The following is a 57,671-nucleotide window of genomic DNA, read 5'->3' as shown; positions in this document are numbered from 1 at the left end:
TCGCAGTGCACAAGCGCGTCCACGCACTGATCGAGCCGGGCATCCGCGCCTCCGAGGTCGTGCGCTTCATCGACGAGACCCACCGCGCGCTGTGCGGTTCCGGCAGCACCTTTGCGATCTGCTCCTTCGGCGCGGCAACCGCGCTGCCGCACGGCGTCGATGAAGACCAGACCTATGCCGAGGGCGATATCATCCTGGTCGACACCGGCACCATTGTCGGCGGCTACCAGTCGGACATGACGCGCACCTATGTGAAGGCCGAGCCGTCGGCTGAGTTCGCCCGGATATGGGGCATCGAACGCGAGGCGCAGCAGGCCGTTTTCGATGCCGCGAGGCCGGGCGTCCCGGCGGAAGTTCTCGACGAGGCGGCGCGGCGCGTGATTGTCGCCCATGGTCTCGGCCCCGATTATCGCCTGCCCGGCCTGCCGCACCGGGCAGGGCACGGGCTCGGCATGGATATCCACGAAGCGCCGTTCATCGTGCGCGGCAACGCCGCGCCGCTTGAACCGGGTATGTGTTTTTCCAACGAACCGATGATCGTCGTGCCGAAGGCTTTCGGCGTGCGGCTTGAGGACATTATCCACATGGGCGAGAGCGGCCCGGTCTGGTTCACGAAGCCAGGCAAAAGCCCGACAGAGCCCTTTGCCTGAAGCCTGTGCGCATTCCCGCATGCGCGCAGACGCGCGTTAACAACAAAAGGCAAACCATTTTGAGGACGCACCAATGAAGATCACCGGCGAATTGCTGATCGGCAACCAAACCCGCATGGGCGAAAACGGCACGCTGACGGCCGTGGAAGCGGCCACCGGCAAGGCGCTTTCCGGCGCGTTCGGCGGCGCGAGCGCGGCCGATCTCGACGAGGCGGTTCGGCTCGCCTGGCGCGCTTTCTTCGCCTATCGCGAGACGGCGCTGGAAGACCGCGCCGCATTTCTGGAAAAGGCGGCCGAGAACATCCTGGAGATCGGCGATATTCTGATCGAGCGCGCCATGGCCGAAAGCGGCCTGCCGCGTGGCCGTCTCGAAGGCGAACGCATGCGTACCGTCAACCAGTTGCGTCTGTTTGCCGGCGTCGTGCGCAAAGGCGCATTTCAGGATCTGCGTTTCGATCCCGCCGATGCGGCGCGCACGCCGCCCAAGCCTGATCTCAGGCTGCGCAAGGTCGGCCTTGGCCCGGTCGCCGTCTTCGGGGCGTCGAACTTCCCGCTGGCGTTCTCGGTCGCAGGCGGCGACACCGCCTCGGCGCTCGCCGGCGGCTGCCCGGTCGTGGTCAAGGCGCATCCGGCCCATCCCGGCACCTCGGAACTGGTCGCGCGCGCCTTGCAGCGGGCGGTGATCGATTGCGGCATGCCGGAAGGCACGGTCTCGATGCTGCACGATAGCGGCTATGAAATCGGCGGTGCCCTGGTGGCCCATCCGCTGATCCGCGCCGTCGGCTTCACCGGCTCGCGCCGGGGCGGACTGGCGCTGGTGGATATCGCCGCAAAACGCGCCATGCCGATCCCGGTCTATGCCGAGATGAGCGCAATCAACCCGGTCCTGCTGTTTCCTGAAGCCCTGAAGGCGCGCGGCGACAAGATCGGCGCGGCGTTTGCCGCATCGCTGACGCTCGGCGCCGGCCAGTTCTGCACCAATCCCGGCCTGATCCTCGCCGTCGAAGGCGAGGGATTTGAGGCCTTCAAGGCAAGCGCCGTCGAGGCTCTGAAGGCCGTGCCGGCGCAGACGATGCTGACCTCCGGCATCTGCAAGGCCTACCGCGAAGGCGTTGCAAGACTGATCGGCCATGGCGACGTGATGCAGTTGGCTGAAGGGCAGGAAGGCGACGAGTTTCACGGCCAGGCAGCCCTTTTTGAAACGACGGCCGCGTCCTTCCTTGCCGACAAGAGCCTGCATGACGAAGTCTTTGGTAGCGCCGGGCTGATTGTCAGATGCCGCGATCTGGCGGAACTCGAAACCGTGGTCGACGGCATTGAAGGCCAGTTGACGGTGGCGCTGCACATCGCCGAAGCCGACTATCCGGCGGCGAAGAAGCTGATGCCGAAGCTGGAAATGCTGGCCGGCCGCCTGCTCGTCAACGGGTTTGGCACCGGCGTCGAGGTGTCGCCTGCCATGGTCCATGGCGGGCCGTACCCGGCGACGTCGGACGTGCGCTCGACCTCGGTCGGCACGATGGCCATCGAACGCTTCCTGCGCCCGGTCTCCTATCAGGATATGCCGACAGACCTGCTTCCGGCAGCCCTGCGCGATCAGGACTGATCGGGAAAACCAGGCCATGCTTCCGCGCGTCGAAGGGCCAAGGTTGGTCTTTTCATAGCAAAACGGCTCGTCCAGAATATGGACGAGCCGTTTCGGTAGCGGGTAGGGCGCGCGAACCGGTTTGGTCAGGCCTCGTAGCCGTAGATTTCCCTGGCGCGTTCGGGCGTGAGGTATTCGTTCTTCAGGTCGCGCTCGATATCGGCGCGGCTGCGCTCACGCGGATCGCCGTAACCGCCGCCATTGCCTGTGACGACGCGGATGATGTCGCCTTCGTTGACCGTGAGGTTGGTGGTGAAGGCGTGGCGGTCGCGGGAGCCATCGCGGCGCAGCACCTCGACATAATTGACCGAACCGTCCAGCCCGCCGGAAGCGCCCCAGGGCGGCATGCGCGAGCGGGTGTAGCCGACCGAGAGGAAGTTGTTGTCGGCGCGCACGCGGTAATGCACCTCGATGCCCTTGCCGCCGCGCCACTGGCCTTCGCCGCCGGGTTCGGCGTTCAGCGCAACCTGCTCGATCCCCAGCCCGTAGCGGGCCTCGGCAACCTCGGCGGGGCAGTTGAAGGTCTCGCCGTGGAAGCCGGAGAACTGGCCGGACACGCCGTCGGAGCCTTCCCATGCGCCCCAGCCGCCGACCTGCGGTTCGACGATGGTGTAGTGGCGCCCGGTATCGGGATGCGGGCCGCCGATATTGGTGCCGCAGATCGAGGCGAAATTGCCGGCCGGAACCGAGCCGGGGAAGTGTTCCGCCATCGCGCGCAACAGCATGTCGAACAGCCGGATCTCGACCTCGGCATAATAGCCGAGCGCGCCGGGGGCCTCGACATGATAGATCGTGCCGGGTTTGGTCACCACGCGTAGCGGCCGGAAGAAGCCGCCATTGCCGGGCGCATCGGCGTCGGTGAAATCCTTGAAGGCGAGCTGCACGGCAATCTCGGTGCCCTCGCGCGAGCAGTTGAGCGAGCCGGACTGGGCCGGGTTGTCGGTGAGGTCGACGATGAATTCGTCGGCGGTGACCGTCAGCGTGACCCTATGGACCACGCCGCTATCCTGTTCCTCGGCGAAGCTGTAACTGCCCTGCGAAATGTTCGCCAGCGCCGCCCGGGCGCGGCGTTCGCCAAGATCCATATAGTCGGTGATTGCGGCCGCAAACGTGCCCGCGCCGTATTTCGCGACCAGTTCCAGCACCCGGCGCTCGCCGATGCGAAGACCCGCGATCGCGGCCCACAGATCGCCATTCAGGTAGTCCGGCAGGCGGGAATTGATCTTCATGATATCGAAAACCGCATGGTTCTCGACGCCCGCGGTGAACAGTTTCACCGCCGGAATGCGGATGCCTTCCTGGAAGATTTCCGTGGCCTCGGCCGACATCGAACCGGGCACATTGCCGCCGACATCGTTCCAATGGGCGATATTGGCGACCCAGGCGACCATGACGCCGTCATGGAACACCGGCGCTGCCAGCACCATGTCGTTGAGATGGGTGACGCCGCCGAAATAGGGATCGTTGGAGGCGAACACATCGCCTTCGCGTATGTCTTCCAGCGGGAACTTGGCGAGAATCCCCGCAATCGCCTTGTCCAGTACACCGATGAAGGCCGGGATGCCCGCGCCGGACGCGGCGATCTGGCCTTCAGGGTTGAGGATCGAGGTGGAAAGGTCGAGCACCTCGTAGATGATCGCGCTCATCGAGGTCTTCACCTGGGCGTAGAACATCTCGTCGGCGATCGCTTCCAGGGCGTTCTGGATAATGTCGAAGGTGACGGGATCAAAGGTCTTGTCGGTCATGGCTCAGCCCCTCGTCTCGATATGCGTGTTGCCGAAATCGTCGATGAAGACGCGGTTGCCGGGGTGGACGACGATGGTCGTGCCCGGGTCCTCGATCACCGCCGGTCCGGTAAAGCGCATGCCCGGCTCGAATTTCGTGCTGTCATAGATGGTGGCCTCGTGACGGCCTTCGGTGGCGTAGTCGACCATGCGCCTGCCCTTCACCGCATCCTCCAGCTTCGCGCCGGTTTTCGGCAGCGCCACCAGTTCGAGCTTGCCGACCTCGGCGGCGGCGACCAGATGCAGGCCGATGATCTCGACGCCGGCCGCAAGGCGATAGGTATATTCGCGCTCGTAGATCTCGTGGAATTCCGAGACCATCTTCGTCAGGGTTTCATCGGTCACGGGGGCAGCGGGCACCGGCACCTCGACGGCAAACTCCTGGTTCTGGTAGCGGCAGCGCACCATCGGCTTGAGCGAAACCTTGTCCACGCCGAAGCCCTCGCGGGCATATTCGGCGCGGGCGCGCTCCATGGTGTGGGAGAGCAGCGCATCGAGACCTTCTCGGTCGGCGCTGTCCATCAGCCGGGTGACGAAATAGTCGCGGCGCAGGTCCGACATCATCATGCCCCAGGCCGAGAACACCGGCGCGCCGCGCGGCACGACAACCTTCTTGACGCCCAGTTCCTGGCCAAGCGCCACGCCATGCATCGGGCCGCCGCCGCCGAACACCACCAGCGTGAAGTCGCGCGGGTCATAGCCGCGATTGACGGAGACCAGTTTCAGCGCGTTGACCATGTTGGAATTGGCGATGCGGATGATGCCGCGCGCGACGTCTTCCGGCTTATTGCCCATGCGTTCGGCCAGCTTTCCGAGCGCGTTTTCCAGTGCCGGGATATCCGCCTCCACCGAGCCGCCGCAGAAATAGTCCCTGTTGATCCGGCCAAGCGCCAGATTGGCGTCCGTCGTCGTCGCGTCCTCGCCGCCGCGTCCATAGGCGGCGGGGCCGGGCGTGGAGCCGGCCGAATGCGGGCCGACATGCAGCTTGCCGAAATCGTCGACCCAGGCGATCGACCCGCCGCCATTGCCGATTTCGACGAGATCGACCACCGGCACCATGATCGGGTAACCGGCGGATTTGCCGTCTCGCTCGATCCAGTAATCGGTCTTGATGGTGACCTGATTGTTTTCGATCAGCGAACATTTGGCGGTGGTGCCGCCGATATCGAGCGCCAGAATGTTCGGCTCGCCGATGATCCGGCCAAGCTCGGCAGCCCCCCAGAAGCCGGAGGCCGGGCCGCTTTCGACCATGGTGATCGGCACGGCCTTGATCGCGTCGAGCGAATCGACGCCGCAATTCGACTGCATGATGAAGAGCTGCCCGGCATAACCCTTGCCGGTGAGCCCCGACTCCAGCTTCTCCAGATAACGCTGCGCCTTCGGCTGGACATAGGCCGAGAGGATCGCGGTGTTGGTGCGCTCATATTCGCGCCACTCGCGGGTGATCTGGTGCGATGCGACCACCGTCACATCGGGCCAGCGCGCCTCCACCTCGGCCTTCAGGCGGATTTCGTGTTCGGGGTTGGCATACGCGTGCAGCAGGCTGATGGCGATGGCTTCAATGCCCTCGGCGCGGAACAGGGCGAGCGTCTCGTCGAGCGAGGCGAGATCCAGCGGCGTGACCTCGTTGCCGTGATAGTCCATGCGCTCCACGATCTCGCGGCGCAGGTAACGCTCCACGAACGGGGCCGGCTTCTTGTATCTGAGATTGAAGAAGTCCGGCCGGTTGCCGCGGCCGATCTCGATGGAGTCGCGAAATCCCTTGGTGGTGATCAGGCCGACCTTGGCGCCCTTGCGTTCCGTCAGCGCGTTGATGACGACGGTGGTGCCGTGGGCGAAGAAATCGACCGAGCCGACATCGACCTTCGCCTTTTCCAGAACGTTGAGAACGCCCTTTTCGAAATCCGGCGGCGTGGTGTCGGATTTTTCCGTGCGCACGGTCTGGACGCCGGTTTCAAGGTCGGTCTCGAAATAGACGAGATCGGTGAAGGTGCCGCCGACATCGGTCGAGACGCGCGTGATTTTCTCAGTCATGGGAAGTCTCTGTTCAATGCGTGAAGGATGTCAGCGGCTGCGCCGGCCCGATGCGGCGAGCGCGACCGCGACGACGATGATCACGCCGGTGGTGAGGTCCTTGAAGAAGGGGTTCACGTTGAGAATGTTGAAGCCGTTGCCGATCAGCGCCATCAACAGCACGCCCGCGACCGAGCGCCAGATCGCGCCCGAACCGCCCATGATCGAGGTTCCGCCGAGGATCACCGCCGCGATCGCCTCGAATTCCATGCCTATGCCGGCTTGGGGGGAGGCCATGGAAATGCGCGACACGGCGATCACGCCGGCGAGACCTGCGGCCATGCCCGAGAGCGAGAAGGTGACGATCTTGATCAGATTGGTGCGGATGCCCGACAGGATCGCGGCCTCTTCATTGCCGCCGACGGCGAAGACGCGACGGCCGAAGGTGGTGCGGTTCAGCAGCACCATGAAGATCACCATGAAGATGATCAGCACGATCACGGCGATGTTCACCATGCCGATGCGACCGCGACCGATCCAGGAGAACTCGGCGATCCGGACCGGGATCAGCGCGCCGCCGGTGATCAGGATTGCGATGCCGCGATAGACGAGGCTGGTGGCGAGCGTCACCAGGAAGGAGTGCACGCCGAAACCGGTGATGATCGCGCCGTTCAGCGTGCCGAGCGCAAGCCCGATCAGCGGCCCGGCGATAATGGCCGTATAAGGGTCGACATGAACGGCAATCCAGCCGGCCGCGACCGAGGCCACGCCGAAGATCGCGCCGGTCGACAGGTCGAACCCGCCGCCGATGATCACCAGGGTGAGCGCGCAGGCGATGATGGCGAGCGGCGCCGACTGGTTGAGAATGTTGAGCAGGTTCCGTGCCGTCAGGAAACTATCGGAAATCAGGCTGAGGCCGATCATCAGAATGACGATGATGGTGAGAACGCCGTATTCGCGGGCGAAGTCCCCGGGCGTGATGGAAAATCGCCGGGCAGGTGTCTGAACGTCGCTCATGATTAGGTGACCTCCTTGCCGCGGGAGACGGCGCCTTGTTCTTCAAAGATGCGGTGCAATGCCTCGTCGACCGTGGTGTCCCGGCAGTCGGTCTCCGCGAAGATGCGGCCGTCGCTCATCAGATAGCCGCGATGGGAGAGATTGATGACCTCCTCGAGTTCGGAGGAGATCAGAAGCACGGCCACGCCGTTTTTGGCCATTTCGATGATGAATTCGTGGATGCTCTGCCGAGCGCCGATGTCAACGCCGCGGCTCGGTTCATCGAGGATCAGCAGTCGGGGTTTTTCCACCGCCCATTTCGACAGCAGCACCTTCTGCTGGTTGCCGCCGGAATAAAAGGCGACCTCGCCGTCCGTGGCGGAAGGGACGATGCCGAAATGGTCGATCATCCTGCGCGCCCGGCTGCGCTCGAGCCTGTGGTTGATGAAGCCGTGACGCGAGATGGCGCCGAGGGTGGCGAGCGAGATGTTGGGGCGGGTCGTCTGGGTCAGGACAAGGCCTTGCTTGCGTCGGTCCTCGGGCACGAAGGCCAGCCCTTGCGCGATGGCGCGCGGCACCTTGAGCCGGCGGCTCTGCACGACGCCTCCTATGGCATAGCGGCCGGAGACGATCGGATCGGCGCCGAACAGCGCGCGCGCAACTTCCGAACGGCCGGAGCCGACGAGGCCGATCAGCCCGACGATCTCGCCGGGGAAAATCGTCAGGGAGATATCGGAAAGGCCGGTGTCCGTGGCGACATTCTCCATCTCGACCACCGGTGTTGCATGTCCCTGGGGGCGCGGCGGCAAAGCCGGCCAGATGATCTCGGAAGCCTCGCCCAGCATGGAGCCGATGAGGCTGTCCTTGGTCTCGCCTTCGATCGCATCGGTACGGATCACCCTGCCGTCGCGCATGATCGTCACCCGGTCGCAATTGGCGAGGATATGATCGAGAAAATGGCTGACATAGATCACGGTGACGTCGCGGGCCTTCAGCCGCGCGATCAGCTGGTGCAGGCGCTCGGCCTCGTCTTCGGTGAGCGACGAGGTCGGCTCGTCCATGATGATCACCCGCGCATCACGGGCAATCGCGCGCATGATCTCGACCTTCTGACGTTCGGCGATCCGCATGTCGGCGATCCGGGTATGCGGATCGAGGCCGAAATCGCAGGTCTCCTCCAGCGCGTGGAAGCGGGCGAGATCGCCTTTGCGCAGAAAGCCGGCGGTGTTGCTCTCCAGGCCCAGGAACACGTTTTCGAGAACGGTCAGTTCCGGAACGAGCTGAAGCTCCTGATGGATCATGGCGATGCCTCGGCGAAGCGCGTCGCGCGGCGAAAACCGGGTAACGGTGTCGCCAAAGACTTCGACCGTGCCTTCATCCGCCGAATAATAGCCGCCGACAATCTTGCCGACGGAGGATTTGCCCGCGCCGTTTTCACCGACGAGCGCGTGAACCGATCCCTTTTTGATGTCGATACTGATGTCGTCCAGGATGCGCATTCCGCCAAAACTCTTGGCGACGCCCCGAAGCCGGATGGCGGTATCGGTCATGGCTTTCCTTTTCATCTGCAGCGCGCCGGCCAGGCGGGCGCGCTGTGTGAGGCTGGGTTCCGGCGCGTCAGATGCGCGCCGGGAATATCTGGATCAGCCCTGCCATTCCGGCTCGAAATCCGGATTTTCGTCCAGCCATTCCTTGGTGATGATCTTCGGCGTTTCGCGCAACGAATATTCATCGATCCAGGTCGGAGGGGTTTCGCCGTTGAGCGCATCGACCATGGCGTCGAGCGCGGCCGCGCCCATGGATTTCGGGAATTGCGCCAGCGTTCCGGTCCAGGTGCCGGCCTTGATCGCGTCCACGGCGATCTGGTTCAGGCCGCCGCCCAGCGTGTAGATCTGCGACATGTCGAGGCCGGCATCCGCGATCGCGACCTCGGCGCCCATCAGGTGCTGGTCGGCATTGGAAAGCACGACATCGATGTCGCGATTGGCCTGCAGAATGTCCTGCATGGCGATCATCGAATCCTGGGGCGAGTAATTGCCCTCGCCGGTGGCGACGATCTCGATATTGTCATGCTCGCCGAGGATTTCCTTGTAGGTGTCGTTGCGCACATTGTCGAAGGGGAAGACAAGCTGGCCGATCAGGACCACGACCTTGCACGGGTCCTTGTCGGCGCAGTAATCGACCACCGCATTGGCCTGGGCGGTGGCGCCGACCACGGGGGTGGAGGCGACGGTGACGGTGAGGCCCGGCACCTGAGGTTCCATTTCGGTCAGCTCCGGACCGACGGGAAACAGCGTCGTGCCGACCTTGACGCCGGCCTTCACGGCATCTTCCAGCGCGGTCGCGATGCCGACCGTGTCGTTGGGCGTGATGATGATGGCATCGAACTTGCCGCCGGCGACGATGTCCTCGACCTGGGAGAACTGCGCCGTGGCGGAAAATTCGCCGTCGAAAATCTGGGTGCTGACATTGTCGTAGCCGGACGCGGCTTCCTTGATGCCGTCATAGATCGCCTGGTTGAAGCCGTTCTGCGACGAGGCGGCAAGGAAAGCGATGTTGAAATCCTCGGCCTGGGCCGAAAGCGGCGTGGCCAGCGTCAACGAGAGGATCGCTGCTTTGAATGTGGTGTGCATGGCTCGGTTTCTCCGGGTTTGAGATGTCTTCGTCGGGATTATGCGGCCGGTGACGGCCATTGATCGGGACTCTCCGGCCCCTTTTCAGGTCTGGTCAGGCTTGGCCCGGTTGGGCGGTTTTCCTCAGGTCGGGTTGAAAGGTGGCCGTTTCCGCGCCTTCGAGGTGCAGGAGAAGGAACGCGGCCGTTGCCGCCGGCTGCCAGGCTAGCGCCCGGGCGACAGTCTCCGGCGTGAAGCGGCCCCGCGGGCCCAGCAGGTTGACCGTTCCGATCACGCGTCCGTCGGCGATTGCCGGCAGGTTCATGTTGGATTCGAAGCCGAGGTCGCGGATCTTTTCCCAATCGAAGAAGACCTCGGCGATCTCTTCGATGCGGGTCGTGCTGAAATGCCGGGTTCCGGCAATGACAGTGTCGAAATAGCGGTTCCTCTCAAGCGGCTTGAACCCGCCAAGGGCATAGGCTTCGAGATTTTCCGAAAACACCCGGCGCGAGCGCATGCGCGGCAGGTCGTAAACCGAGGCGGTGGTCAGACCTTCGCCCACCTCCGCGTTCAGCCCGTCGAGAAGATAGGCGAAGACCTGCCTCGGGGCACCCGGCCCGGCGGACAGCCGGAAGATTTCCGCCGCGTCGCAGGGCATCAGCCGTTTTCTCCGGGCGCGCGCCGTCGGCGCGCCGCCGTGAACCTGCCGCCCGACGCTTCGGCGCAAGACGGTGGGGCGTTCGTGCGGGCGGGTTTCATGGTGGCGCTGCGTCCGTTCCGGGTTGCTCTCATGGGTGAACAGGCCGTCACGCTATCGTCAAAAATTCAATTTGTCGACAAAAAAAATTTGAGACTTGCCATGGATTGTGTGCAAGGAGTGTTGCATGTTGCCAGAAAAATCCAGGAGAGGCGGGCATGATGGTCAAGATATCGGCGGAAAAGAACGTGCTCCCGAGCCAGCACGTCAGGCGCGGCGGCGGCGTGGCGCATGTCTATGAGACGCTGCGCAACGAGATCATCGAACTCAAGCTCGCGCCGGGGAGTCCGATCGACGAGACCGAGTTGTCGGACCGGTTCGCGATGTCGCGCACGCCGATCCGCGAGGCGCTCGTGCGGCTCGCGGCGGAAGGACTGATCACGGCGCTGACCAACCGCACGACAATCGTCTCCAACATCGATTTCGTGCAGCTGGGCGCGTTTTTCGATGCGTTGACGCTGATGTACCGGGTGACCGCGCGGCTTGCGGCAGTCCACTACAACGAGGCCGATCTTGCCGGGATCCGCTTGCATCAGCGCCGCTTTGCAGAGGCCGTCGAGGCCCGGGATGTGCTGGGCATGATCGCGACCAACCGCGATTTCCATATCGCCATCGCCGAGGCCGGCCGCAACAAATACTATACCGATCTGTTCCGGCGCCTGCTGGATGACGGGCGGCGCATCCTGCGCCTTTATTATCGCTCCTATGACGACGATCTGCCGCGCCAGTATGTGGCCGAGCACGAACACATCGTCAGCGCGATGATCGCACGGGACGAGGCCGAATCCGACCGGCTTGCCGTGCAGCACGCCGACCAGATCGTGCGCCAGATCCGGGCCTATATCTCGGCGGATTCCCGCAGCGTCTCCTCGATTTCACTTTGAGCGACGCCGGGCGTTTTGCGATCAAGCTCGGCACTTGAGTATTTTATTTGTCGACAAATTGAATCATCGATGGTACTGGCATGGTAACGGGGCTGGGCCTCGACGCCAGCGGCCGCGCGCCGCCGACCCCGATCCCTTGTGCATATGAAAGGACCCCAGATGCGCGATACGATCTTCACCGGCTGCATTCCGGCGCTGATGACCCCCTGCAAGGCTGACCGCACCCCGGATTTCGCGGCATTGGCGCGCAAGGGTCGGGCGCTTGTCGATGCCGGCATGTCGGCCGTCGTCTATTGCGGGTCGATGGGCGACTGGCCGCTCCTGACCGACGAAGAGCGGATGCAGGGCGTCGAGGCGCTGGTCGAGGCGGGCGTACCGGTCATTGTCGGAACCGGTGCGGTCAATACGAAATCCGCGGTGGCGCTCGCGACGCATGCCGCCCGCGTCGGCGCCGCCGGCCTGATGGTCATTCCGCGGGTTCTCTCGCGCGGTTCTTCGGCTTCGGCGCAGAAGGCGCATTTCTCGGCGATTCTCGCGGCCGCCAACGGCCTGCCCGCCGTCATCTACAACAGCCCCCATTACGGCTTTGAAACCCGCGCGGACCTGTTCTTCGCCTTGCGTGCCGACTATCCCAACCTGATCGGCTTCAAGGAGTTCGGCGGCGCGGCCTCCCTGTCCTACGCTGCCGAGCACATCACCTCCGGCGACCCCGAACTGACGCTGATGGTCGGCGTCGATACCCAGGTTTTTCACGGCTTCGTCAAATGTGGGGCGACCGGCGCAATTACCGGCATCGGCAATGCGCTGCCGAAGGAGGTCCTGCACCTCATTTCGCTCTGCAGGGCCGCCGCCGAGGGCGACAGCGAGGCCCGCGTCAAGGCGCGCGAACTCGAGGAAGCCCTGATGGTGCTGTCGAAATTCGACGAGGGCGTTGATCTCGTGCTGTTCTACAAATATCTGATGGTGCTGAACGGCGACGAAGAATATAGTCTGCACTTCAACGAGACCGATGCGTTGACCGCGCCGCAGCAGGCCTTCGTCGAAGATCAGTACAAGCAGTTCAAGACCTGGTACGCCAGCTGGGTGGCCTGAAACCGGCTGAGCGGGCCTTGCCAGGGAGCAGCGAATGCATGTGATTGACAGCCACACCGCTGGCGAGCCGACGCGGGTCATCCTCGACGGCTTTCCCGATCTTGGTTCCGGCCCGCTTTCCGAACGCGCCGCGCTGCTTGCGACGCGCTATTACGACGACTACCGGGCCGTGGTGCTGGAGCCGCGCGGCCAAGTCGCCATGGTGGGCGCGCTGCTGGTGCCGCCGGTGGACCCGACCTGCGTCACCGGCGTCATTTATTTCGACGTCGGGGCGGTTCTCGGCATGTGCGGTCACGGCACGATCGGCCTTGCCGTGACGCTTTATCACATGGGCCGGATCGGCACGGGGCTGCATCGCATCGAAACGCCCGCCGGCGTCGTCACCGTCGATGTTGAGGATGAAAGCACGGTCACCGTCACCAATATCGAAAGCCGCCGGGTTGCGGCGGGCGTCACTGTGGACGTGCCGGAATTCGGTGCTCTCACCGGCGATGTCGCCTATGGCGGCAACTGGTTTTTCCTGGTCGATCCGAGCCCGATCCCGGTGGTCCCGGAGAATATCCGCGCGCTGACGGATCTTGCCGTCGCCACCCGGACCGCGCTCAACGCCGGTAAGATCGGCGGCGAAAACGGCGAGCCGGTCGACCATGTCATCTTCTACGGCCCGGCCGGCGACAAGGCGGCGCATAGCCGCAATTTCGTGCTCTGCCCGGACGACGCCTATGACCGCTCCCCCTGCGGGACCGGCTGTTCGGCGCGGCTCGCATGCCTTGCCGCCGCCGGACAAGCGGGCGAAGGCCAGGAGATCGTGCAGGATAGCATTATCGGCTCCACCTACCGGCTTTCCTACAGGGCCGGACAGAAGGGCGGCGTGATCCCGTCGATCACGGGAAAGGCCTATGTCATCTCCGTGGCCGAACTGGTGTTCCACCCCGAAGATCCCTTCCGCAACGGCATCGTCCTCTGATCCGCGCCCGGAGAGCGAGGCTGCGCCGTCACGGCGCCTGCACGGCGGCGGCGAGATAGCGCGAAAATGCGATCGCCCTGAACGTCCGACAATCGGCTATATCCCTATCGCGACTGCGACAGGCCTGCCGTCGCCAAGCCGAAAGCCCCGGCGAAACAGGACCCTGCAGATCGCGTCCGGGATAAACCGATGGGTTTCACGCGCGGCGCAATGCGACTGTTCGTGGGCTAGAGCGCCGTGCGTCCATTCGGACGCACAAAGGACGCTCTATCCTATTTTATCTACGCATCGTGCTTTCCGAAAATCGATTTCGATTTTTGGGCCGATGCGTCGATCGCTCACGCCGGGTCCCCCGGCGCAAAGCGGAAGTGGATGGTGCGATAGTGCTCCAGCGTATGCGCCGGTGCAGCGTGTCCTTCCGGCAGCGGACGATGGGCGATGGCGGAGAAATAGGCAAGGCAAGCGTCACGCCACCACTTCGCCTCGCGATGCTGGATTTGGAGAAAAGCGCGCACCTGCTCGAAACGCTGGCTATCCACTTGCGGGCGGAGGCTCTCCCAGGATTTCATCATGCGCGAAACGCCGTCCACGCCCTCGTCGTAGCGCGTCGCAAGGCCTTCCCAGAGCGTCTTTCCGCAGGTCAGCGGAAAATCCCACGGGACATGGTGAAACCAGAGCAGATAACGCTCGTCGAAACCGTGCGGGTCGGCAAACAGGGCCGCCACCTCGGGGCTGTACTGGGCAACCGCATTGCTCCCGTCGGACAGGCGGTTGAAGCCGATGCCGTTTTCATCCGCGCGGTTATAATAGGTCGGGTTCCACTCCGGCCGATCCAGCTCGCTCACCCACGGTCCCGGCCCGTAATGGTGGCCCGTTGCCACCTGATGGTGCAGACCATAAGGCATCATGTAGTTCACCAGCGTCTCGTGAGAGCCCATCATCATGTCAACGACGGTGCGGACGAAACCGGGCTCGTCGGTGAAGGTCATCTTCACCCAGTCTTCGGCGATGGCGGCGGCCGGTTCATCGGGGTCCCATGCCAACCGGCCATAGACATACCAGTTGGCCTGATTGAACGTGCCGCCCGTCCAGTCGCGGTCGGTCCCGATATTGGCCACCGCGGCAATCCCCGTCACCTTCTGCGGGAAGACCTCGCCCTTGAGAATTCTGCTGACGGTTGTTCCCGCACCGCGCGCGCGGGTGTCGAACTTCAGAACCTCCTCGAAGGCCGGTCCGAGATAGGCCAGATGCGTGGCCTGGCCGAGATACTCCTTGGTGATCTGGAATTCCATGACCAGCGGCGTTTTCGTGATCTGCCCGAAGGCGGGCGAGACCGGTTCGCGCGGCTGAAAGTCGATCGGCCCGTTCTTGACCTGCAAAAGGACATTGTTACGGAAGGTGCCGTCGAGCGGCTTGAATTCGCTCAGGGCTTCCGTGGCGCGGTCGGTGCCGGGGTCGGACGCATAGACGAAGGCCCGCCAGATCAGGATGCCTCCGTGCGGCGCAAGAGCATCCGCCAGCATGTTGGCGCCTTCGGCATGGTTGCGGCCATAGTCGCCGGGACCGGGCTGGCCTTCCGAATTGGCCTTGACCAGAAAGCCGCCGAAGTCGGGGACCAGGCGATAGACTTCGCGCGCCTTGTCCTTCCACCATTGCTGCACGGCGGGATCGGCGGGGTCCGATGTCGCCAGTTCGCCCAAGGCCGAAGGGGAGGCGAAATTCACCGAGAGGAACACCTTCAGCCCGTAAGGTCGGAACACATCCGCAAGCTTCGCGGCCTTCTGGAGATGGAGGTCGTTCAGGATCTCCGGCGCCGCATTGACATTGTTCAGCACCGTGCCGTTGATGCCGACAGACGCGTTGGCGCGGGCATAGTCGACGTAACGCCGGTTGACGTAATCGGGAAGCGTCCACCAGTCCCAGATGGAATAGCCGGCATAGCCGCGCTCGACCGAGCCGTCGAGATTGTCCCAGTGATTGAGAAGCCTGAGGTCGAGTTTGGGCGCGGAAGCAAGGTCGATCTTTGCCGGATCGCCGCCCGTCTGGATGTGGCGGAGGAAGGCGAAGCAGCCATAGAGCACGCCAATATCCGTGTTGGCGGCGATGGCCGTGACGCGCTTGCCGTCATGGGTCAGGCTGGAAACGCAATAGCCTTCCTTGCCAAGATCCGACAGCGGCAGGTCCAGAGCGGCGATCAAGGGCAGGTTTTCAGGCGTTCCTGCAACAACGGCGCCGTCGCAGATCTCGCCGTCGTCGAGAACCGGAACGCATTTGACCAGCATGGCGAAGAAGGCGCGCTCCAGTTCTTTCCGGGCTGCCGTCATCGTCGGGCTTGCAGCCCCGAAAACGAAGGCACGGACGGCATTTTCCACCGCACTCCTTCGGGGATCAGCGAGCGGGCGGTAGCGCAGCCAGAGATCATAACCATCTTCGTCGACAGCCGATGCGGAGCAGTGTTGGCCGGTCTTGGCCGCTTCCAGTTTGAGCAGGTGCGATAGCAGGGTGTTCATCGATTATTACCGTCGGAACCGGATGACGCGGGCCGCCGCCAATGGGCCGCTTTCGGCGTCATCCGTATTTCAGGGAGCAAACCTCGCCCGTCTTCGGCGCTCGGGCGCCAAAGTCGGGTCTGTCTGCGGTTTTCAGGTAGGCGTCAGGGAGGAGAAGCGCCTAGCCCGGCAGTTCGTAGTCGAACCATTCAAAATCGTCGGCATGGCCCTGGCCGCTGATGTCGTAGGCGGCCATGCCGACGAAAGCGCCGGTGAAGTTGTTGCCCTCGCCGACACCGGCTTCGTCCGACAGGATGGTCGCATCCAGCACCGGACCGACCGCCTGCCAGTCGCCATCGGGCACACGCCAGTTGAACTGCAGCTCCGTCACATCGACCGTGGCCTGCAGCGCGACCGGCCCGTCGGGCAGCCGCACGGGGTCACCCGAGAAGACGGCCTTGCCGAAGGGGAAATCGCCGAGCGCGGACATGATCCGGAGCGCCCGGCTGCCGTCATCTTCGCGGGTAATGTTGAGGAAATGATACTGGCACTGATTGTACCAGCACATCAGTCCGGCAAAACTCTGGAAGTCGCGCGGTTCGTAGTGCACCAGCGTGGCGGCGCGATAGCGATGGGCCGTCTGACGCCGTGCGAGAAGCGCCTGCTCGAACATGGTGCCGGGCGACTGGCGACCGTAAATGCGAACATGACCCGGATTGGCGTCGAGCGAGAACAGCCGCTCCGGCTCGGGGCTGCGCAGCCACTGGAACGCCGGTGGCAGGGGGCCGGGAGCAAAGGTCGTGCGCACCGCTTCCTGCACGGGCGCGGCCGGCACAATGCCCTGAGGCCGCGGCGTGTGGAGCGAGGTCGGATGCAGTCCGCCTTCCGAAAGATAAAGCCACCCGTCGTCCCGCCATTCCACCTTCTGGATCGCCGTCTCGCGACCAAGCGGCGAACGCCGTTCAATGGCATTGGACCCCGGCAGGTCGCGCCGTGTCTCGGCGCGTCCCGCCGCGCTGTCGACGGTAATCGGGCGGGAGCAGAGGTGAACCATATAGGTCTCGCCTGCCGCCGTCTCGACGATATCGGCATGGCCGCAGCGCTGCAAAGGCGCCTCCGGCGCAAAGGCCGTGGTCAGCACATGCTTGTTCGGATGCACCTCATAGGGGCCAAGCAGGTTGCGGGAACGTGCCAGCGTCACGGCATGGTCGTAGCCGGTCCCGCCTTCGGCCGTCATCAGGTAATACCAGCCGTCGCGGTAATAGAGATGCGGCGCCTCGGTGAGTTTCCGGTCGGTGCCCCTGAAGATGTTGTGAACCGGACCGACAAGTTTTTTCTCGGCGGTGCTGTATTCCTGCAGAACAATGCCGGCGAACTGGTCGCCGTGCCCGGTCTGGCGGTGGTCCCACAGCATGTTGACCAGATATTTCTTCCCGTCCGGTGCGTGAAACAGCGAGGGATCGAAACCGCTGGAATTCAGATAGATGCGCTCCGACCACGGGCCGTTGACCGATGGCGCGGTCGTCAGGTAATTCGGCGCATCCTTGAAGCTGCCGGAAAGCCGTTTGACATCCGTGTAGATCAGCCAGAACAGGCCATCGGCATGGGTCAGACACGGTGCCCAGATGCCGCAGCTGTCGGGGTTGCCGCGCATGTCGAGCAGATCGGCGCGCGCCAGCGGCCGGCAGACCAGCGTCCAGTTGGCCAGGTCGCGCGAATGGTGGATCTGCACGCCGGGATACCATTCGAAGGTCGAGGTGGCGATATAGTAGTCATCGCCGACGCGACAGATCGAAGGGTCCGGATTGAACCCGGGTAGAATGGGATTGGTGATCATGCTGTCTGTCATCGGATCGCCTGCTCGTTTTTGTCGAAGAGATGCCATGCGCCCTGCCGCGGCCGAACGACGAGCACGTCGCCGCGTCGCGTTTCAAACTGGCCGGGCTTGTGTAGCAAAATCTCCGTGCCGTCTTCCAGCTTGCCATGAAGGTAAGTATCGCGGCCGTGCTGTTCGGCAATGGAGACAGCGAACCGCCAGCCGGCGCTGCCGTCACCGACAACCTCGAGGTCTTCCGGGCGGATACCGAAACTGACATCCTGGCCTTCGCTGACCGGTAATTGCGGGGCCGCGAGGGTGATGTTGCCGAGCTTCGAAGAGCCGAAGGCGAGTTCGCCGTCGCCGACACGAACGATACGGCCATCGAGGAAATTCATCCGAGGCGAGCCGATGAAGCCGGCCACGAACTTGTTGTTCGGGTGATTGTAGAGTTCCAGCGGCGCGCCGACCTGCTCGATATTGCCCTTGCGCAGAACCACGATCTTGTCGGCCATGGTCATCGCCTCAATCTGGTCGTGGGTCACGTAGATCATGGTGTTGCCAAGCCGCTCGTGGAGCGCATTAATCTCGAAACGCATGACGACGCGCAGCTCGGCGTCGAGGTTGGACAGCGGTTCGTCGAACAGGAAAATCTTCGGCTCGCGCACGATCGAGCGGCCGATGGCCACGCGCTGCCGCTGGCCGCCGGAAAGCTGTGTGGGCCGCCGGTTCAGAAGTTCGTCGATCTGCAGCAGCTTCGACGCCGACTGGATGCGCTGTTCGATTTCCGCTTTCGGCATGCCGATGTTTTCCAGCCCGAAGCTGAGGTTCTGCCGTACCGTCATATGCGGATAGAGCGCATAGGACTGGAACACCATGGAAACGCCACGATCGGCCGCCGGTGTGCGCACGACGCTTTTCTCATCGATGAGGATGTCGCCGGAGGTCGCGGTTTCGAGGCCGGCGATCATGCGCAGCAGCGTCGATTTTCCGCAGCCCGAAGGGCCGACGAAGACGACGAACTCGCCGTCCTCGATCTCGAGATCGACATTCGGAATGACCTTGACGGCGCCGAAGGTCTTGTTGAGGTTCTTGAGTTTGAGATTAGCCATCGGTGGTAGCCTTTTACTTGACGCCCGAGGACGCGATGCCGGCGGTGATATAGCGCTGCAGGAACAGGAAGGCGCAGGCCAGCGGAAGCGCGGTCAGGGTCGTCATTGCCAGCAGCAGGTGCCAGACAATGCCGTTTTCGGTCTGGAAACCCGCAAGGGCGAGCTGCAATGTGTGAACTTCGGGACGGTTGAGCACGATCAGGGGAAGCAGGAAGTCGTTCCAGCGGCTCATCACCGAGAACACGGCCACAACGGCCAGCGCCGGCGTCGAGAGCGGCAGCACGATCCGCCAGTAGATCTGCCATTCGGACGCGTGGTCCATGCGGGCCGCCTCGAGCAGTTCGTCGGGAATGGTGAGCATATACTGGCGCAGCAGGAACACGCCCGTCGGCGTGGCCACCGTCGGCAGGATGACCCCCCAGAGGTTATTGACCAGCCCGAGTTCGGAGACGATCAGATAGGTCGGAACGAGAATGACGGTTGGCGGCACCATCAGCGTTGCGATGATGGCGACAAGCGCCACAGTCGAGCCGGTGAACTTGTATTTTGACAGCGCGAACGCGGCCATGGAGTTCATCACAAGGGTGATGATCGTCGCGACCACGGTGATGAAGGCCGAGTTATAGATGTTCAGCCAGATATTGCCGCCGGAGGTTTCCAGCAGCTCGCGGTAGTTCTCGAAGGCCAGGTGAAACTGCCGGACCGGCGCTGCATCATTGACATCGACGGTCACCCGACCGGCTTCCGGGTTTTCCGGATCCACCATCTGGGCCTTGATGCCGAGGCGCCGGATCTGCGCCATCTGCTTGACCGACCCGTCTTCCTGGGTGACCTCGAACAGCGGCAAGGGTTCGTCATAGCCCTCAACCTGCATCGTCTGGATCGTCTGCGGCAGAACTGTCGGCGGATATTCGGACAGGTTGGCCGGCGCCTTGAACGATGAGATCAGCACCCAGAGCACGGGCAGCAGCATGACCACGACGCCGAGCAGAAGATAGCCATAGGTGACATAATCACCCCAGGTGGCCTTGATGCCCCCCTGTTTGCGCGTCAGAAACGGGATGATACCGCGACGGTTTTGCGAAGAAGCCTGCATGGTCATTTCCTGTCTCCCGAAAGCTTCATCTGAACGAGCGTGAAGACGAGGAGCGCTGCGCCGAGAAGCAGAGAAGCGGCGGCGGCAAGGCCGTAATTGCGCGGCTGCGCGGCAAAGCCCGTTTCATAGATATACTGAACCAGAAGCATGGTCGCCGAGCCGGGTCCGCCGCCGGTCAGCACGTAGATTTCATCGAAGGTCTGTACCGAGCGGATGACGGCGAGAATGAAGACCACCAGCAGAACGGGTCTGAGCATGGGAACGGTGATGCGGGTGAAGACCCGCCAGGGCGACGCCCTGTCCATCTTCGCCGCCTCATAGACGTCCTGCGGGATCGACTGCAGGCCGGCCAGCAGGATGATCATGAAGAAGCCCGAATGCGCCCACACGGTAACGAAGATCGTCCAGAAAAACGCCCAGTGCGGATCGGCAAGCCAGGTGAAGCGTTCGAGGCCGAAGACCCCGAGAATGCCGTTCAGGATGCCGTTCCGCTGCAATATCCACTGCCAGGTGAGCGCCACTACCACCGGCGACAGCATGACGGGGAAGAAGAAGACGCCGCGGAAGAAGCCGCGCGCCCGGATCTTTCCGTTGAGCGCGATTGCGGTGATCAGCGCCACCCCCATCATGAACATCACCTGCAGGGGCACGAACATGATGAGATTGCCAAGCGCGCGCCAGAACAGATCGCGCGAGCAGGTGGCGGGATCGAGATAATTTTCGCAGGCCAGCAGCGTGGCATAGTTCGAGCCGCCGACAAAAGGGCGCTCGTCGAGGAACAGATTGTCGCTGCCGGTCACCGAATAATAGATATTGATGAAGACCGGCAGCAGGGAAAAGAACAGGACGCTCGCCATATTCGGCGCCAGAAAGGCCCATGGAAGCCGTTTGACGCCGATCGTCTTTTGAAGCCATTTCCACAAGGGGTTGACTGCGCGGGCCGGCAGCGAAGCCGCTGTTCCCAGCATGGTTGAGACCGTACCACTCGTCACGATGTCACCTTCGGGTTTTGTCGGACCGGACCGCGGCGGCGCACGGCAGCCGCGGCCTCGGGACCGTGATGGGGGTCAGTTCCGGGCCGCGGAGATGGCCAGCCGGACATCCTGGTCGATGCGTTCGAGCGCCGTATCGATGTCCATCTCGTTGTTGATCACCTGGCTGATGCGCGTGGTCAGCGAGTTCATCATCGCACGCTGGAACGGCCAACCCTGGAAGCGGTAGGCCGCCGGCGCCATTTTCGGAATCTGGTTGATGAATGTGTCGAGCGCGCTCTGCACCTTGTCGGAGACGCCGCGATATTCAATGCCGGATTCGATCATCGACTGCGCCGTCGGAATATTGACGGCCGAGGAGATCATCGTCCGCAGATTTTCGTCGCGCGCGGCGAAGTTCAGGAACTTGCCGACCAGTTCGGGCTCGTGCGTGTGCTTGAAGCCGGCCAGCGCACCGCCGCCGGGCATGGCAGAGCAGGCGGCAGCGCCGCAGGGCGAATCGATCACTTCCCAGTCGAAGAAATCGCCGACCTCTTCATCCAGACGGCGAAGCTGCCAGGAGCCGCCGTAGTAAAGAACCGCCGTCGCATTGACGAAATCGGTGAAGTTGTCGCGCATGGTCGCGCCGCCGACGGCGCCCCAGAGATCGAGCGGCATGGTGCCGTCCCGATGCCATTCCACGAACTGCGCGATGGCGTTGCGCAGCCCTTCGTCGATCACCGGCATGCCCTCGTCGTCGACAAGTTCGGCGCCATAGGAAATGGCCATTGCCGCGAAGCGGTGGCCGGAACGGTCCATCTCGAAAGGAAAGTCGGTATTGGCCGTCTCGGCGACCGCGTGGGCGGCCGCGCCCCACTCCGCCCATGTGGCGTCGCCGCCGGGCAGGTCGATACCGGCCTGTTCGAACAGCGTCTTGTTGACGAAGCCGCCGGTGACGGTAATCGAATCCGGCAGGCCATAGATGCCGTTCGGATCGGCGTCCTTGCCGCGCATCCAGTCAAGTACCATACCAAATTGCTTCTCGAAATAGGCCTGGTCGACATAGGGCGTGAGGTCCAGATAATATTTGGACAACCCGCCGAGATCCGTCACCACCGAAATGTCGGGTCCTCCGCCCGACGCCAGCTGCACAGGCAGGCTCTCGGCGATCGACTGATAGCTGACCACTTCAAGATTAACCTTTGTGCCCGGGTTTTCCGCCTCGAAGGCGTCGATAACGGGCTGGAGATACTGATCCAGCGCCTGGACCGTGATTTCCTGCGCCTGGGCACCGCCCGCAAGCGAGATGGACGCTGCTGTCAGCGTCAGCGCAGCGAAGCGTCTTGTAAGGCAATTCATGTCAAACCTCCCGGAATGGAATAGAGCGTCAATGCCAATCGGCAGGGCAAACTACCATACCATTATGATGTGTCAACACGCCTGCGCGGTGTGCGGCGAACGGACGCGCTGTCTGCAAGCAGCGTATGGGGTTACGCCCGCATTGACGCGCCGCCGCAAACGCGAAAATGCGCGTCTAGGCGAAGCGGAATATTCGTCTAACTATCTGATTTATTATTTTTTATAACGATAGGTCGCGATCAAAAATGCTGCGGCAATTGCCCGATAACGTGCGGCATCAAACGACCGGGCCGCCCCGGAACCAGGTGTTTCCGGACGGGAAAGGCCCGGCTTGTTTTGCGCACAATGTCTTCACAATGCCGAGAAGCACGAATGACCGCGTCGATTTTCCGCATGTTTGCGTTATATGGTATGGTATCTATTGCCCATGAGGTGGTATGGTTGGCAATTGCCGCGACTTTTTGTCGTGCCGCGGCCGGAGATGGATATGACGGAAGCAAGTCTCGATTTTCTGGGGCCGGTCGATTTCACCAAGGCGATCGCCCCGCAGGTGCACAGGAAGCTGCGCAACGCGATCATCCGCAATTTTCTTGTGCCCGGCCGCCGGGTCTCGGAAGCCGGTGTAGCCGAAGCGCTAAAGGTCTCGCGCCAGCCGGTGCGCGAGACCTTTATCCTGCTTGCCGAGCAGGGCATGCTCGACATCCGTCCCAAGAGCGGCAGCAGCGTTCCGCAGATTTCGATTTCGAAGGTGGTTCAGATTCAGGCCATTCGCGAGGCTATCGAGGCCGATGTCGCGCGCGCGGCTGCGCGGCTGATGACCAAGCCTCAGATCGACGCGCTTTATCGCCAGCTTGAACATCAGAGTGACGCGCAGGCGCGGGCCGCTTCCGATTTCATGGAACTGGACGACCTGTTTCACAAGACGCTGGCGCAAGGCGCGGATCTGCCCTTCGCCTGGAACGTTATCGAAATGCAGAAGGCGCAACTCGACCGCGTCCGCTTCCTGGCCTTGAGCAAGGAGCCCTCGAAAGGCATACCGGCGCAACACTTTGCCATTGTGGAAGCGATTGCCGCCCATAACCCGGAGCGGGCGGAGATGGAAATGCGCGCGCATCTGCGCGACGTTCTGCGCGACCTGCCCGTCATCGCCCGCAAGTACAGCGACTATTTCAAGGAATAGGCGAGGCGTCGCCGCCACGTTCCGCGCGGGCCTCGAACGCCCGGACGACGGCGATCATGTCGTCCGCCCTGCTGCCCATGGCCTCCGTCTCCGCATAGAGCGCCACACAGGCCCCCATCAGCGGAAAAGCGGCGCCTGCAGACTTTGCCGCGTCGACCACGAGGCGGCTGTTCTTCAGAACATCGGAAATTCCGGCCTGGCGGGCAAAGTCACGGCGCCGGAGCATGTCGACCTTGGTTCTGGAAACGTCGCTGGCCATCGGCCCGGCGTTCAGGATTTCTGCGAACCGGTCCATGGCGAGCCCTTGCCGCGCCGCGAAGTGTCCCGCCTCCGCCAGTCCCGTCACCATGGTGATCAGGAAGGTGTTGACCGCAAGTTTCATCTGCAAGGCCGCCGGCACGGGGCCGCAGTCGAAAACCTGTTTGCAGACCGGTGCCAGAAGGGTGTGCAGGGGGACGAGATCCTCCGGCGCGCCCGCGAGCATGCCGATGAGTTGCCCGGCCTCGGCCGGCTTGCGGGAACCGGAGACCGGAGCCTCCACGTAACGGCCTCCGGCGGCTGTGATCTCTTTGGAAAGCTTGCGGGAGTAGTCCGCCGAAACGGTGCCCATGGAGACGATGGAATGTCCGCCGACCCGTTCGGCGAAGCGGTCCGTCGCGCGTCCGAGAACGCTGTCCGTGGCGCCCTCGTTCTCAAGCACCAGGAGCACTGTTTCGCACCGGGAAAAGAGGTCGTCCACCGTCAGCGCCGCGTCGGCGCCGGCCTTTTCGAGCGGCAGGCAGCGTTCCGGCGTCCGGTTCCAGACGAAAAGAGGAATACCAGCATGAACGAGGTTCAGCGCCATGGGTGTTCCCATGGTGCCCAGGCCGATGAAACCCGTCGGTTTGCTTCCTGCTGTGAGTGCGTTCTGATCAGACATGGACTAAAAGGTAACCCTGCCAATCAGTTTCGAAAAACAAAATTTATTAAAGTATAAAATTCGAAAAACGGATACGTTTTATTGTTGGCAGCAGGCGTTGACAAGCGTCTGCAACCGGCGCAATTTCGGAGCGCTCACCCGGGGGGTCCCGACAAGGGGCTGAGATACTGCTGGCTTACGCAGCGCAGTGACCCGATGAACCTGATCCAGTTCACACTGGCGTAGGGATGGTGCATCGGCTGCGCGGGATGAAGCCCGCTGACCTTCTCAGGTGCAATGCGCGGCCTCCTCCATTCAACGTCGAACTGGGTCTCCAACGCCAAGAGCTATGGAGGCTCCGACCGATGCAAGATTTATCTCCGACCGTCACCACAGGCCCGCTGCCGGCCTCCCGCCGCGTCTGGCACAAGGGCGTGCTGCACCCCGATATCCGTATCCCCATGCGCGAGATCGACGTACACCCGAGCGCCGGCGAGCCGCCCGTCACCGTCTATGACAGTTCCGGCCCCTATACCGATCCGGATGCCGCCTTTACCATCGAGGGCGGCCTGCCGCGGCTGCGCGAAGGCTGGATCGCCGCGCGCGGCGACACCCAGGCCTATGACGGCCGCCATGTGAAGCCGGAGGACAACGGCTTTGCCGAGGGCAAGCGGCTGGTGCCGGAATTTCCTGTGCGCCATCAGCCGCGGCGGGCGACGGATGGCAAGGCCGTGACCCAGATGGCCTATGCCCGCGCCGGGATCGTGACGCCCGAAATGGAGTTCGTCGCCATCCGCGAAAATCTCGGGCGCAGGGCTGCGAAAGAGGCCTTGATGCGCGATGGCGAAGCCTTCGGCGCAACGATCCCGGATTTCATCACGCCCGAATTCGTACGAAATGAAGTGGCGGAAGGCCGGGCAATCATCCCCGCCAATATCAACCATCCCGAGGCCGAACCGATGGCAATCGGGCGGAACTTTCTGGTGAAGATCAACGCCAATATCGGCAATTCGGCGGTCACCTCGTCAATGGCCGAGGAAGTGGAAAAGATGGTCTGGGCCACGCGCTGGGGCGCCGACACGGTGATGGATCTCTCCACCGGCCGCAACATCCACAATATCCGCGACTGGATCATCCGCAATGCGCCGGTTCCGATCGGAACCGTGCCGCTCTATCAGGCGCTGGAAAAGGTCGGCGGCATTGCCGAAGACTTAAGCTGGGAAGTCTTCCGCGACACGCTGATCGAGCAGGCCGAACAGGGCGTGGATTACTTCACCATCCATGCCGGGGTCAGGCTGCACATGATCCCGATGACGGTGGGCCGGGTGACCGGAATCGTTTCACGCGGTGGCTCGATCATGGCCAAGTGGTGCCTGCATCATCATCGCGAGAGTTTTCTCTATGAGCATTTCGACGAGATCTGCGATATTGCCCGCGCCTATGATGTGTCGTTCTCGCTCGGCGACGGTCTGCGGCCCGGCTCTATTGCCGATGCCAATGACGAGGCGCAGTTCGCCGAGTTGGAGACGTTGGGCGAGTTGACGCAGATTGCCTGGGTGAAGGATTGCCAGGTGATGATCGAGGGCCCCGGCCATGTGCCGATGCACAAGATCAAGGCCAATATGGACAAGCAGCTTGCGGCCTGCGGCGAGGCGCCGTTCTACACGCTCGGGCCGCTCACCACCGATATCGCGCCAGGCTACGACCACATCACCTCCGGCATCGGCGCGGCAATGATCGGCTGGTTCGGCACGGCGATGCTATGCTATGTCACGCCGAAGGAACATCTCGGTTTGCCCGACCGCGACGATGTGAAGACCGGGGTCATCGCCTACAAGATCGCCGCTCATGCCGCCGATCTCGCCAAGGGGCACCCAGCCGCCCGCATCCGCGACGACGCGTTGTCGCGCGCGCGCTTCGAGTTCCGCTGGGAGGACCAGTTCAACCTGTCGCTCGACCCGGAAACCGCGCGGTCGATGCATGACGAGACCCTGCCGAAGGAAGCGCACAAGGTGGCGCATTTCTGTTCGATGTGCGGCCCGAAATTCTGCTCGATGCGCATTTCCCACGATATCCGCGCTGAGGCACAGAAGGAGGGCATGGCGAAGATGGCGGAGAAATTCCGCGAAGGCGGGGCGCTCTACGTGCCGCTGGAAAGCGAGGCCTGACATGGCTCAAGGCGCTCCCTGTCTGCGGCGATCCTTCGACCTGTCGCTCTATCTGGTTCTCGATCCCGGCCTTTGCGCCGGGATCGGCATGGTCGAGACCGCGCGCCGCGCCGTGGCGGGCGGGGTGAGCACGGTGCAGCTTCGCGACAAGACCGGCGGCACGGCGGCCATGATCGAAACCGGACGGGCGCTGAAGGCGGCGCTCGCCGGCAGCGGCGCGGCACTGATCATCAATGACGATGTGGAGGCGGCGGCGGCGATCGGCGCGGATGGCGTTCACATCGGGCAGGGCGACATGGGCGCGGCCGAGACGCGGGCGCTGATCGGCCCGCAAGCGATCCTCGGCCTGACGGTGGAAACCCCGGCGCTTGCCGCCGCAGCCGATCCCGCGCTGGTCGACTATATCGGCGCCGGACCGGTCTTTGCCACGCCCACCAAGGCCGACCATAAGACGCCCGTCGGCTTTGACGGTCTGAAAGCGCAGATTGCAGCGAGCCCGGTTCCCGCCGTCGCCATCGGCGGCTTGAAGACCGGGCATGTGGCCGAGGTTTTCGCCGCCGGCGCACAGGGCTTGGCCGTGGTATCGGCAATCTGTGGCCAGCCCGATCCCGAGGCGGCTGCCCGCAGGTTCCGAACGGAGATCGACAGGCTTTCCGGTTGAACGATGTGCACCGGGCGGCGCCCGGTTTTCACGATTGCGCTTCGGCCAGGATCTCGGCCGCCTGCGCCGCCACGCCGGCGACGTCCATGCTGAGCGCCACGTCGGCGTCGGCAAGCGTTTCAAGGTCGATCCAGCGGGCCTCGAGCGCGTCGTCGCCGGCAACCGGCTCGCCTCCAAGCCACCGGCACAGCACCGCGACCAGGACAAACTGGCGGCGCAGGCGGCCGTCCCCCGCATAGTCGAAGGCATCGACGGCGGTGAAGGTGCGGAGCGCCGCCGCGTCGATGGCGGTCTCCTCCTTCAACTCCCGCAGGGCCGCCTGATGCAGCGTTTCGCCGCGCTCGATCTTGCCGCCGGGAAAGCCCCAGCGCCCGGCATCGGGCGGGTTTGCCCGGCGCACAAGCAAAACCCTGCCCGCGCGGATGACAACGGCAATGGTTGCGGCAATCGGGCGGTCGGGAAAGCGCTCCGCGGTCATGCGTGCCTCGCGTGCGCAGACGCCGCGCACAACGCATCGGGCTGTTGCCTGTCGCTTCCGGCCGTCACCCTTTCCAGCGTTTCCTGCCGCAGGATATCAGCCAGCCGGTCGGCGACGGGCGCAATATCCGGCCTGCGCAGGAGACGCAGTTCGATTGCCGGCAGTTCCGGGAGGCCGCATTCCCTCCCGGCACTGACGATATCCTCCGGCCTGGCATGGTCGGTGCGCACCGCAATGCCGAGACCCGATCGCAGCGCCGACCATACGGCCGGAAGGCTCGGCGTCGTCAGGGCGGGGCGCCATCGCGTCCGGCTTTTATCCAGTGCGGCAAGCGCTGCCTGCCGGAACAGACAGGGATGGTTGAAAAGCACCAGCGGGACCGGTTCGCTCCGCAGCGTCGCCAGCGTATCGGCGGTCGACAGCCAGCGCATCGGCAGGCGGCACAGCGTCTCGCCTTCGGCAGGGCTGCCGGCGCCGAAGAAGGCGATTGCGGCGTCAAGGCGACCGGTGCGGACATCCTCGGCAAGGCTGTGGTTTTCGCCCGCGCGGATATCGACATGCACGGCGTCGTACTCGTTCGAGAAGGCGCTCAGCGTCGCGGGCATCACGTCATCGAAGAAATCCTGCGGCACGCCGAGGCGGACGGAGGCCGTCGTCGCGGCAACGCCCATCGAAAGTGCGGCCTCGTCATTCAGGGCGATGATCCTGCGCGCATAGGCGATGAAGGCGTCTCCCGCCTCGGTCGGCACGAGGCCGCGGCCGCTGCGCCTGAAAAGCACGGTGCCAGTCTGTTGCTCCAGCTTTTTCAGATGCATGCTCACGGCCGATTGCGAGCGGCCGAGCTGCACCGCCGCCCGGGCAAAGCTGCCGAGGTCCGTTCCCACCACGACGGTGCGCAGCGCATCCATGTCAAAGGTCGTCAACACTTCAGAAATTCATAATCCATCAAGATGCGGCATTCGATAAAGGAAAGTATTAGGCCGAAATGGCAGTGGGATCAAGGCGGAGAGGCCAAGCAATGCGCCGGGGCAATGCAGGTGTGGCATCACGGCGTTTCCACGCGCCTCAGCGTCACCGGCGAACCGTCCGACAAAGTGTCGCTGGGATGCAGCACCACCTGATCGCCGACGGCAAGCCCGCCGGTCACTTCGGCTGTCTCGTCGTTCATCCGGCCGATCGCGACGGTCGTGATCACGGCCCGGTCGCCGTCGACCCTGAAGACCTGCCAGTCATTGCCGGAGCGGAACAGCGCGGCGATCGGCACCTGCGTAACATTGTCGGCCTTCCAGATTACCAGACGGGCATAGATGCGGAAGGCATTGCCGAGGCCTTCGGGCACGGTGTCGAAATCGAGGATCGCGTCGACCCGCTGCTCGGAAATGCCGAGCGCGGAGACCTTCTCATAGGCCGCGGGTTCAACGCGTCGGACGTTTGCCGCAACCGGCTCTCCGCCCCAGTCGATGATCTCGGCCTTCGTGCCGGCATGGATATGGACCGCGTCCGTCGACAGAAGATCGACCACGGCTTCCAGATTACGCGGGTCGCCGATATCGGCGATCTTGGCGCCGATCGCCACCGGCTGGGCGCTGCGGGCATAGATGTCGAGGATGACGCCGTCGGCGGGGGCCGTAAGGTCGATGCAGCAGTCCTCCTCGTCTGCCAGAAGCGCCGCGCGCGGCTCGGAAAGCCGAGCCTCCGCCGCTTTCAGCTCCGCCTGGCGCAGCGAGACCGTGGCTTCGGCCGCATTGAGCTGGGCCTTCGCCACGTCCACGGCGGTGACGGCCTGCTGCAGTTCCATCGCGGAAATCGTGTCGCGCTGGCTGAGATTGCGATAGCGCCGGAGCTGGTCGTCGGCCTGCTCGAGATTGGCCGACGCCTTCACCCGTTCGGCCTCGGCGATGGCGACCGCCACCTTCGCGGCATCGAGGGCGGCGCGCAATTCGTCGCGCGTGCGCGGATCGAGAAGGGCGGATTGCGAGGGCAGGATTCGGGCAACCACGCTTTTACCTGCCTCCACCGCATCGCCCTCGTCAAAGCGGGTGCGCAGCATCTGCCCGGCAATCGGCGTGTGGATGGTGTAGATCTCCTTCACCCGCGTCTTGCCCTCCTGCAGGATGGAAACTTCCATCGGCCCGGACGCGATCGTCGTCACGTCGACGGGGAGCGGCTTTTCGCGCATGGCGAGATAGAATCCGCTGATCACGGCGAGCACCACGATGGCGAGAAGGCCTCTCCTGATCCACTTTCCCATTGGGTTACTCCCTCGTTTTCAGCACTTCGACGAGATCGAAACGGTCGATCCGCCGGCGCACGACCAGCGCGGACAAAAGGCCGGCGATGACGACCACCAGCGACGCGCGCGCATAGCTGTCGAGATCGACGACGAACGGAATGGTGAAAAGGTCGCTCGAAAACCCCGAAATCACCAGCTTGGCGAAGAAATAGCCGAGATACCAGCCGATCGGCTGGGCGAGCGTGATCAACACCGCGATTTCCACCAGCAGCACCTGCGAGACCTCCGCGCGGGAGAACCCGAGCACCCTGAGGCTTGCCAGCTCACGGCCGCGCTCGGACAGAAGAATACGCGCGGAATTGTAGACGACGCCGAAGGTGATGACGGCCGCAAGCGCGATATAGATGGTCGACATGATGTCGATATTCTCCCGCATGGTCTTGCGGAAATTTTCCAGCGACAGCCGGTTGAGCGCCACGCCGGCAATCTTCGGCGTTTCCTTTACCGCGCCGTAGAAAGCGGCAAGCCGGGTCTCGTCGACGGCGATATTGGCGCCTGAAATCCGGCGGCCGTCGCCGACCAGATGGTCGAGCGCCGCGTCGTCCATGAAGACGGCCAGGCCCAGAAAGCTCTGCACGACCGAGGTGACCGGCACGTCGACGAGACGATGGTTTCGCGTCACGAGCTCGACCTCGGCCATGTCGCCGGTGGAAAGGCCGAGCGTTTCGGCCACGCGCTCGCTGATCATCAGCCCGTCTGGCGGAATGGAAAGCTGTACGGCATCCGGATCCACCACACGGGAGAGATCGTCGGAACCTGCAGCGCTGTTGATCGACAGATGCTTTTCCAGGTAGCCGTTGCGCAGGATCACCGGTTCGGACCGAAACCCTTCCGCGCGCATCACGCCGGGCAGGCGGCCGAGCGAAATGAGCGCCTCGGGCGCGAGTGCATCGGTGAAGCTGACTGTTGCGTCCTGGCGCTGCGTGTCGAAGAAGATCGCCCGGATCATCGCATCCATGGAATTGGAGGTGGACATGCCGACCGTCAGAAGCGCCACCGGCATGGCGATGCCGACCACGGTCATTGCCGCGCGCACCGGAAACCGCGTGATATTGCGCAGCGCCATGATCGTCAGTTCGGAGAGCAGGCGCGGCAGCCGGAATCCGAGCGAAAGCTGCCGGTAGCGCACCGGTTCGGGCGGGCGCATAGCAACGGCGGCCGGCAGGCTGGCCGCGCGATAGATCACCCTTGCCGCGCCGACCAAAGCGGCTGCGGCGGCCACGCCTCCCGCCAGGAGATAGACGTCCGGGCTCCAGTCGAACACCAGGAAGGGGAAGGTGTAGAAGCGCACGTAAAGCCTGGTCATCGCCACGCCCCACCAGCTGCCGAGCGCAAAGCCGATCGCCGTGCCGATGATGACGATCACCAGCGTCAGCTTGATATAGTGCGCGGCGATGGCCGGGCTTGAAAAGCCGAGCGCCTTCAACAGGCCGATCTGCTCGCGTTCCAGCGCGATCATCCGCGACAGCACCATGTTGACGAGGAAGGCGGCAACCCCGAGGAAGATTGGCGGCAGAACCCCCGCCATGGCCTTCAACTGCGTCAGTTCGCTGTCGACGAAGGCGTTCGAAATCTGCCTGTCGCGGCCATAGGCGCCGATGCCGCCATAAGGGGAAAGCAGGTGGTCAAGACGTTCGATCACCGCGTCCTCATTGGCGTTGCGCCCGAGTTGCAGCGCCACCTCGTTGAACGCGCCGTCCATGTCGAATATGCCGTCAAACACGGTTTCCGGCATATAGAGGATGCCGTAGCGGGCATTGTCCGGCACCATGTCGCCCGGGCCGATGGCGTAGACATATTCGGGCGAGAGAACGATGGCGGTGATGGTGAGACGGCGCTTCTTGCCGTCCATCAGCGCCTCGAAACGGTCTCCGGGCGAAAAGCCGTGCGCCTTGGCGAAATTTTCCGAAACCGCCACCTCGCCGACGCGGTTCGGGTCGGGCAGGCGCCCGGCGCGGATATAGACGCGGTTTAAGAGCGGCTCGCCGCTGTCGGGCGTCGAGACCACGGTGGCGGCGGCCGGAGCCTGCATGCCGGTAATGTCGAGAATGGCGGGCTTGACCACACGGAAATCGGCGCGCAACACCCCGTCGATCGCCCGTATCTCCTCGGCCAGCCGGTCGGGCGCGCGGGTCACCGTGGCAAAGACATCGGCGAAGCGATAGCGGTCATAAAACGTGTCGCGCGTCTCGATCAGCGAGCGGTAGACGCCGACGGCCATGATCAGCACAGCCACGCCGCAGGCCAGAACCAGTGCCACCGCCAGAAGCTGCGCCCAGAGACGCCGCACGTCGCGCAGAAGCTTGCGGTCGAGGATCGCTACCATTGGATCTCCGCCGGGTTCAGGCGCTCCTGGTTGATCTCCGTGCCCTCGATTTTGCCGTCGCGGAAGGTGATGACACGATGGGCGATCCTGCGGATATCGGCATTGTGGGTGATGATGGCGACGGTGGCGCCGAGCTCCTCATTGATGCGGCAGAGCACTTCGAGCACGAGAATGCCGGTTTTCGAATCGAGCGCGCCGGTCGGCTCGTCGCAGAAGAGAACCTCCGGCCGTTTGGCAATGGCACGGGCAATGGCGACGCGCTGCTGCTCGCCGCCCGACATCTGGGCCGGAAAATGATCCATCCGCTGTTTCAGCCCGACCATTTCCAGCGCCTCTTCGGGCGGCATCGGGTTTTTCGAGATCGCCCCGACCAGCGCCACATTCTCGCGCGCCGTCAGGCTCGGGATCAGGTTGTAGAACTGGAAGACGAAGCCGACATGGGCGCGGCGATAGCGCGTCAGTTTCCATTCGGTATAATCGGAAATGATCTCGTCGCGGAACCGGACCGTACCCGAGCTCGCCCGGTCGAGCCCGCCGACAATGTTGAGAAGCGTCGACTTGCCGCTGCCCGAAGGGCCGAGCAGCACCACCATCTCGCCGTCGAAGAGGTCGAGGTCGACGCCGGCCAGCGCCTTCACCTCGACCTCGCCGCTCGTATAGACCTTCGCCAGGCCGCGCGCGGAAAAAATCGGCTTGCGGCGATTGTCGTCGGTCTTGGCTGTTTGCTGGTCCTGCATGGCCTCTCCCGCAGCGGCGATTGCCGCCGGCTCCCGCCTGCGGCGAGCTTACCGGCAAACCGGCTCAAGTCCAGTGTGCGGAAAGAAGAAATCGCCACCTTGACGCGCATCAAGAAGGAGAGACTCAGGCACGAAAAAGGCGCGGCGGAATAGCCGCCGCGCCTCTCAGGTCTCAATGCGGGTGCGGGGCGGGTCCGGGCTTACTCGCGAACGGCCGTCCAGCCCTGATACTCGTCGACATTGTCCGCCGTGATCAGCTGCGGCTCGAGCAGAACCGTGGTCTCCTCGATATCCTCGCCCTGATAGAACTTGTAACCAAGCTCAAGCGCCTCGCCGGCCATGACGTAAGGGTCCTGGGACGCGGATGCCTTCAGCAGTGAGTTCGGGTCCTTCAGCGACTTTTCCGTATCCGGAGCGCCGTCGACGCCGGTGATGATGATGTCGGTGCGACCGAGCTGCTTGGCGGCAAGCTGGGCGCCGAGCGCCATCGGGTCATTGGCGCCGAAGACCGCGTCGAGATCGGAGAAACGGGTCAGCAGACCCTGCATCACGTTCATGCCGCCTTCGCGCGCGGCTAGGCCGTTCTGGTCGTTGGAAACGACATTGATGCCGTCATTGGCCTCGAACACCTCCATGCAGCCGGTGAAACGGTCATTGAGCGAGGAGGAGGACGGGCCCTTGATGATGGCGACATTGCCTTCGCCGGAAAGCGCGTCGACGATGTACTGGCAGGCCTTCTGGCCGGCGGCGATATTATCCGTCATCACGGTCACGTCAGCGCCCGGCGCGGAAACGTCGAAGGCGGCGATCGTGATGCCGGCGTTCTTGGCGCGGTTGACGGCGGGAGCGATCGCCGTGTCGTCCACGGCGTTCAGCATGATGATGTCGACGCCCTTGGCGATGAAGTTATCGATCTGGCTCACTTGCTTGTTGAGGTCGTAATCGGCCGAGACCGAGGTGATCTCGACATCGGGGTTGATCTCGCGGGCGCGGTCCTCGATGCCCTTGATGGTGGCGACGAAGAACGGGTTGCCGAGCAGGCCGACGGAAATGCCGATGCTGTTCAGTTCCTTGTCCTGCGCCTGCGCGCCGGACGCCGTCATGGCGATGGCCGCTGCCGCGCCAAGAAGAAGTTTCTTCGAAATATGCATGGTTGCTCCTCCGCGTTTTTGCGTTTCATGCGTGAATGAAGGGCCTTTACGTCCTGTCGGAACCCTTGCCGCGGAAGCGGTCGAGGGTGACGGCAGCGATAATGACAAGGCCCTTGATGATGAACTGCCAGATATCCGACGTTCCCGTCAGGATCAGGCCGTTCGACAGGACAGCGATGATCAGCGCACCGATCAGCGTGCCCCAGATCGAGCCGACGCCGCCAACGAAACTGGTACCGCCCAGAATGACGGCGGCGATTGCGTCGAGCTCATAGGATTGTCCGAGTTGCAGGCCGTTGGCCGCGTAAAGCCTGGCCGCCGACATGACGCCGCCAAGCCCTGCCATCAGGCCGGAGACGCCGTAGACGAACAGCAGCACAAGCGGCACCTTGATGCCCGTCAGCCGTGCCGCCTCCTGGTTGCCGCCGACGGCATAGATCCAGGTGCCGAGCACCGTGCGGCGCAGCACGAACCAGGAAATCAGAATGACCAGAAGGGCGATGATGGCAAGGATCGGCACGCCGAGGATCGCGCCGTTGCCGATCACCGCGAATGGCAGTTCGGCGTTGAACACCGTCGTGTCATTGCCCATCAGCCGGGCCACGCCGCGCACCGCCGTCAGCGATCCGAGCGTGACGATGAAGGGCGGCAATCGCAGGAACGCCACCAGCGCGCCGTTGGCAAGGCCGAAGACCAGGCCAAGCGCCAGCCCTGCCGGCACGCCGATCCAGCCGAGCGCCGGGTTGAGCGAGAAGATCACCGCCGCCATGGCGGACGCCGCAAGGATCGAGCCGACCGAAAGGTCGATGCCCCCGGTCAGGATGACGAAGGTCATGCCGGCCGCCAGCACGATGTTGATCGAGGCCTGCTGCATGACGATCGACAGATTGTTGACGCCCAAGAATTTGCCGGTCAGGAGCTGGAATCCGATTGCCAGCAGGATCAGCACCGGCAGCATGCCGAGCGTCTTGATCAGCGTGCCGACCTGGTAGGACCGGCCGCCGGCCGCTCCCTTCTGCGTCTCAGTCATAGATGTCCTCCTTCGGCATTTCAGCGCCGTCTTTCATGCAGCGGCCCCGCTTCCCGTGGAAAGCCGCATGATTGCTTCCTGTTCGATCGCCGCACCGTCCGACGATGTCACCTCGCCGGCGATCTCGCCTTCGCGCATGACGATGACGCGGTCGGCGACATTGATGATTTCCGGCAACTCGCTGGAGATCATCACCACGGCGAGACCCTGGCGCGCCAGTTCATCGATCAGCCGGTAGATTTCGGATTTCGCGCCGACATCGACGCCGCGGGTCGGCTCGTCGAGTATGATCACTTTCGGTTTGACTTCCAGCAGCCGTCCGAGCAGCACCTTCTGCTGGTTGCCGCCCGACAGCGAACCGACATTGACGAAAGGCGAGGGCGCGCGGATCGACAGTTTCTCGAACTCGGCGCGCGCCCGCTTGCGCGCCGCCCTGAAGTTGCGCGTTCCGGCGGGTCCCGAATCCTCGCCCATGACGCAGATATTGATGTTGTCGGCAATCGTCATGTCGAGGAACAGGCCGAGCTGCTTGCGGTCTTCCGTCAGATAGACGATGCCGGCGTCAAGCGCGGCGCTCGGGCTTTGCGGGGTCACCTCCCGGCCTTCGAGCAGCACCGTGCCGGATGTCGCCTTGTCGGCGCCGTAGATCAGCCGGGCAAGCTCGGTGCGTCCGGAGCCGACAAGGCCGGAGACGCCAAGCACCTCGCCGCGCCGGACGGAAAAGGAGCAATCGCGCACCTTGCGGCCGGCGCTCATATTGCGCACCTCGAGGACCGTTTCGGCGCTTTCGGCGCGCTCGACATGCTCTTTCTTGTAGAAGGTCGAGAGCTCGCGACCGACCATCATCGAGATCAGCCGTTCGGCGCTCAGCTCGTCGCGGTCAAGCGTGCCGATATACTTGCCGTCGCGCAGCACCGAGCAGCGGTCGGCAAGGCGGTAGACCTCCTCCATGCGGTGCGAGATGTAGATGATGGCGATGCCGTCGGCCTTGAGCGCGGCGATCACCTCGAACAGGCGTTCGGTCTCGCGGCTTGACAGCGATGTCGTCGGCTCGTCCATGACGATGATCTGCGCATTGGTGGACATGGCGCGGGCGATCTCGACAAGCTGGCGTTCGCCGAGCGAGAGGCTGCCGACCACTGTCGAGGGGGAGAAGTCGACGCCGAGACGCTTCAGCAGCGGCGCGGTGCGCGAACGCATCTCCGCGCGGTTGACGATACCGGAGCGCGCGCGCTCATTGCCGAGGAACACGTTTTCGGCGACCGTCAGATTGGGCGCGAGCGACAGCTCCTGGTAGATCACGGCAACGCCCATGGCCTTGGCCGCCTTCGGGTTGCCTTCCGGCACAGGCTTGCCGCCGACCAGGATGGTGCCGCCCTTGTCCGGCGTATAGGCGCCGGAGAGGATCTTCATCAGGGTCGATTTGCCGGCGCCGTTTTCACCCATCAGCGCGTGCACCTCGCCGCCATGGGCGGTGATCGCGACATCCTCCAGGGCCTTCACGGACCCGAAGGTCTTTGAAATCCCTTCCATTTCCAGAACCGGGCGTGAGGTCTCTGTCATGCGTCGGTCTCTCCCTTTCGCGCGGCGACGATATAATCGACGCCTTCCTCCTCGAGCATGCGGGCATCGGCATCGGCGAGGCCGTCATCGGTCACCAGCCTGCGGATCTGGGCAAAGGGTAGGGACAGCGTCGATGTCCGTTCGGCAAATTTGCGGCTGTCGACGAGGACGATGATCTCGTTGGCGAAGGCGGCCATATCGCGGGTCAGCTGGACCAGCAGCGGGTTGGTCTCCATCAGCCCTTGCCGTTCAATGCCGAGCGCGCCGACGAAGAACTGCGAGGCATAGAAGGCGCGCTCGTCGGCGAACCGGTCATAGACGATGCCGGGCTCTCGGTGCAGGTCGCCGCCGCCGATGGTCAGCTGGCATTCGCCATATTCGGCGAGATAGGCGGCGAGCGGCATGGAATGGGTGAAGACCCTGAGATTGCGCCGGGCAATGGCCATGCCGAAGTGAAAGCAGGTCGAGCCGCCGTGAATGATGATCGACGTGCCGTCGCGCACGAGCGTCGAGGCGGCGGCCGCAATCGCCCGTTTCTGCTCGACCGCGATGTCGCGGTTTTCCATGAAGGGAAGGGGGATGGCGCGGCGGGCGTGATGACCCTTTTCGGCCGCGATGCCGCCATGCACGCGCTGGCCGAAGCCTGCCTTCTCAAGCTTGTCGATGTCGCGCCGGACGGTCGCTGCGGACACGCCCGTCGCGTCGGTCAGTTCGGTGACCGAGAGAAAGGGGTGCTCAGCAAGCAGGGCCAGTATTTTCTGGTGCCGGTGCAACTCCGCCATTCCGTCCTCCCGTACGGAATTCCATTCCCGGAAAATGAACCAGAAGAATCAGAAATGCAAGATTTTGTGCGTACTTTTGGCCGAGAACTGTTTTGATACGATCAAAAGATGATCGATATCAATCATTTCGGTTCCGAGCTGGCGTTTTGGCATCTTCGCGGAAGCCTTCGGCTGCTGACGGCAGTTGCGCGGGCCGGGCGCGGCGAGCGCCGCCCCGCGGCAACCGCCGATCCGGGCTCAGGCGGCCCGCAATTTGGTCAGGTGCTTCTCGATATCGGCGACCGACTGGTTGGCGAGTTCCTTCTGGATTTCCTCGCGCATTGCCCCGCTTGTCTCGGACTTGAGATGGGGGCGGAGCGCACCGATTGCCGCCGGCGGGGCGATCAGGACATAGTCCTCGATCGTCTTGTCATAGACGAGGGCGTTGAGGCGTTCGGCCACCCGTTTGACAAATTCCTGCTCCGCCTGTTCATGCCAGTCGGTTTCCTCCATGGCGCTGCGACCGCTGCCGACCGAGGAATGGGAGCGGCCGGGCTTGTCGGTGCCGATATCGCGCGAGGGCGCGTCGTCGTGGGCGAAGCGCTCTTCCACCCTGAGATTCAGGATCTCGGCATCGCCGCCATTTTCCAGAAACAGCGCCCGCGAACCGTCGCAGACAACGACCCAGGATTTGTGGGGAACTTTGAACAGGCTCATCAGGGACCTCCTCTTGGTTGACGGGGAAGATTTGCCTTAAGCAGAAACCCTCCGGGCAGGCCTGATGTTCCTCAAAAAGGTATCCGAATTTTTGAAGTCGCGCTCCTTCAGTCGATCGCCGGCAAAACCTCCAGGATGCGGCTTGCCTGGCGGGCGGCGGCCGTTGTCGGCGGCCAGACCAGGGAGAGGGTGAGGCTGAAACGATCCGCCAGCGGAATGCTGCCGATCGGGGCGGCCATGGAAAGAAAGGCGGCCTCCGGCAGCACGGCGACAAAATCGTGCTCGATGACGAGGTTGATGATGATCGGCAGGGAATCGACCTCGACCATGCGCATCGCCGTCCGTTCGGCTTCGCTCAGCTTCTCGGCGAAAAGCGCGTCGGCCTTTTGCCTGAGCCCGCTCTTGAGGCTCGGCACCGCGACCGGGCGGGTCAGCACCAGATTGGCGACGTCCCCGCCGCTTGTCTCGATCAGCCGGCGCGGGCCGACAATGGAGAGGCGCGAGCGCGAGATCGCCCGGCGCTCGAAATTGTCCGGGATCGCCTCGGTGTCCAGCAGCGCCACGTCATAGGTGCCGCCCTGCAGGCCGCGCATCAGTTCATCCGCCGTGGTGGACGAGATGAACAACGGCGCGCCGGGCCGCTGCTCGAGCCAGCGCGCGGAAAGCCGGGCGAGGGAGCGCGCCGTGTTGCTCTCGTAGCCGAGCGGGATCACCGATCCCAGGTGGCAGGTGGAGACCGTGCGGCGGAACTGGCGGGCCGCACTCTTGGTCAGGCGTTTCCACACTTCCTCGAGCGTCTCGGCAAGCGCGAGCGCCTGCTGGCCGGCGGGCGTCAGGTCAATGCCCTCGGCGCTGCGGACAAAGAGGGCCCGGTTCATGTCCGCTTCGAAGGCGGAAATCTGGCGGGAAAGCTGCGGCTGGCCGATGCCGATCTCCCGCGCGGCGCGTCGGATACTGCCCGAGCGCGCCACCTGCGAGAAGCGGGAAAGCGTGAGGAAGCTCACCGACAGCTTCGCTTTTCGCGCGGCGTCAACCGCCGCAAGCTCCCCAAGAGCGCGGGCCGTGCCTGCCGCAAGCGCGATATCCGGCATCAGCCGCCGTCCCTCAAGCGTCAGCGACAGGCGCGATCCAGCCTTCTGCACCAGCGGCGTGGCGAGTTCGTCCTCCATCCGGCTGACGGCGGCTGCCATGCTGGCCGGCGGACGATGCAATGCGCGCGCTGCGGGGCGCAGGCCGCCGCATTTCAGCACTTCATGCACGCTTATGATCGTCAGCGTATCCACGGACATCGCCCCATTCTGCTGTGCTTATATTTTATGCAAAAGAAAGATTGCATAAATCGGGAGCATCTCCCGTTCATCATATGGGATATCCCGTCTTCTGCGATAATCCAATACGCTTGCCTCAATCAATGGGGAACGCGATGAGCCCGAAGAACAAGAACATCATGTTTTCAGGACAGCCGCTGGATTTCGACATCCTGTCGCGGATTGGCGCCGGCCTCGCGCTTCCCGCCGTCACGCACGCCGGGGTCGAGCGGGTTGAGCGCGCCCATCAGGTGGTGAAGGACCGGCTTGCCGACGGGCTCTCGATCTATGGCGCCAATACCGGCGTCGGCGCGATGAAGGACACGGAGTGGACCGCCGAAGCGCTGGAAGACTTCAATCTCGGCCTCGTGCGCGCCCATCACTTCGGAACCGGCGAGCCTTTTCCGGTCGAGATCGTCCGCAACGCGATCGCGATCCGCATCAATACGGCGCTGACCGGAAGGGTTGGCTGCTCCATGGCTCTGGTGGAGGCGTTTCAGGCGCTGCTCGAACAGGATGTCATCCCGATCGTGCGCCGCACGGGTTCGATCGGTTGCGCCGATATCGGCCTGATGGGTCAGGTCTCGGCAGCGCTCACCGGCGTTGGCGATGCCGTCTATCAGGGGCGCCGCATGCCGGTGACCGAGGCCTTCACGGCTGCCGGCCTGAAGCCCTTGCGGATGGAGCCGCGCGATGCGCTCGCTTCCTTCTCGCTCAATGCCATCGGCTATGCCTCCGCCGCATCCGCCCTGCACAAGGCCGCCCTTGCCGTGCGCGTGCTCCTGGCGACTGGCCTTGCGACGGCCGGCGCCATGGGTGCCGCGATCGCGCCCTGGCGTTCGGTGGTCGAGGTCGGCACCCATGCCCATGCCGATATCGGCACCTGGCTTTGCCGCGCCTTCGATGACTGGTGCTGGACGTCCGCCAGCCATGTGCAGGATCCATTGTCGATCCGCATGATGCCGCAGGTCTTCGGTACCACGATCGAGAGCCTGACGATTGCCGGCAATACCATTCTGGCGGCGACCGGCCGCACCGATGACAATCCGGTGGTCATCGGCAATGAAGTGCTGACCTCCGGCGGCTCGCTACCGCTCGATGTGACGATCTACATGCAGGCCGCCCAGATCGCCATGGCCCATGTGGCGCGTAACATCTTCAACCGCTGCGTCATCCTTGCAAACGGGGGACGGCGCGGCCTGCCGGTCAACCTCGTGCCGCATGGCGTGGTGGCCACCGGTTTCGGCCCGATCCTGAAGCTTGCGGGCGATCTCTTCATCCGGACCCAGTCGCTCTCCGCGCCGATCTCGGCCCAGTCGCTGGTGGTGGCCGGCGGGATCGAGGACGAGGCCGCCTTCCTGCCGCTGGTGGTCGAACGCTTCGAGCGACAGGTGCGGGCGCTCAGGCGCATGGCAGGCCTCGAGGCGCTTCTGGCGGCGCAGGCCATGGATATTTCCGGCGATGAACCATGCGGTGTTGCAAATCTGGTCTATGCTATCGTCAGATCGCATTCCGCGCTCTATCTGAAGGACAGGCCGCTTTCGAGCGAGGTCGAGCAGATTGAGGAGGAGCTCGGCTCGGACGCGACAATGACCAGACTGATCGACCAGGCGCCGCTGGCCCTGCTCGATGACTTTTTCGCACTCGCACCGCCTGAGACGGCCTGAGGCCGCAGGCGATCAAGCACGGTCTTGAACGGACCGACCAAGAGAGGGACAGATCATGAAACGACTTTTGACTTTGACAGGCGCGCTCGCCATTTCGGCTTTCGCCTTCGCAGGAACCGCTTCGGCCGATCCGGTCGTCGTCTCCTCCAAGATCGACACGGAAGGCGGCGTGCTCGGCAACATCATCCTGCAGGCGCTGCAGGCCAATGACATTCCGACGGAAAACAAGATCCAGCTCGGCGGCACGCCGATCGTCCGTCAGGCGATCACGCAGGGCCAGATCGATATCTACCCGGAATATACCGGCAATGCCGCCTTCTTCTTCAACAAGACCGACCTTCCGGTCTGGAACAAGCCGGAGGCCGGCTATGAAGAGGCCAAGAAGCTCGACTACGACACCAACAAGATCGTCTGGCTGACCCCGGCGGACGCCAATAACACCTGGGCGATCGCTTTGCGCAAGGACGTTGCCGATCCGAACAACCTGTCGACCATGAGCGAGTTCGGCGCCTATGTCGCCGATGGCGGCACGGTGAAGCTGGCGGCATCCTCCGAGTTCGTCACCTCGCCGGCAGCGCTTCCGGCCTTCGAGGAAGCCTATGGCTTCGATCTCACCTCCGGCCAGTTGATCCAGCTTTCCGGCGGCGATACGGCGGCAACGATCGCGGCGGCGGCCAAACAGACATCCGGCGCCAATGCCGCCATGGTCTACGGCACCGACGGCGGCATCGCGCCGTCCGGCCTGAAGGTGATGACGGACGACAAGGGCGTGCAGCCGGTCTACCTGCCGACCCCGATCATCCGCGAGGTCCGTCTCGAGGAATACCCGCAGATCGCCGACATGCTGAAGCCGATCTTCGAGGGCCTGACGCTTGAAACCCTGCAGGACCTCAACGGCCGCGTCCAGGTTGGCGGCGAACCGGCCGATGCGGTTGCCAAGGACTACCTGACGAAGAACGGGTTCGTGAAGTAAGGCCGAAATCGGCGGCACTACAGCAAAAACAATCTCCCCCCTTGAGGGGGAGATGCCCCGACAGGGGGCAGAGAGGGGTGAACCCTCTCCAATGAGGCACGGTGTATGCGGCTCTTGCCCTTACCCCCCTCTGTCGCTTTCGCGACATCTCCCCCTCAAGAGGGGAGATCGAAGGCGCGCACCCCCGCCCAAGCGGGATAACCGACCGACAGCCGAAGGGCATGCCATGTCAGCCATCAGCGAATACCGAAAGGAAGGCCGGGCCGCCGCAAGGCTCGACAAGCTCGGCGTCATCGTCGCGGCGATAGCGCTCTTCGCACTCTTTCTCCAGCCCTTCGCGCTTTTCCGCGCGAACCGCATCGTCGCGGCCGACAATGTCATGGTCTGGTCGGCGATGCCGCTGTGGCAGGCCATTGCCCTTGTCGTCGCCATGCTCGCCGCCATCGCCGTCATCCTGTTCAGGACGCCGGTGAACCTCAGGCTCGCCGTTTCGATCGCCGCCATTGCCGTTCTGGCGCTGATGGTGGGCCGCGCCGGCTATTACCTGATGCCGGACGACAATCCTTATGCCCGCGTTTCGCCGGGCGCGAGCTTCTGGATCCTGCTGTTCGCCTTTTCCATCGCCATGGCCGATGCGATCGTGCGCAAGGCGCTGCCGCCGATGATGCGGATCGCGTTCCTGATCGTCGCGGCCTTCGCGATCGGGCTGCTGCTCTGGTCGGGCGCGTGGAACGATCTGTCGATCCTGAAGGAATACAACAACCGCGCCGACGCCTTCTGGCGCGAGGGCCGCACCCATGTGGAACTGGCCTTCGGCTCGCTGGCCGCTGCCGCTGCTGCCGGCATCCCGATCGGCATTCTCTGCTTTCGCGTGCCGAAGGTGCGCGCCACCATTTTGAACAGCCTCAACGTTTTGCAGACGATCCCGTCGATTGCGCTGTTCGGCCTGCTGATCGCGCCGCTTGCCTGGGTCGGCCGCAATGTGCCGGGCGCTGCCGAACTCGGCATTGCCGGTATCGGCTTTGCCCCGGCCATCGTTGCGCTCTTTGCCTATTCGCTGCTGCCCGTCGTCTCCAACACGGTCGCCGGCCTCGACAGCGTGCCGCGCGATGCCCGCGAGGCCGCGCGCGGCATGGGCATGACCGGTCGCCAGCGGCTTTTCCAGGTGGAGCTGCCGCTGGCCTTTCCCGTCATCCTCACCGGCATCCGCATCGTGCTGGTGCAGAATATCGGCCTTGCCGTAATCGCCGGGCTGATCGGCGGCGGCGGATACGGCACATTCGTCTTCCAGGGCATTGCCCAGACGGCCACCGACCTCGTGCTGCTCGGCGCGCTGCCGGTCGTCGGCATGGCCTTTGCCGCGGCCATCATTCTCGATGCGCTTGTCGAAATCAGCCAGACAAAATCCAAAAAGGGGAGCCGGGCATGATCGAGATCGAGGGAATTACCAAGGTCTATGGCGACTATAATGCCGTCGACAATGTCTCGCTCCAAGTCGAGCGCGGCGAACTGGCGGCGATCGTCGGCACGTCCGGTTCCGGCAAGACCACGCTGATGCGGATGATCAACCGCCTGGTGGAACCGACCTCCGGCACGATCCGTATTGACGGACGCGATAACCGCGAGCTGCCGGATTACGAGCTTCGCCGCGGCATCGGCTATGCCATTCAGGGCCACGGCCTGTTTCCCCACCGCTCGGTGGCGGAAAACATCGCCACGGTGCCGAAGCTTCTCGGCTGGGACAGGAAGCGGCGCGATGCCCGCGTCGATGAACTGCTGGAACTGTTCCACCTGGAGCCCGAAGCCTTTCGTGACCGCATGCCGCACGAGCTTTCCGGCGGTCAGCAGCAGCGCATCGGCGTGGCCCGCGCACTTGCCGCCGAACCCGCATTGCTGCTGATGGACGAGCCTTTCGGCGCTCTCGACCCGATCATCCGCGCCAAGGCGCAGGAAGACCTGATCGATATCCAGCGCAAATTCTCCACCACCGTCGTGCTCGTCACCCATGACATGGACGAGGCAATCCTCCTCGGTCACAAGATCGCGGTCATGCATGAGGGACGGCTTGAACAATATGCGCCGGCCGCAGAAATCATCGCCGATCCGGCAAGCGCCTTCGTCAACGAACTGCTCGGCACCGGCGACAAGGCCTTCCGCATGCTCTCGCTGGAGGCCTGCGAAAACCTCGTCGAGGAAGGCCCGGCCGAGGGCGAGGCGATCCCCGCTTCGGCAAGCCTGAAGGATGCGCTGGCCGCAGCACTCTGGTCCGGTCGTGACGCGCTGCCGGTCGAGCGCGATGACAAGGTCATCGGCCGGGTCACCCGCGATGCCCTGATCCGTCGCGCTGCGGGACCGTCATCATGAGAGCCTCGGTCTTCATCCGTCTGGCGCTTCTCGTCCTGCTGATCGCCTTCATCAGCTTTCCGGAAGCCTTCGCGCCGGTGTTCCGGCCGTTCACCCAGAACGGCGCGCCGGCGATCTACACCCAGACCAGCCTGCTCTCCCTGACGCTGAGCCACCTCGCCATTGTCGGCGCGGCGACGGTTGCGGCGACCCTCTTTTCCGTCGGCCTTGCCATCATCGTCACAAGGCCGTTCGGCGTCGAGTTCCTGCCTCTGTCGCGCTCGATCGCCAATATCGGCCAGACCTTTCCGCCGGTCGCCGTGCTGGCGCTTGCCGTGCCGATGTTCGGCTTCGGCCCGATCCCGACGCTGATTGCGCTCTTTCTCTATGGTCTCTTGCCGATCTTCGAGAACGCGCTGACGGGGCTCACCAATTTGCCGGGCAATGTCTCGGAGGCCGCGCGCGGCGTCGGCATGACCGGCACGCAGCGTCTCATGCAGGTCGAGTTCCCGCTCGCCTTTCCCGTCATTCTCGCCGGTATCCGCCTTTCGGTCGTCATCTCGCTGGCGACGGCGACGATCGGCTCGACGGTTGCCGCCAAGACGCTTGGCGAGGTGATCATCGCCGGGCTGTTGTCGAACAACACCGCTTTCGTTCTGCAAGGCGGCCTCGTGGTCGGCGTTCTGGCGCTCCTCATTCACGATGCCTTCGTGATGTTCGAGCGGGCAACCGCGCGGCGCACGGGCCGCTTCTACTAGGAGACATCAAATGTCGGATTTCGATCTCGTTCTGAAAGGCACGCTGGTGCTTTCCGATCGGGTGGTCAAGCGCGGCCATGTGGCGGTCCGCGACGGGCTGATCGCCGCCATCGGCCAGGGGGAGGCGCCCGGCGCCCGCGAGCGTCATGACCTCGGCGAAGCGCTGATCCTGCCCGGCGCAATCGATGCGCAGGTGCATTCCCTGAGCCAGAAGGATCAGGAGGATTTCATCTGGTCGACGCGCTCGGCTGCTGCCGGCGGCGTCACGACCATCGTCGACATGCCCTATGACGAGGGCAATGTGGTGAATTCGGACGAAGCCGTCGGCAAGAAGATCGCGCATGCCAGTCCGCAAGCTCGCGTCGATTTCGCCCTTTACGGCACGGTCGACCCAACGGAAGGTGCCGCGCGCATTGCAGAGCAGGTGGAAGCCGGCGTCGCCGCCTTCAAGTTCTCGACCTTCGGTACGCACCCCACCCGTTTCCCCCGCATTCCCGCTGCCCTTCTGGAAGAGTGTTTTGCCGCGATTGCGCCGACCGGCCTTGCCGCCGGCGTCCACAATGAGGACGACGAATTCGTCAATGCGGCGATCGCGAGGGTGAAGGCCTCCGGCATCACCGATTACCGCGCCCACGGCCTGTCGCGACCGCCGCTGACGGAACTGCTTGCCATGCACCAGATCTACGAGACGGGAGCCGAGACCGGCTGCCCGGCGCATGTGGTGCATTGCTCGCTTGGCCGCGGCTACGAGATCGCCGCCGGCTATCGCGCTGAGGGCCACAATGCCACGGTCGAATGCTGCATCCATTATCTGACGCTGGACGAGGAAAACGACGTCCGCCGGCTCGGTGGCAAGGCCAAGATCAACCCGCCGGTGCGCCCGCGCGCCGAAGTCGAAAAACTCTGGCGGCATGTGGCTTGCGGCAATGTCACTCTGGTCTCCACCGATCACGTGAGCTGGTCGGAAGACCGCAAGACCAATCCGGATATGCTGGCCAATGCGTCGGGCGTTCCGGGGCTCGAGGTGATGATGCCGCTCTTCATCAAGGGCGCGATCGAGCATGGCGTGCCGCTTTTCTGGGCCGCCCGGCTGATGGCGGCAAACCCGGCCAGGCATTTTCGCATAGACCACGTAAAAGGCGCGCTCGAAATCGGCAAGCATGCCGACATCGCCGTGCTGGAACCGGGTGACTTCGTCTATGACGCAGCGGAAAGCGGCAATAATGTCGTCGGCTGGTCGCCCTATAACGGCATGCGCCTGCCCTACAGGGTGGCGGCAACATGGCTGCGCGGAAAACAGGTCTTTGACGGAAAAGCCGTCGCCGAACCCGGAACGGGCGCTTTCGTCCGCCCCGAGGCAAGCCTGCCGCTTCGGGAGGTGATCCGATGAGCCGCAACCTCACTGTTTCTCCGGCGCGCATCGCCGCCGATATCGACGCGCTGGCCGCGATCACCGATGCCGGCCGGCCGTGGACGCGGCGGGCCTTTTCCGATTTGTTTCTGCAAGGCCGCGCCTATCTGGAGAAGCAGTTCCGGGCCGCAGGCCTCGAAACCCACATCGATACAGCCGGCAACCTGATCGGCCGCCGGGCGGGCCGAAACGCAAAAGCCGGCACGATCATGCTGGGCTCCCATTCTGATACGGTCCCGGATGGCGGGCGCTTCGACGGGGTCGCAGGCGTTGTCGTGGCGCTGGAAGTGGCGCGCGGTCTGAAAGAAGCCGGCATCGAACTGGAACACAATCTCGAAGTCACCGACTTTCTCGCCGAGGAAGTCTCGATCTTCGGCGTTTCCTGCGTCGGCTCGCGCGGCATGGCCGGTATCCGTCCCGACGAGTGGCTCGGCCGCGAGGCGGAGGGCATGACGCTGGCCGAGGGCATCGAAAAGGTTGGCGGTAAACCAGCATTGCAGATCGCCCGTGACGATATCCGTGCCTTTCTCGAACTGCATATCGAGCAGGGGCCGGTGCTGGAGGGCGAGAAGCTGGACATCGGCGTCGTCACCGCCATCGCCGGCATCACCCGCGTCGAGATCATCGTCGAGGGCCGGGCCGATCACGCCGGCACCACGCCGATGGACCGCCGCGCCGACGCACTTGCTGCGGCGGCGCATGTGGTGCTTGCAGTTGAAACCCTTGCCGGCGAGCTTGCCGCGACCCCCGGCCATTTCGCCGCCACCACCGGCGAATTCGAGATGTGGCCGAACGCCGCCAATGTGGTGCCGTCGAAGGTGCGCATGCTGCTCGATATACGCTCGGAACACCGCGACGATCTCGGTGAATTCCTGACCGGTCTGGAATCCTGCCTCGAAGGCATCGCGCGTGACAATGGCGTTGCCATCGCCGCGCCGCGCCTCGTTTCCGACAATCCCGCCATGCCGATGGACCCGCTGGTGATGGAAACGCTTGATGCGGCCTGCGAGACGACAGGCGCTGCGCATCGTCGCATGGCCTCCGGCGCTGGCCACGATGCAGCCTTCATGGCGCGCATTGCCAGAGCCGGCATGATTTTCATTCCCTGCCTTTCCGGCCGCAGTCACGCGCCCGAGGAATGGGCGGAAAACGCCGATATCGCGCTCGGAGCGGAAGTGCTGTTCGAAGCGGTGAAGCGGCTCGACAAACAACTGATGGAGCAATGAGATGGGCCGTATCCTGACGACCAAAGATGTGGAGCCCGCCGTCAAGGGCGGCTCGGTTTATGCCGCCGGCGGCGGCGGATGGGCCGATCATGGCCGCATGCTCGGCTATGCCGCCGTCAATGTCGGCAAGCCGGAGCTGGTCTCGGTGGAAGAGCTTTCCGATGATGACTGGGTGGCGACGGCCGCCGCCATCGGCGCGCCCGCCTCGACCACGCCCTGGGAGATGCAGGGCATCGACTATATCAAGGCTGCCGAGTTGCTGCAGGACGCGCTCGGCGAAAAGCTTTCCGGCCTGATCGTCGGCCAGAACGGAAAATCCTCGACGCTGAACGGCTGGCTGCCCTCCGCCGTGCTCGGCACCAAGGTTGTCGATGCCGTCGGCGATATCCGCGCCCATCCGACCGGCGACATGGGCGCAATCGGCATGGCGAGTTCGCCCGAACAGATGATCCAGACGGCCGTCGGCGGCAACCGCGCCGAAAACCGCTATATCGAACTGGTGGTGAAGGGCGCGACGGCGAAGATCTCGCCGGTTCTCAGAACCGCCGCCGACCAGTCCGGCGGCTTCATCGCCTCCTGCCGCAATCCGCTCAGGGCATCCTACGTGAAGGCCCATGCCGCACTTGGCGGTATCTCGATGGCGCTGACGCTTGGCGAAGCGATCATCGCGGCGGAAGGCAAGGGCGGTTCCGCCATCATCGACGCCATTGTGAAAACCACCAATGGCGCAATCCTGACCGAGGGCAAGGTGACGAAGAAGGCGGTGGTCTACACCAACGAGGCCTTCGATGTCGGCACGGTCACGGTGGGTTCCGGCGACAAGGCGACGGTGCTGCACGTGATGAACGAATACATGGCGGTCGAGGATGCCGGCGGCAACCGGATCGCGACTTTCCCCGATGTCATCACCACGCTGTCGCCCGAGGGTGAACCCTTGAGCGTCGGTCAGTTGCAAGAGGGCATGACCATCTTTGTCCTGCATGTACCGAAGACGGTTATTCCGCTGTCGTCCAGCGTCAGGGATCCGGCCGTCTATCCGGTAGTCGAAAAGGCGCTCGGCATTTCGATTGCCGACTACGCGCTGGCCTGAGGGAGGACGATATGCCGAAAGACAATCCGCGCCATCCGAATTTCCCCATTCCCGGCGGGCCTGAGCTGCGTGCCAAGGGCTGGCGGCAGGAAGCGCTGCTCAGGTTGATGGAAAACGTCCTTTCCGTCGGCGAGGACCCGGACAATCTCGTGGTCTATGCCGCGCTCGGCAAGGCCGCGCGCAACTGGCCGTCCCACGCGATAATCGTGAAGGCGCTTCTCGACATGGACGAGAACCAGACGCTGGTGATCCAGTCCGGCAAGCCTGTCGGCCTGCTGAAGACCCATGCAAAGGCGCCGCTCGTCATCATGGCGAACTGCAATATCGTCGGCCAGTGGGCGAAGGCGGAGGTGTTTTACGAACTGGAGCGCAAGGGGCTGATCTGCTGGGGCGGGCTGACGGCCGGCGCGTGGCAGTATATCGGCTCGCAAGGCGTCATCCAGGGCACCTATGAAGTCTTCATGCGGATTGCCGAAAAGCGCTTCGACGGTTCGCTGGCCGGCCGTTTCATCCTGACGGCGGGGCTCGGCGGCATGGGCGGCGCCCAGCCGCTGGCCGGCCGCATGGCGGGGGCGGCCATTCTGGTGATCGATATCGATGCCGAACGGGCGCGCAAACGCCACGAGATCGGCTTCCTCGACGAGATCGCGCCGGATCTTGACGCTGCGCTGGCGATGATTGAGGAGGCGGTAGCGGCGAAGAAGGCGATCTCCATCGGCCTCGTCGGCAATGCCGCCGACATCTATCCGGAGATTGTGCGGCGCGGCATCACGCCCGATATCGTCACCGATCAGACCTCGGCCCACGATCTCGTTTATGGCTATGTGCCGAAGGGCATGTCGCTGGCCGAAGTGAAGCGTCTGCGTGAGGAAGGCTCGGCGCAGCTGATGGCCGCAAGCCGTGCCTCGATTACCGATCACGTCCGCGCCATGCTGAAGTTCCAGCAAAACGGCGCGGAGGTGTTCGACAACGGCAATCTGATCCGCACTCAGGCGCGCGAAGGCGGGGTCGAAAACGCCTTCGACATTCCAATCTTCACCGAAGCCTATCTCAGGCCGCTCTTTTCGGAGGCGATCGGCCCGTTCCGCTGGATGGCGCTTTCGGGGGAGGCGAGCGATATCGCCCGCATCGATGATCTCGTGCTCGCAATGTTTCCCGACAATTTCATCGTCACCAACTGGATCCGGCTGGCGCGCGAAAACGTACCCTTCGAAGGCCTTCCCGCCCGCATCGCCTGGCTTGGCCATGGCGAGCGCACGCGCCTTGCCGTCGCGGTCAATGATCTGGTGGCGAAGGGTGAGTTGAAGGGGCCAGTGGCGTTCTCGCGCGATCATCTCGATGCCGGCGCCATGGCGCATCCGAATATCATGACGGAGAACATGAAGGACGGCTCCGACGCGATCGCAGACTGGCCGCTGATCAACGCCATGACCATGTGCGCCTCGATGGCCGATCTCGTCGTCATCCATTCCGGCGGCGGCGGCTATGCCGGCTACATGACCAGCGCTGGCGTCACCATCATCGCCGATGGCACCCCGGAAGGGGCCGAACGTCTGGAGCATGCGCTGACCAACGATACGTCGCTGGGTATCATCCGTTATGCGGATGCGGGGTATGAGCTTGCAGAGGCGGCGGCGGAACGTGGAGGCGTCGGGTATTTGCCGCTTGAGGGGTGAAAAACGCCACCTCTCCGCCATACGGGGAAAACCTGTTCGGTGCATGCGAAAGTCAGCCCGAAGACCGATCTCCCCCTTGGGGGAGATTGATGATCATGCAGTCTGTAAATCGCTCCGGCGCAGAAAAAACACAGATGGCGACGCCAGTTCAGACCTTTCGGCTTGCGCTCTGCTTTTCCACACGCGTCACCCTCGGGCTTGACCCGAGGGTCCAATCACATCTGTCGCGATAAGCGTTGGCGGGATGTGCTCCGATGTCGCCAAGGCCCGCGACACGTCGCCTGGATCCTCGGGGCAAGCCCGAGGATGACACCCGGAGAAGAGGCGCAAGGAAACCGCGGGGCCGCTCCGTCAGATATCCAGATTGGCCACCGAAAGGGCATTGTCCTGGATGAAGTCGCGGCGGGGTTCCACCTCGTCGCCCATCAGGCGCGAGAACAGGCCATCGGCGCTTGTGGCATCGGCAACCTTGACCTGCAGCAGCGAGCGGACATTGGGGTCCATCGTCGTTTCCCAGAGCTGCTCGGCATTCATCTCGCCAAGACCCTTGTAGCGCTGGGTGGTCAGTCCCCGGCGACCCGCCTCGAAGACGGCTTCGAGCATGGCGCGCGGGCCGTGAATGGTCAGATCGCCATTCTTGCGGCTCAGAAGCGGCGGCTTGTCGTAGATCTCGAACAGGCGCTTCTGCATCTGGTCGATATAGCGCGCATCCGTGGAGCCGATCAGGCCCATGTCGAGCGACGCGACTTCCTTGACGCCGCGCACGGTGCGCTCGAAGCGCAGTCCGCCATCGTCGCGCACAAAGCCTTCCCAGCCGCGCTCGGTTTCCTCGGCGATCACGTCAAGACGCGCTGCGATATCGGCGGCAAGTCGCTCGGCCTCGGCCGGGTCCGTCACGCGCTCGGCATTGAGCGCGCCGGCAATCGCCGCCTGCTCGACGACGGCGCGGTCGTAACGCGAATGGAGGCCTTCCATAAGGTTGCGCATGCGGATCGCATCGACGATCACCTGACGCAGGTCCGCGCCGGCGCGGACTTCTCCGGACGCCAGATGCAGGGACGCGTCCTCAAGGCCCTGATCGATCAGGTAATCCTCGAGCGCCTGCTCGTTCTTCAGATATTGCGTCGATTTCCCGCGCGTCACCTTGTAGAGCGGCGGCTGGGCAATATAGAGATGGCCGCGCTCGATCAGTTCCGGCATCTGCCGGAAGAAGAAGGTCAGAAGCAGGGTGCGGATATGCGCGCCGTCGACGTCGGCATCGGTCATGATGATGATCTTGTGATAGCGCAGCTTTTCCGGATTGTACTCGTCCTTGCCGATGCCCGTGCCGAGCGCGGTAATCATCGTACCGATTTCCTGGCTCGACAGCATCTTGTCGAAACGCGCGCGCTCCACGTTCAGGATCTTACCGCGCAGCGGGAGGATCGCCTGGGTCTCGCGCGAGCGGCCCTGTTTGGCAGAACCGCCGGCGGAATCGCCCTCCACGAGGATCAGTTCGGATTTCGACGGATCGCGGTTGGAGCAGTCGGCAAGCTTGCCGGGCAGCGAGGCAATATCAAGCGCGCCCTTGCGGCGCGTCAGTTCGCGCGCGCGCCGGGCGGCCTCGCGGGCGGATGCGGCCTCGGCCACCTTGGTGACGAGCACGCGGGCCTCGTTCGGGTGCTCTTCCAGCCATTGGCCGAGCGCCTCATTGACGCAGCTTTCGACGACCGGTCGGACTTCGGAGGAGACCAGCTTGTCCTTGGTCTGCGAGGAAAACTTCGGATCCGGCACCTTGACCGAGAGCACGGCGGTGAGACCTTCGCGGCAATCATCGCCCGTCAGCGTCACCTTTTCTCGCTTCAGGATACCCGATGTGTCGGCATAGGAGACCATCTGCCGGGTCAGCGCGCCCCGGAAGCCCGCCATATGCGTACCGCCGTCGCGCTGGGGAATGTTGTTGGTGAAGCAGAGCACGTTCTCGTGGTAGCTGTCGTTCCACCACATTGCCACCTCGACGGTGATGCCGTCCTTCTCGGTGGAAATGGCGATCGGTTCGGAGACCAGCGGCTTCTTCGAACGGTCGAGATAGGCGACGAAGGCGGCGAGCCCGCCATCATAATGCATTTCCTTGGAAACCGGCTCGGCATGGCGGTTGTCGGTCAGAAGAATGCGTACGCCGGAATTCAGGAAGGCCAGCTCGTGCAGGCGTTTTTCCAGCGTGTCATAGTCGAAATCGACCATGGTGAAGGTTTCGGAACTCGGCATGAAGGTCAGTTCGGTGCCGGTCTCGCCGCCTGCATCGCCGATCACTTCCAGCGGCTTGTCGGCGACGCCGTGCGTGAAGGAAATCTCGTGCAGCTTGCCATTGCGCTTGATCTTCAGCTTCAGCCAGACCGAAAGCGCGTTGACCACCGAAACGCCGACGCCGTGCAGGCCGCCGGACACCTTGTAGGAGTTCTGGTCGAACTTGCCGCCGGCATGCAGCTGGGTCATGATCACTTCGGCCGCCGAAATGCCCTCGCCGGTATGAATATCGGTCGGGATGCCGCGGCCGTTGTCGGTGACGCTCACCGAACCGTCGGGATTGAGCGTCACGGTCACCAGGTCGGCATAGCCGCCAAGCGCTTCGTCGATGGCGTTGTCCACCACCTCATAAACCATGTGATGCAGACCCGAGCCGTCATCCGTATCGCCGATATACATGCCCGGGCGCTTGCGCACGGCATCGAGGCCCTTGAGAACCTTGATCGAATCGGCACCGTATTCGGCCGGAAGGCCGACGGCTGTTTCTGGAGTTTCGCTCATCAACAGGTCTTTCCGAATGTGTCAGGGGCGCGGCGGGTCGCAAAACCCCGCCGAATCACTGCTTTTTCAAGCGCTAAGCTTAGGGGAAAAGCCGTTTTCGCTCAAATCGCTGCGGCTCCTTTTACAGTCAAATTGGGGATAAACCTAGCCCGTTTCAATGATGGGGCAGCACCATCGGCAAGCGGCCTTGCCGCCACGGTATAAAAAGAGGCGGCGCTCCGGTTGGAACGCCGCCTCGAAGGTGAAAATCGGCCTATTGCGCGATCAGGACGCTGTCAACCCGCCTTGCGGCGGATCCAGCGCTCATTGGGCTCGATCAGCGCGGCATCGGCAAAGGTCGCCATCTCGTGCTCGGCCCTGTCCCGTGTCAGGATGCCGTTCCAGTGAAGGTAGAGATAGCTTTCGCGGATGATCTGGTTGGTCGAGGGGATGTTTGCCGCAGTGCTGCGGACGCGATTGGACTGGACGGCCGTCGGGGCCATGACCTTCTCCATGGAATGCTTGCAATGTTCGGGAGGCGCTTACCGGCGGGAAACGTCTTCGCATTCGAGGCCCCATACAAGTCTTGCAGGGCCGGATGCAGAGAACCTCTTGGCCAGAAGTTGTATCAAGGCCCCGAATGCAGTTTCACCGTAGTAAAACCGTGCCGGCACTTCTTTGATCTCCCTCAAATTTCGTGAAGATCGTCACTTTTGAGGCGTCAGCGGCCAAGTCTCCGGTCGAGCAGGCCGTCGAGTTCGCCGATCGCTTCTTCGTCGAGCTGTCCGATGATGCGCGACAGACGGTTGGCAAACGCGGTGTGGGCGGCCGAGAGGCCTGCCGTGTCGATCACGACGCGCGGATCGGACTGGTCGGCGATGGCGAACAACGCCTCGGCATCGTCCCAGATAATATGAAAATAGCCGGCCACGCGCTGGAGAAAGTCGAAACTTGGCTTGCCGCGCCGGCCATGCTCAAGCGCGGAGAGATAGGCCGCCGAAACGCCAATGGCTTCCGCCATCTCTTTCTGCGAAACGCCGCGCTCTGCCCTCAGCTTACGAACCGCCTCGCCGAACGGTGTCATGGTCACGTCCCTTCCTTCGGGCAAGGCGCACGTAAAGCGCGCCCTCGCCGCCATGCTGACGGGCCGCCGTCTCGTAGGACGAGATCAGCGGCCGGAAATCCGGCAGCGAGAACCAGATCGGCACCGCCCGCTTCAGCGCGCCGTCGCTGCCGATCGACCCGCCCTTGCCGGTGATCACCAGGATATGGCGGTGCCCCCTGTCATGGGCGCGGTGCAGGAATGCGAGAAGCAGCGCATGCGCCTCGTCCTGGAACAGGCCGTGAAGGTCGATCCTGGCATCGATTGCAAGTCGCCCGCTCGCCAACTTGCGCTTGACCGGCCGCTCCAGCTGATGGTGCCTGCGGGGCTTCTCCCCGGCCGGCTTTTTCGGCAGCGCCAGCGGCGAGACGCTGGTCTTTCCCGTGTCGGTCTTTTTGCCCTCGGCGGCAATGCCATTCATCAGGTCGGAAAAACTTTCCGGGCCGGAAGAGGGCTTTTCCAGCTTCTTGCCGGGAAGCGGGCGGGCCGTGCGCGCGACCTTCATCCACAAGTCCCGTTCTTCTGCGGAGAGCTTCCGGCGGCTCATCTTGAAAGAAACTCCCGGCAAGAAGAAGCGGCGCCAAAACGCCGCTCTCATCAGACAATGCTCGGCCTATTCGGACGCGGTGGCGATCAGCTTCCAGTTCGGATCGCGCGCCCGCGTGTCGCGCGCGAAGGTCCACAGATCCCGGATCTCGGCAATCTGCTCGGCGTCACCGTCAACGATCTCTCCGTCCTTGCCATAGGTGGCGGAGATCATCTGGCTGACAATCCTGAGCGTGATCCGGGCCTCGGTCTTGTCAACCTCCGCCTCGGTGATCTCGGCCTTCTCGATGCCGACAAAGCTTGCCTTGACGGATTCGCCGTTCGCCTCGCGCTCGCTGATGGCGGCGTTGAAGCCCTCATAGACCTCCTTGGACAGGAGGCCCTTCAGCGTGCGGCGATCGCCGTCGGCAAAGGCCATGACGATCATCTCATAGGCAGCGTTCGCGCCCTTCATGAAGGCGGCCGGCTCGAATTGCGGATCGGCCTCGACAATTTCCTTAAGGCCCTTGTTCGCGTCGGTGCCCGTCGGTGCGATCTTGTCGACGGCGGCGAGTCGGTCCGCCTTGTTGTCCTTTTCCGCTCCGGGCAGCGTGATCACGTTGCCATCCTGCCGTGCAGCTTCCGCTGCGTCGGTGCGCGAGCGAACCGGGCTCTGCTCGTAGCGTGGTTTCTCGTTGCCGGTGCGGCGGCCCAGAACATTGCGGAGCTGGAAAAAAATCACCACCGCAGCAATCAGGAAGAAGAGTGTAATCAGATCGCTTGTGCCCATTTTGGTGCTAACCGCCGTTTTCCCTGTTGTTTCCACTCCCCATATAGACTTCACAGGGCCATGATTCAAATGTAACACTTCGTCGGAAGGCGTTCATTTCGTCATGATCATAAACGAAGACGGACCGAACAGGAAACCGATTTGCCGCTTCTGATTGCCATCATTCTCTTCCCCTTCGTGGAAATCGCCGGATTCATCATCGTCGGGCGGGCCATCGGCCTGTTTCCGACGCTGGGCCTGATTGTCCTGACCGCCGTGATCGGCGCGATCCTGTTGCGCGTGCAGGGCTTCTCCGTGCTGCAGCGGCTGCAGACGGATGTGCGCGACGGCGGCGATCCGGGCCGCGAAATGGTGCATGGCGCGATGATCGTGCTTGCCGGCATCCTGCTGCTCATTCCCGGCTTCGTCACCGACCTCATCGGTTTTCTGCTCTTCATCCCGCCCTTCAGGGATTTCGTCTGGCGGCGGATCAGCAGGAACATGGTCGTTGTCTCGCAGGGCTCCGGCTTCTTTCGCGCCGGGCCGGGACCGGGCGGTCCAGGCGGGCCGCGCAAGCCGGGCGGCAAGGGGCCGACCGTCGTCGATCTCGACGCCGAGGATTTTTCCTCCGGCTCATCCGATCCGAACTCCCCCTGGGCGGAACGCGACAGGCTCGATGACGAGCGCTCCGACGACGACAGGAAAAACGACAGGGACCGCTAGAGGGCGAAAAGCCGGGACGGTCGGTCACGCGCCTTGCGCTGCGGGCTCTTCAGGGGCGGCCAAGGGTTGTGCGCTTGCGCCCTAAATGCTAACTGGCAATCCAAATTGACCACTCGAAAGGACGCGAAATGGCAGAGGAAAACGGCGCTGAGAAGAAGCAGAGCCCGTCGCTCAGCATTCTGACGCAGTACATCAAGGATCTTTCCTTCGAAAATCCCGGCGCCCCGGCTTCGCTGCAGAAGCGCGAAGGCCAGCCGAACATCAACATCAGTGTCAATGTCAACGCCAATCCGCTCGGCGAGGACAATTACGATGTTCTCTTGTCGCTGAAGGCCGAGGCCAAATCCAACGACAAGACGCTGTTCCTGTGCGAGCTGGTCTATGGCGGCGTCTTCCGGGTGGCGAACTTCCCCAAGGAACACGTGCTGCCGATGCTGTTCATCGAATGCCCGCGCCTGCTCTTCCCGTTTGCCCGCCAGATCGTGGCGGACGCTACCCGCAACGGCGGCTACCCGCCGCTTCTGGTCGACCCGATCGACTTCGCGCAGATGTTCCAGAAGCGCATGGCCGAGGAACAGGCCCGCGCCAAGGTCCAGCAGCCTGCCAACTGAGCGGACTGACAAGAGCTTCAGGAAAGACCCGGCCTTCGCGCCGGGTTTTTTTTGTAAGGTTCGTTTCGTCTGAGGCGCGAAGCGCTCAGGCTTCGTGCGGGAAATTCTCCTCCGCGCCGATCAGCGCCAGACCGTGCGCGATCGAGAGAAGCTCGCCGCCGGTTTCGATGCGGGAGACGTCGAAGCGATTTTCGAAGATGTTCCGGACGGCCGGCACGAAGGAGGAGCCGCCGGTCAGGAACACCTTGTCGATCTCGGTTGCGGCGATGCCAGCCGCCGCGATCGCCTCGTCGAGCGCGTCCTCCATCTGCCGCAACTCGCCCGAAATCCAACCCTCGAAATCGGCCCGGCGCACCATGCGGCGGCTGTCGCGGCCGAGCGGCGCGAAGAAGAATTCCGCTTCCTCGTTCTCCGAGAGCGCCCGCTTGGCGGCCGAGACCGCCTCATAGAGCGGATAGCCCTCGTCGTTCTCGATGAGCTCGATGAAGAGCTCCAGCGCCTCCGGGTCGCTTGCGTCCCGC

General features: G+C 63.5%; 50 protein-coding genes and 1 riboswitch (2 of these 51 cut by a window edge). Of the genes, 20 read left to right on the top strand and 30 right to left on the bottom strand.

The window, feature by feature from the left end; genetic code table 11:
• Both JET14_RS20370 and JET14_RS20365 read left to right on the top strand, forming a co-directional pair.
• Positions 1–650 carry the 3' portion of a M24 family metallopeptidase gene (locus JET14_RS20370; RefSeq protein ID WP_200336057.1) on the top strand. 490 nt of this gene lie to the left of the window's left edge, so the window shows 650 of its 1,140 coding nt (coding positions 491–1,140); its start codon lies beyond the left edge, outside the window; the stop codon is at positions 648–650.
• Between the two features lie 73 nt (positions 651–723).
• Positions 724–2,253, top strand: a complete 1,530-nt coding sequence (locus JET14_RS20365; protein ID WP_200336055.1) for an aldehyde dehydrogenase (NADP(+)) — start codon at positions 724–726, stop codon at positions 2,251–2,253.
• Positions 2,254–2,378: 125 nt separating this feature from the next.
• Here the strand turns inward: JET14_RS20365 and JET14_RS20360 are convergent, their stop codons facing one another.
• The 6 genes from JET14_RS20360 to JET14_RS20335 form a co-directional block, all read right to left on the bottom strand.
• Positions 2,379–4,037 (bottom strand): hydantoinase B/oxoprolinase family protein, encoded by a 1,659-nt coding sequence (locus JET14_RS20360; RefSeq protein WP_200336053.1) that lies wholly within the window; start codon positions 4,035–4,037, stop codon positions 2,379–2,381.
• Positions 4,038–4,040: 3 nt separating this feature from the next.
• The gene (locus JET14_RS20355) at positions 4,041–6,110 is read right to left on the bottom strand and encodes a hydantoinase/oxoprolinase family protein (RefSeq protein ID WP_200336052.1); all 2,070 of its coding nucleotides are present in this window, start codon (positions 6,108–6,110) and stop codon (positions 4,041–4,043) included.
• Between the two features lie 30 nt (positions 6,111–6,140).
• On the bottom strand, positions 6,141–7,106 hold the full coding sequence (locus tag JET14_RS20350; RefSeq protein ID WP_200336051.1) for an ABC transporter permease: 966 nt from the start codon (positions 7,104–7,106) through the stop codon (positions 6,141–6,143).
• A gap of 2 nt (positions 7,107–7,108) precedes the next feature.
• Positions 7,109–8,635, bottom strand: coding sequence for a sugar ABC transporter ATP-binding protein (locus JET14_RS20345; RefSeq protein ID WP_200336050.1), 1,527 nt, complete (start codon positions 8,633–8,635; stop codon positions 7,109–7,111).
• A 93-nt stretch (positions 8,636–8,728) separates the two neighbouring features.
• Entirely contained in the window at positions 8,729–9,718 is a 990-nt protein-coding gene (locus JET14_RS20340) for a sugar ABC transporter substrate-binding protein (protein WP_200336048.1), read from the bottom strand.
• Between the two features lie 94 nt (positions 9,719–9,812).
• Positions 9,813–10,355, bottom strand: coding sequence for a GAF domain-containing protein (locus JET14_RS20335; RefSeq protein ID WP_200336046.1), 543 nt, complete (start codon positions 10,353–10,355; stop codon positions 9,813–9,815).
• Between the two features lie 39 nt (positions 10,356–10,394).
• On the opposite strand from JET14_RS20335, the gene JET14_RS20330 reads away from it, so the two are divergent.
• The 4 genes from JET14_RS20330 (at position 10,395) to JET14_RS20315 (ending at position 13,397) form a co-directional block, all read left to right on the top strand.
• Complete coding sequence (locus tag JET14_RS20330) at positions 10,395–10,616, top strand: hypothetical protein (RefSeq protein WP_200336044.1); 222 nt, start codon at positions 10,395–10,397, stop codon at positions 10,614–10,616.
• The gene (locus tag JET14_RS20325) at positions 10,613–11,338 is read left to right on the top strand and encodes a GntR family transcriptional regulator (protein ID WP_024707638.1); all 726 of its coding nucleotides are present in this window, start codon (positions 10,613–10,615) and stop codon (positions 11,336–11,338) included. The genes JET14_RS20330 and JET14_RS20325 overlap by 4 nt, the downstream gene beginning before the upstream one ends.
• 159 nt (positions 11,339–11,497) lie before the next feature.
• The gene (locus tag JET14_RS20320) at positions 11,498–12,430 is read left to right on the top strand and encodes a dihydrodipicolinate synthase family protein (RefSeq protein WP_200336042.1); all 933 of its coding nucleotides are present in this window, start codon (positions 11,498–11,500) and stop codon (positions 12,428–12,430) included.
• 34 nt (positions 12,431–12,464) lie between these two features.
• On the top strand, positions 12,465–13,397 hold the full coding sequence (locus tag JET14_RS20315) for a proline racemase family protein (protein ID WP_200336040.1): 933 nt from the start codon (positions 12,465–12,467) through the stop codon (positions 13,395–13,397).
• 338 nt (positions 13,398–13,735) lie between these two features.
• Here the strand turns inward: JET14_RS20315 and JET14_RS20310 are convergent, their stop codons facing one another.
• From JET14_RS20310 to JET14_RS20285, 6 genes are all read right to left on the bottom strand, one after another.
• The gene (locus JET14_RS20310; RefSeq protein ID WP_200336032.1) at positions 13,736–15,907 is read right to left on the bottom strand and encodes an alpha-glucuronidase family glycosyl hydrolase; all 2,172 of its coding nucleotides are present in this window, start codon (positions 15,905–15,907) and stop codon (positions 13,736–13,738) included.
• 160 nt (positions 15,908–16,067) lie between these two features.
• Positions 16,068–17,735, bottom strand: coding sequence for a glycoside hydrolase family 43 protein (locus tag JET14_RS20305; RefSeq protein WP_200336030.1), 1,668 nt, complete (start codon positions 17,733–17,735; stop codon positions 16,068–16,070).
• The gene (locus JET14_RS20300; protein ID WP_200336028.1) at positions 17,732–18,814 is read right to left on the bottom strand and encodes an ABC transporter ATP-binding protein; all 1,083 of its coding nucleotides are present in this window, start codon (positions 18,812–18,814) and stop codon (positions 17,732–17,734) included. The genes JET14_RS20305 and JET14_RS20300 overlap by 4 nt, the downstream gene beginning before the upstream one ends.
• A 13-nt stretch (positions 18,815–18,827) precedes the next feature.
• Positions 18,828–19,916: a carbohydrate ABC transporter permease gene (locus JET14_RS20295; RefSeq protein ID WP_246750413.1), complete on the bottom strand. Its 1,089-nt coding sequence runs from the start codon at positions 19,914–19,916 to the stop codon at positions 18,828–18,830.
• Positions 19,913–20,878, bottom strand: coding sequence for a carbohydrate ABC transporter permease (locus JET14_RS20290; RefSeq protein ID WP_200338189.1), 966 nt, complete (start codon positions 20,876–20,878; stop codon positions 19,913–19,915). The genes JET14_RS20295 and JET14_RS20290 overlap by 4 nt, the downstream gene beginning before the upstream one ends.
• 99 nt (positions 20,879–20,977) lie before the next feature.
• A complete protein-coding gene (locus tag JET14_RS20285; protein WP_200336026.1) occupies positions 20,978–22,240 on the bottom strand; it encodes an ABC transporter substrate-binding protein in 1,263 nt (420 codons plus the stop codon).
• Between the two features lie 487 nt (positions 22,241–22,727).
• Here JET14_RS20285 and JET14_RS20280 point away from each other — a divergent pair, with 487 nt between their 5' ends.
• Entirely contained in the window at positions 22,728–23,420 is a 693-nt protein-coding gene (locus JET14_RS20280) for a GntR family transcriptional regulator (RefSeq protein ID WP_200336024.1), read from the top strand.
• Here JET14_RS20280 and JET14_RS20275 read toward each other — a convergent pair.
• Positions 23,410–24,264 carry an NAD(P)-dependent oxidoreductase gene (locus tag JET14_RS20275; protein WP_246750412.1) on the bottom strand — a complete coding sequence of 285 codons (855 nt, stop codon included), beginning with the start codon at positions 24,262–24,264 and terminating at the stop codon, positions 23,410–23,412. The two genes, JET14_RS20280 and JET14_RS20275, sit on opposite strands and share 11 nt — an antisense overlap.
• Before the next feature lie 204 nt (positions 24,265–24,468).
• A riboswitch (TPP riboswitch) is annotated at positions 24,469–24,585 on the top strand.
• Positions 24,586–24,683: 98 nt separating this feature from the next.
• Between JET14_RS20275 and thiC the strand changes: the two genes are divergently transcribed.
• Positions 24,684–26,486 (top strand): phosphomethylpyrimidine synthase ThiC, encoded by a 1,803-nt coding sequence (gene thiC / locus JET14_RS20270; RefSeq protein ID WP_200336020.1) that lies wholly within the window; start codon positions 24,684–24,686, stop codon positions 26,484–26,486.
• A 1-nt stretch (position 26,487) separates the two neighbouring features.
• Positions 26,488–27,147, top strand: a complete 660-nt coding sequence (gene thiE / locus JET14_RS20265) for a thiamine phosphate synthase (protein WP_200336019.1) — start codon at positions 26,488–26,490, stop codon at positions 27,145–27,147.
• 28 nt (positions 27,148–27,175) lie between these two features.
• On the opposite strand, the gene JET14_RS20260 is transcribed toward thiE, so the two are convergent.
• From JET14_RS20260 to JET14_RS20210, 11 genes are all read right to left on the bottom strand, one after another.
• On the bottom strand, positions 27,176–27,625 hold the full coding sequence (locus tag JET14_RS20260) for an NUDIX hydrolase (protein ID WP_200336018.1): 450 nt from the start codon (positions 27,623–27,625) through the stop codon (positions 27,176–27,178).
• Complete coding sequence (locus JET14_RS20255) at positions 27,622–28,551, bottom strand: LysR substrate-binding domain-containing protein (protein ID WP_200336017.1); 930 nt, start codon at positions 28,549–28,551, stop codon at positions 27,622–27,624. The genes JET14_RS20260 and JET14_RS20255 overlap by 4 nt, the downstream gene beginning before the upstream one ends.
• Before the next feature lie 119 nt (positions 28,552–28,670).
• Entirely contained in the window at positions 28,671–29,876 is a 1,206-nt protein-coding gene (locus tag JET14_RS20250; protein WP_200336016.1) for an efflux RND transporter periplasmic adaptor subunit, read from the bottom strand.
• A gap of 4 nt (positions 29,877–29,880) precedes the next feature.
• A complete protein-coding gene (locus tag JET14_RS20245) occupies positions 29,881–32,244 on the bottom strand; it encodes an ABC transporter permease (protein WP_200336015.1) in 2,364 nt (787 codons plus the stop codon).
• Positions 32,238–32,981 carry an ABC transporter ATP-binding protein gene (locus JET14_RS20240; RefSeq protein ID WP_200336014.1) on the bottom strand — a complete coding sequence of 248 codons (744 nt, stop codon included), beginning with the start codon at positions 32,979–32,981 and terminating at the stop codon, positions 32,238–32,240. Before JET14_RS20240 ends, JET14_RS20245 begins: the two co-directional genes overlap by 7 nt.
• A gap of 200 nt (positions 32,982–33,181) precedes the next feature.
• Positions 33,182–34,132 carry an ABC transporter substrate-binding protein gene (locus JET14_RS20235; RefSeq protein ID WP_200336013.1) on the bottom strand — a complete coding sequence of 317 codons (951 nt, stop codon included), beginning with the start codon at positions 34,130–34,132 and terminating at the stop codon, positions 33,182–33,184.
• A 46-nt stretch (positions 34,133–34,178) separates the two neighbouring features.
• Positions 34,179–35,162, bottom strand: coding sequence for an ABC transporter permease subunit (locus JET14_RS20230; protein ID WP_200336011.1), 984 nt, complete (start codon positions 35,160–35,162; stop codon positions 34,179–34,181).
• A 33-nt stretch (positions 35,163–35,195) separates the two neighbouring features.
• Positions 35,196–36,725, bottom strand: a complete 1,530-nt coding sequence (locus tag JET14_RS20225; protein ID WP_200336009.1) for a sugar ABC transporter ATP-binding protein — start codon at positions 36,723–36,725, stop codon at positions 35,196–35,198.
• Positions 36,722–37,507 carry a DeoR/GlpR family DNA-binding transcription regulator gene (locus tag JET14_RS20220; protein ID WP_200336007.1) on the bottom strand — a complete coding sequence of 262 codons (786 nt, stop codon included), beginning with the start codon at positions 37,505–37,507 and terminating at the stop codon, positions 36,722–36,724. Before JET14_RS20220 ends, JET14_RS20225 begins: the two co-directional genes overlap by 4 nt.
• A gap of 237 nt (positions 37,508–37,744) precedes the next feature.
• A complete protein-coding gene (locus JET14_RS20215; RefSeq protein WP_200336005.1) occupies positions 37,745–38,203 on the bottom strand; it encodes a host attachment protein in 459 nt (152 codons plus the stop codon).
• 107 nt (positions 38,204–38,310) lie between these two features.
• Entirely contained in the window at positions 38,311–39,492 is a 1,182-nt protein-coding gene (locus JET14_RS20210) for a LysR family transcriptional regulator (protein ID WP_200336003.1), read from the bottom strand.
• 134 nt (positions 39,493–39,626) lie between these two features.
• On the opposite strand from JET14_RS20210, the gene JET14_RS20205 reads away from it, so the two are divergent.
• The 9 genes from JET14_RS20205 to JET14_RS20165 all read left to right on the top strand — a co-directional run bounded on the left by JET14_RS20205 (position 39,627) and on the right by JET14_RS20165 (position 50,654).
• Positions 39,627–41,177, top strand: a complete 1,551-nt coding sequence (locus tag JET14_RS20205) for an aromatic amino acid lyase (RefSeq protein WP_200336002.1) — start codon at positions 39,627–39,629, stop codon at positions 41,175–41,177.
• Between the two features lie 55 nt (positions 41,178–41,232).
• A complete protein-coding gene (gene osmF / locus JET14_RS20200) occupies positions 41,233–42,150 on the top strand; it encodes a glycine betaine ABC transporter substrate-binding protein OsmF (protein WP_200336001.1) in 918 nt (305 codons plus the stop codon).
• Between the two features lie 226 nt (positions 42,151–42,376).
• Positions 42,377–43,579 carry an ABC transporter permease gene (locus tag JET14_RS20195; RefSeq protein WP_200336000.1) on the top strand — a complete coding sequence of 401 codons (1,203 nt, stop codon included), beginning with the start codon at positions 42,377–42,379 and terminating at the stop codon, positions 43,577–43,579.
• Positions 43,576–44,514 (top strand): ABC transporter ATP-binding protein, encoded by a 939-nt coding sequence (locus JET14_RS20190; protein ID WP_200335999.1) that lies wholly within the window; start codon positions 43,576–43,578, stop codon positions 44,512–44,514. The genes JET14_RS20195 and JET14_RS20190 overlap by 4 nt, the downstream gene beginning before the upstream one ends.
• The gene (locus tag JET14_RS20185; RefSeq protein ID WP_138746758.1) at positions 44,511–45,251 is read left to right on the top strand and encodes an ABC transporter permease; all 741 of its coding nucleotides are present in this window, start codon (positions 44,511–44,513) and stop codon (positions 45,249–45,251) included. Before JET14_RS20190 ends, JET14_RS20185 begins: the two co-directional genes overlap by 4 nt.
• Before the next feature lie 10 nt (positions 45,252–45,261).
• A complete protein-coding gene (locus JET14_RS20180; protein ID WP_200335998.1) occupies positions 45,262–46,641 on the top strand; it encodes a dihydroorotase in 1,380 nt (459 codons plus the stop codon).
• Positions 46,638–47,888 (top strand): Zn-dependent hydrolase, encoded by a 1,251-nt coding sequence (locus tag JET14_RS20175; RefSeq protein WP_200335996.1) that lies wholly within the window; start codon positions 46,638–46,640, stop codon positions 47,886–47,888. Before JET14_RS20180 ends, JET14_RS20175 begins: the two co-directional genes overlap by 4 nt.
• 1 nt (position 47,889) lies before the next feature.
• Positions 47,890–48,978, top strand: a complete 1,089-nt coding sequence (locus JET14_RS20170; RefSeq protein ID WP_200335995.1) for a DUF917 domain-containing protein — start codon at positions 47,890–47,892, stop codon at positions 48,976–48,978.
• Positions 48,979–48,989: 11 nt separating this feature from the next.
• A complete protein-coding gene (locus tag JET14_RS20165) occupies positions 48,990–50,654 on the top strand; it encodes a urocanate hydratase (protein ID WP_200335993.1) in 1,665 nt (554 codons plus the stop codon).
• Positions 50,655–51,005: 351 nt separating this feature from the next.
• Here the strand turns inward: JET14_RS20165 and gyrB are convergent, their stop codons facing one another.
• The 5 genes from gyrB to JET14_RS20140 form a co-directional block, all read right to left on the bottom strand.
• Positions 51,006–53,441, bottom strand: a complete 2,436-nt coding sequence (gene gyrB / locus JET14_RS20160) for a DNA topoisomerase (ATP-hydrolyzing) subunit B (RefSeq protein WP_200335991.1) — start codon at positions 53,439–53,441, stop codon at positions 51,006–51,008.
• A 275-nt stretch (positions 53,442–53,716) separates the two neighbouring features.
• Positions 53,717–53,923 carry a hypothetical protein gene (locus JET14_RS20155; protein ID WP_200335990.1) on the bottom strand — a complete coding sequence of 69 codons (207 nt, stop codon included), beginning with the start codon at positions 53,921–53,923 and terminating at the stop codon, positions 53,717–53,719.
• A 218-nt stretch (positions 53,924–54,141) separates the two neighbouring features.
• Positions 54,142–54,504: a helix-turn-helix domain-containing protein gene (locus tag JET14_RS20150; RefSeq protein ID WP_024707603.1), complete on the bottom strand. Its 363-nt coding sequence runs from the start codon at positions 54,502–54,504 to the stop codon at positions 54,142–54,144.
• Complete coding sequence (locus JET14_RS20145) at positions 54,476–55,069, bottom strand: Smr/MutS family protein (RefSeq protein ID WP_200335989.1); 594 nt, start codon at positions 55,067–55,069, stop codon at positions 54,476–54,478. Before JET14_RS20145 ends, JET14_RS20150 begins: the two co-directional genes overlap by 29 nt.
• A gap of 66 nt (positions 55,070–55,135) precedes the next feature.
• Entirely contained in the window at positions 55,136–55,837 is a 702-nt protein-coding gene (locus JET14_RS20140; protein ID WP_200335985.1) for a Tim44/TimA family putative adaptor protein, read from the bottom strand.
• A gap of 141 nt (positions 55,838–55,978) precedes the next feature.
• On the opposite strand from JET14_RS20140, the gene JET14_RS20135 reads away from it, so the two are divergent.
• A complete protein-coding gene (locus JET14_RS20135) occupies positions 55,979–56,539 on the top strand; it encodes an FxsA family protein (protein ID WP_200335983.1) in 561 nt (186 codons plus the stop codon).
• A gap of 128 nt (positions 56,540–56,667) precedes the next feature.
• Positions 56,668–57,150 (top strand): protein-export chaperone SecB, encoded by a 483-nt coding sequence (gene secB, locus JET14_RS20130; RefSeq protein WP_200335981.1) that lies wholly within the window; start codon positions 56,668–56,670, stop codon positions 57,148–57,150.
• 85 nt (positions 57,151–57,235) lie between these two features.
• Here the strand turns inward: secB and JET14_RS20125 are convergent, their stop codons facing one another.
• Positions 57,236–57,671 carry the 3' end of an Hsp70 family protein gene (locus JET14_RS20125; RefSeq protein WP_200335979.1) on the bottom strand. It continues 857 nt past the right edge of the window, so 436 of the gene's 1,293 nt are visible here — the last part of the coding sequence; the start codon falls outside the window, past its right edge; its stop codon occupies positions 57,236–57,238.

Source organism: Martelella lutilitoris (assembly GCF_016598595.1).
Classification (GTDB): Bacteria; Pseudomonadota; Alphaproteobacteria; order Rhizobiales; family Rhizobiaceae; genus Martelella; species Martelella lutilitoris_A.
This window is presented reverse-complemented; position numbering and strand designations above follow the sequence as displayed.

Bases quoted from the DNA above. Each gene is read 5' to 3' on its own strand.
- JET14_RS20310 (WP_200336032.1), bottom strand. From the start codon at position 15,907: ATGAACACCCTGCTATCGCACCTGCTCAAACTGGAAGCGGCCAAGACC.
- JET14_RS20210 (WP_200336003.1), bottom strand. From the start codon at position 39,492: ATGTCCGTGGATACGCTGACGATCATAAGCGTGCATGAAGTGCTGAAA.
- JET14_RS20315 (WP_200336040.1), top strand. From the start codon at position 12,465: ATGCATGTGATTGACAGCCACACCGCTGGCGAGCCGACGCGGGTCATC.
- JET14_RS20155 (WP_200335990.1), bottom strand. From the start codon at position 53,923: ATGGCCCCGACGGCCGTCCAGTCCAATCGCGTCCGCAGCACTGCGGCA.
- JET14_RS20345 (WP_200336050.1), bottom strand. From the start codon at position 8,635: ATGACCGATACCGCCATCCGGCTTCGGGGCGTCGCCAAGAGTTTTGGC.
- JET14_RS20205 (WP_200336002.1), top strand. From the start codon at position 39,627: ATGAGCCCGAAGAACAAGAACATCATGTTTTCAGGACAGCCGCTGGAT.
- JET14_RS20230 (WP_200336011.1), bottom strand. From the start codon at position 35,162: ATGACTGAGACGCAGAAGGGAGCGGCCGGCGGCCGGTCCTACCAGGTC.
- JET14_RS20220 (WP_200336007.1), bottom strand. From the start codon at position 37,507: ATGGCGGAGTTGCACCGGCACCAGAAAATACTGGCCCTGCTTGCTGAG.
- osmF (WP_200336001.1), top strand. From the start codon at position 41,233: ATGAAACGACTTTTGACTTTGACAGGCGCGCTCGCCATTTCGGCTTTC.
- JET14_RS20185 (WP_138746758.1), top strand. From the start codon at position 44,511: ATGAGAGCCTCGGTCTTCATCCGTCTGGCGCTTCTCGTCCTGCTGATC.
- JET14_RS20340 (WP_200336048.1), bottom strand. From the start codon at position 9,718: ATGCACACCACATTCAAAGCAGCGATCCTCTCGTTGACGCTGGCCACG.
- JET14_RS20190 (WP_200335999.1), top strand. From the start codon at position 43,576: ATGATCGAGATCGAGGGAATTACCAAGGTCTATGGCGACTATAATGCC.
- JET14_RS20260 (WP_200336018.1), bottom strand. From the start codon at position 27,625: ATGACCGCGGAGCGCTTTCCCGACCGCCCGATTGCCGCAACCATTGCC.
- JET14_RS20195 (WP_200336000.1), top strand. From the start codon at position 42,377: ATGTCAGCCATCAGCGAATACCGAAAGGAAGGCCGGGCCGCCGCAAGG.
- JET14_RS20250 (WP_200336016.1), bottom strand. From the start codon at position 29,876: ATGGGAAAGTGGATCAGGAGAGGCCTTCTCGCCATCGTGGTGCTCGCC.
- JET14_RS20150 (WP_024707603.1), bottom strand. From the start codon at position 54,504: ATGACACCGTTCGGCGAGGCGGTTCGTAAGCTGAGGGCAGAGCGCGGC.
- thiE (WP_200336019.1), top strand. From the start codon at position 26,488: ATGGCTCAAGGCGCTCCCTGTCTGCGGCGATCCTTCGACCTGTCGCTC.
- JET14_RS20170 (WP_200335995.1), top strand. From the start codon at position 47,890: ATGGGCCGTATCCTGACGACCAAAGATGTGGAGCCCGCCGTCAAGGGC.
- JET14_RS20305 (WP_200336030.1), bottom strand. From the start codon at position 17,735: ATGACAGACAGCATGATCACCAATCCCATTCTACCCGGGTTCAATCCG.
- JET14_RS20290 (WP_200338189.1), bottom strand. From the start codon at position 20,878: ATGCTGGGAACAGCGGCTTCGCTGCCGGCCCGCGCAGTCAACCCCTTG.
- JET14_RS20165 (WP_200335993.1), top strand. From the start codon at position 48,990: ATGCCGAAAGACAATCCGCGCCATCCGAATTTCCCCATTCCCGGCGGG.
- JET14_RS20245 (WP_200336015.1), bottom strand. From the start codon at position 32,244: ATGGTAGCGATCCTCGACCGCAAGCTTCTGCGCGACGTGCGGCGTCTC.
- JET14_RS20295 (WP_246750413.1), bottom strand. From the start codon at position 19,916: ATGACCATGCAGGCTTCTTCGCAAAACCGTCGCGGTATCATCCCGTTT.
- JET14_RS20360 (WP_200336053.1), bottom strand. From the start codon at position 4,037: ATGACCGACAAGACCTTTGATCCCGTCACCTTCGACATTATCCAGAAC.
- JET14_RS20275 (WP_246750412.1), bottom strand. From the start codon at position 24,264: ATGGCGCTGAACCTCGTTCATGCTGGTATTCCTCTTTTCGTCTGGAAC.
- JET14_RS20175 (WP_200335996.1), top strand. From the start codon at position 46,638: ATGAGCCGCAACCTCACTGTTTCTCCGGCGCGCATCGCCGCCGATATC.
- JET14_RS20225 (WP_200336009.1), bottom strand. From the start codon at position 36,725: ATGACAGAGACCTCACGCCCGGTTCTGGAAATGGAAGGGATTTCAAAG.
- JET14_RS20215 (WP_200336005.1), bottom strand. From the start codon at position 38,203: ATGAGCCTGTTCAAAGTTCCCCACAAATCCTGGGTCGTTGTCTGCGAC.
- JET14_RS20145 (WP_200335989.1), bottom strand. From the start codon at position 55,069: ATGAGCCGCCGGAAGCTCTCCGCAGAAGAACGGGACTTGTGGATGAAG.
- JET14_RS20365 (WP_200336055.1), top strand. From the start codon at position 724: ATGAAGATCACCGGCGAATTGCTGATCGGCAACCAAACCCGCATGGGC.
- JET14_RS20280 (WP_200336024.1), top strand. From the start codon at position 22,728: ATGACGGAAGCAAGTCTCGATTTTCTGGGGCCGGTCGATTTCACCAAG.
- JET14_RS20240 (WP_200336014.1), bottom strand. From the start codon at position 32,981: ATGCAGGACCAGCAAACAGCCAAGACCGACGACAATCGCCGCAAGCCG.
- secB (WP_200335981.1), top strand. From the start codon at position 56,668: ATGGCAGAGGAAAACGGCGCTGAGAAGAAGCAGAGCCCGTCGCTCAGC.
- JET14_RS20300 (WP_200336028.1), bottom strand. From the start codon at position 18,814: ATGGCTAATCTCAAACTCAAGAACCTCAACAAGACCTTCGGCGCCGTC.
- JET14_RS20180 (WP_200335998.1), top strand. From the start codon at position 45,262: ATGTCGGATTTCGATCTCGTTCTGAAAGGCACGCTGGTGCTTTCCGAT.
- JET14_RS20335 (WP_200336046.1), bottom strand. From the start codon at position 10,355: ATGCCCTGCGACGCGGCGGAAATCTTCCGGCTGTCCGCCGGGCCGGGT.
- gyrB (WP_200335991.1), bottom strand. From the start codon at position 53,441: ATGAGCGAAACTCCAGAAACAGCCGTCGGCCTTCCGGCCGAATACGGT.
- JET14_RS20355 (WP_200336052.1), bottom strand. From the start codon at position 6,110: ATGACTGAGAAAATCACGCGCGTCTCGACCGATGTCGGCGGCACCTTC.
- JET14_RS20285 (WP_200336026.1), bottom strand. From the start codon at position 22,240: ATGAATTGCCTTACAAGACGCTTCGCTGCGCTGACGCTGACAGCAGCG.
- JET14_RS20325 (WP_024707638.1), top strand. From the start codon at position 10,613: ATGATGGTCAAGATATCGGCGGAAAAGAACGTGCTCCCGAGCCAGCAC.
- JET14_RS20320 (WP_200336042.1), top strand. From the start codon at position 11,498: ATGCGCGATACGATCTTCACCGGCTGCATTCCGGCGCTGATGACCCCC.
- thiC (WP_200336020.1), top strand. From the start codon at position 24,684: ATGCAAGATTTATCTCCGACCGTCACCACAGGCCCGCTGCCGGCCTCC.
- JET14_RS20235 (WP_200336013.1), bottom strand. From the start codon at position 34,132: ATGCATATTTCGAAGAAACTTCTTCTTGGCGCGGCAGCGGCCATCGCC.
- JET14_RS20350 (WP_200336051.1), bottom strand. From the start codon at position 7,106: ATGAGCGACGTTCAGACACCTGCCCGGCGATTTTCCATCACGCCCGGG.
- JET14_RS20140 (WP_200335985.1), bottom strand. From the start codon at position 55,837: ATGGGCACAAGCGATCTGATTACACTCTTCTTCCTGATTGCTGCGGTG.